Source organism: Dyella lipolytica (assembly GCF_030160075.1).
Classification (GTDB): Bacteria; Pseudomonadota; Gammaproteobacteria; order Xanthomonadales; family Rhodanobacteraceae; genus Dyella_B; species Dyella_B lipolytica.
This window is the reverse complement of record NZ_BSNQ01000005.1, coordinates 57,497-115,167: the sequence shown is the minus strand read 5'-3', so window position 1 is coordinate 115,167 and position 57,671 is coordinate 57,497. Positions and strand designations below refer to the sequence as shown.

The 57,671-nt window shown below is 60.6% G+C and carries 44 protein-coding genes (2 of these 44 running past the window's edge); 14 read left to right on the top strand and 30 right to left on the bottom strand.

Annotation, left to right across the window (positions count from 1 at the left end; all coding sequences use genetic code 11):
* The 8 genes from fliF to QQL64_RS12255 form a co-directional block, all read right to left on the bottom strand.
* Window positions 1–1,394, bottom strand: partial view of a flagellar basal-body MS-ring/collar protein FliF gene (fliF, locus tag QQL64_RS12290; RefSeq protein ID WP_284400003.1) — the 5' portion only. 310 nt of this gene lie to the left of the window's left edge; the window shows 1,394 of its 1,704 coding nt (coding positions 1–1,394); it begins with the start codon at window positions 1,392–1,394; the stop codon falls past the left edge of the window.
* A gap of 51 nt (window positions 1,395–1,445) precedes the next feature.
* The gene (gene fliE, locus QQL64_RS12285; protein WP_284400000.1) at window positions 1,446–1,781 is read right to left on the bottom strand and encodes a flagellar hook-basal body complex protein FliE; all 336 of its coding nucleotides are present in this window, start codon (window positions 1,779–1,781) and stop codon (window positions 1,446–1,448) included.
* A 36-nt stretch (window positions 1,782–1,817) separates the two neighbouring features.
* Window positions 1,818–3,272: a sigma-54 dependent transcriptional regulator gene (locus QQL64_RS12280; RefSeq protein ID WP_284399998.1), complete on the bottom strand. Its 1,455-nt coding sequence runs from the start codon at window positions 3,270–3,272 to the stop codon at window positions 1,818–1,820.
* A gap of 366 nt (window positions 3,273–3,638) precedes the next feature.
* Complete coding sequence (locus tag QQL64_RS12275; RefSeq protein WP_284399996.1) at window positions 3,639–4,223, bottom strand: PilZ domain-containing protein; 585 nt, start codon at window positions 4,221–4,223, stop codon at window positions 3,639–3,641.
* A 105-nt stretch (window positions 4,224–4,328) separates the two neighbouring features.
* Complete coding sequence (gene fliT, locus QQL64_RS12270) at window positions 4,329–4,631, bottom strand: flagellar protein FliT (protein ID WP_284399994.1); 303 nt, start codon at window positions 4,629–4,631, stop codon at window positions 4,329–4,331.
* Complete coding sequence (gene fliS, locus QQL64_RS12265) at window positions 4,628–5,053, bottom strand: flagellar export chaperone FliS (protein ID WP_284399992.1); 426 nt, start codon at window positions 5,051–5,053, stop codon at window positions 4,628–4,630. Before fliS ends, fliT begins: the two co-directional genes overlap by 4 nt.
* A gap of 15 nt (window positions 5,054–5,068) precedes the next feature.
* Window positions 5,069–6,538: a flagellar filament capping protein FliD gene (gene fliD, locus QQL64_RS12260; RefSeq protein ID WP_284399991.1), complete on the bottom strand. Its 1,470-nt coding sequence runs from the start codon at window positions 6,536–6,538 to the stop codon at window positions 5,069–5,071.
* A 183-nt stretch (window positions 6,539–6,721) separates the two neighbouring features.
* On the bottom strand, window positions 6,722–7,972 hold the full coding sequence (locus QQL64_RS12255; protein ID WP_284399988.1) for a flagellin N-terminal helical domain-containing protein: 1,251 nt from the start codon (window positions 7,970–7,972) through the stop codon (window positions 6,722–6,724).
* Window positions 7,973–8,299: 327 nt separating this feature from the next.
* On the opposite strand from QQL64_RS12255, the gene QQL64_RS12250 reads away from it, so the two are divergent.
* Both QQL64_RS12250 and QQL64_RS12245 read left to right on the top strand, forming a co-directional pair.
* Window positions 8,300–13,300 carry a glycosyltransferase family 92 protein gene (locus tag QQL64_RS12250; RefSeq protein WP_284399986.1) on the top strand — a complete coding sequence of 1,667 codons (5,001 nt, stop codon included), beginning with the start codon at window positions 8,300–8,302 and terminating at the stop codon, window positions 13,298–13,300.
* Window positions 13,301–13,355: 55 nt separating this feature from the next.
* Window positions 13,356–14,024, top strand: coding sequence for a class I SAM-dependent methyltransferase (locus tag QQL64_RS12245; protein WP_284399983.1), 669 nt, complete (start codon window positions 13,356–13,358; stop codon window positions 14,022–14,024).
* Between the two features lie 60 nt (window positions 14,025–14,084).
* Here QQL64_RS12245 and flgL read toward each other — a convergent pair whose 3' ends face one another.
* Genes flgL through flgB form a run of 11 tightly spaced genes read right to left on the bottom strand, consistent with a single transcriptional unit; the run spans window position 14,085 to window position 24,458 of the window.
* Entirely contained in the window at window positions 14,085–15,329 is a 1,245-nt protein-coding gene (gene flgL / locus QQL64_RS12240; RefSeq protein WP_284399980.1) for a flagellar hook-associated protein FlgL, read from the bottom strand.
* 5 nt (window positions 15,330–15,334) lie between these two features.
* Window positions 15,335–17,230 (bottom strand): flagellar hook-associated protein FlgK, encoded by a 1,896-nt coding sequence (flgK, locus tag QQL64_RS12235; protein WP_284399979.1) that lies wholly within the window; start codon window positions 17,228–17,230, stop codon window positions 15,335–15,337.
* Window positions 17,231–17,282: 52 nt separating this feature from the next.
* Window positions 17,283–18,239: a flagellar assembly peptidoglycan hydrolase FlgJ gene (gene flgJ, locus QQL64_RS12230; RefSeq protein WP_284399978.1), complete on the bottom strand. Its 957-nt coding sequence runs from the start codon at window positions 18,237–18,239 to the stop codon at window positions 17,283–17,285.
* A 1-nt stretch (window position 18,240) separates the two neighbouring features.
* Window positions 18,241–19,374, bottom strand: a complete 1,134-nt coding sequence (locus QQL64_RS12225) for a flagellar basal body P-ring protein FlgI (RefSeq protein WP_284399976.1) — start codon at window positions 19,372–19,374, stop codon at window positions 18,241–18,243.
* Window positions 19,374–20,072 carry a flagellar basal body L-ring protein FlgH gene (gene flgH, locus QQL64_RS12220; protein ID WP_284399974.1) on the bottom strand — a complete coding sequence of 233 codons (699 nt, stop codon included), beginning with the start codon at window positions 20,070–20,072 and terminating at the stop codon, window positions 19,374–19,376. Before flgH ends, QQL64_RS12225 begins: the two co-directional genes overlap by 1 nt.
* Window positions 20,073–20,083: 11 nt before the next feature.
* Window positions 20,084–20,869, bottom strand: a complete 786-nt coding sequence (flgG, locus tag QQL64_RS12215) for a flagellar basal-body rod protein FlgG (protein WP_284399972.1) — start codon at window positions 20,867–20,869, stop codon at window positions 20,084–20,086.
* Between the two features lie 23 nt (window positions 20,870–20,892).
* Window positions 20,893–21,633, bottom strand: coding sequence for a flagellar basal-body rod protein FlgF (flgF, locus tag QQL64_RS12210; protein ID WP_284399970.1), 741 nt, complete (start codon window positions 21,631–21,633; stop codon window positions 20,893–20,895).
* Between the two features lie 9 nt (window positions 21,634–21,642).
* Window positions 21,643–22,866 carry a flagellar hook protein FlgE gene (gene flgE, locus QQL64_RS12205; RefSeq protein WP_284399967.1) on the bottom strand — a complete coding sequence of 408 codons (1,224 nt, stop codon included), beginning with the start codon at window positions 22,864–22,866 and terminating at the stop codon, window positions 21,643–21,645.
* 56 nt (window positions 22,867–22,922) lie between these two features.
* Window positions 22,923–23,603: a flagellar hook assembly protein FlgD gene (locus tag QQL64_RS12200; RefSeq protein WP_284399964.1), complete on the bottom strand. Its 681-nt coding sequence runs from the start codon at window positions 23,601–23,603 to the stop codon at window positions 22,923–22,925.
* A 13-nt stretch (window positions 23,604–23,616) separates the two neighbouring features.
* Window positions 23,617–24,048, bottom strand: coding sequence for a flagellar basal body rod protein FlgC (gene flgC, locus QQL64_RS12195; protein WP_284399958.1), 432 nt, complete (start codon window positions 24,046–24,048; stop codon window positions 23,617–23,619).
* Window positions 24,048–24,458, bottom strand: coding sequence for a flagellar basal body rod protein FlgB (gene flgB / locus QQL64_RS12190; RefSeq protein ID WP_284399956.1), 411 nt, complete (start codon window positions 24,456–24,458; stop codon window positions 24,048–24,050). The genes flgC and flgB overlap by 1 nt, the downstream gene beginning before the upstream one ends.
* A 36-nt stretch (window positions 24,459–24,494) precedes the next feature.
* Here flgB and QQL64_RS12185 point away from each other — a divergent pair, with 36 nt between their 5' ends.
* A complete protein-coding gene (locus QQL64_RS12185) occupies window positions 24,495–24,668 on the top strand; it encodes a hypothetical protein (RefSeq protein ID WP_284399954.1) in 174 nt (57 codons plus the stop codon).
* Here QQL64_RS12185 and QQL64_RS12180 read toward each other — a convergent pair.
* Entirely contained in the window at window positions 24,665–25,588 is a 924-nt protein-coding gene (locus QQL64_RS12180; protein WP_284399952.1) for a chemotaxis protein, read from the bottom strand. The genes QQL64_RS12185 and QQL64_RS12180 overlap by 4 nt on opposite strands.
* 221 nt (window positions 25,589–25,809) lie before the next feature.
* Here QQL64_RS12180 and QQL64_RS12175 point away from each other — a divergent pair, with 221 nt between their 5' ends.
* The 5 genes from QQL64_RS12175 (at window position 25,810) to QQL64_RS12155 (ending at window position 30,025) form a co-directional block, all read left to right on the top strand.
* Window positions 25,810–27,120 carry a methyl-accepting chemotaxis protein gene (locus QQL64_RS12175; RefSeq protein WP_284399949.1) on the top strand — a complete coding sequence of 437 codons (1,311 nt, stop codon included), beginning with the start codon at window positions 25,810–25,812 and terminating at the stop codon, window positions 27,118–27,120.
* The gene (gene flgA, locus QQL64_RS12170; RefSeq protein ID WP_284399948.1) at window positions 27,117–27,809 is read left to right on the top strand and encodes a flagellar basal body P-ring formation chaperone FlgA; all 693 of its coding nucleotides are present in this window, start codon (window positions 27,117–27,119) and stop codon (window positions 27,807–27,809) included. The genes QQL64_RS12175 and flgA overlap by 4 nt, the downstream gene beginning before the upstream one ends.
* 90 nt (window positions 27,810–27,899) lie before the next feature.
* Window positions 27,900–28,208, top strand: coding sequence for a flagellar biosynthesis anti-sigma factor FlgM (gene flgM, locus QQL64_RS12165; RefSeq protein WP_284399945.1), 309 nt, complete (start codon window positions 27,900–27,902; stop codon window positions 28,206–28,208).
* Between the two features lie 4 nt (window positions 28,209–28,212).
* Entirely contained in the window at window positions 28,213–28,659 is a 447-nt protein-coding gene (locus QQL64_RS12160) for a flagella synthesis protein FlgN (protein WP_284399943.1), read from the top strand.
* 79 nt (window positions 28,660–28,738) lie between these two features.
* Complete coding sequence (locus tag QQL64_RS12155; protein ID WP_284399940.1) at window positions 28,739–30,025, top strand: EAL and HDOD domain-containing protein; 1,287 nt, start codon at window positions 28,739–28,741, stop codon at window positions 30,023–30,025.
* Window positions 30,026–30,194: 169 nt separating this feature from the next.
* On the opposite strand, the gene QQL64_RS12150 is transcribed toward QQL64_RS12155, so the two are convergent.
* The 3 genes from QQL64_RS12150 to QQL64_RS12140 form a co-directional block, all read right to left on the bottom strand.
* Window positions 30,195–31,232 (bottom strand): HDOD domain-containing protein, encoded by a 1,038-nt coding sequence (locus QQL64_RS12150; RefSeq protein WP_284399938.1) that lies wholly within the window; start codon window positions 31,230–31,232, stop codon window positions 30,195–30,197.
* A gap of 207 nt (window positions 31,233–31,439) precedes the next feature.
* Entirely contained in the window at window positions 31,440–33,371 is a 1,932-nt protein-coding gene (locus tag QQL64_RS12145) for a M61 family metallopeptidase (protein WP_345782649.1), read from the bottom strand.
* Window positions 33,372–33,519: 148 nt separating this feature from the next.
* Complete coding sequence (locus QQL64_RS12140; protein WP_284399936.1) at window positions 33,520–35,067, bottom strand: amino acid permease; 1,548 nt, start codon at window positions 35,065–35,067, stop codon at window positions 33,520–33,522.
* 215 nt (window positions 35,068–35,282) lie between these two features.
* Between QQL64_RS12140 and QQL64_RS12135 the strand changes: the two genes are divergently transcribed.
* The 3 genes from QQL64_RS12135 (at window position 35,283) to QQL64_RS12125 (ending at window position 42,582) form a co-directional block, all read left to right on the top strand.
* Entirely contained in the window at window positions 35,283–37,814 is a 2,532-nt protein-coding gene (locus QQL64_RS12135) for a TonB-dependent receptor (RefSeq protein WP_284399934.1), read from the top strand.
* A 168-nt stretch (window positions 37,815–37,982) separates the two neighbouring features.
* Entirely contained in the window at window positions 37,983–39,860 is a 1,878-nt protein-coding gene (locus QQL64_RS12130) for a potassium transporter Kup (protein WP_284399931.1), read from the top strand.
* 46 nt (window positions 39,861–39,906) lie between these two features.
* Window positions 39,907–42,582: a glycosyltransferase family protein gene (locus QQL64_RS12125; protein WP_284399929.1), complete on the top strand. Its 2,676-nt coding sequence runs from the start codon at window positions 39,907–39,909 to the stop codon at window positions 42,580–42,582.
* A 109-nt stretch (window positions 42,583–42,691) separates the two neighbouring features.
* On the opposite strand, the gene QQL64_RS12120 is transcribed toward QQL64_RS12125, so the two are convergent.
* The 7 genes from QQL64_RS12120 to glk form a co-directional block, all read right to left on the bottom strand.
* Window positions 42,692–43,108 (bottom strand): DoxX family protein, encoded by a 417-nt coding sequence (locus QQL64_RS12120; RefSeq protein WP_284399927.1) that lies wholly within the window; start codon window positions 43,106–43,108, stop codon window positions 42,692–42,694.
* 347 nt (window positions 43,109–43,455) lie between these two features.
* Entirely contained in the window at window positions 43,456–44,709 is a 1,254-nt protein-coding gene (locus QQL64_RS12115; protein ID WP_284399925.1) for a sterol desaturase family protein, read from the bottom strand.
* Between the two features lies 1 nt (window position 44,710).
* On the bottom strand, window positions 44,711–45,448 hold the full coding sequence (locus QQL64_RS12110) for a lysoplasmalogenase (RefSeq protein ID WP_284399923.1): 738 nt from the start codon (window positions 45,446–45,448) through the stop codon (window positions 44,711–44,713).
* A gap of 171 nt (window positions 45,449–45,619) precedes the next feature.
* Entirely contained in the window at window positions 45,620–47,905 is a 2,286-nt protein-coding gene (locus QQL64_RS12105; RefSeq protein ID WP_284399921.1) for a family 20 glycosylhydrolase, read from the bottom strand.
* Between the two features lie 23 nt (window positions 47,906–47,928).
* Entirely contained in the window at window positions 47,929–49,767 is a 1,839-nt protein-coding gene (locus tag QQL64_RS12100; RefSeq protein ID WP_284399920.1) for a glycoside hydrolase family 9 protein, read from the bottom strand.
* 156 nt (window positions 49,768–49,923) lie between these two features.
* Window positions 49,924–52,716, bottom strand: a complete 2,793-nt coding sequence (locus QQL64_RS12095; RefSeq protein WP_284399918.1) for a TonB-dependent receptor — start codon at window positions 52,714–52,716, stop codon at window positions 49,924–49,926.
* A 125-nt stretch (window positions 52,717–52,841) separates the two neighbouring features.
* Complete coding sequence (gene glk, locus QQL64_RS12090; protein WP_284399915.1) at window positions 52,842–53,873, bottom strand: glucokinase; 1,032 nt, start codon at window positions 53,871–53,873, stop codon at window positions 52,842–52,844.
* A gap of 414 nt (window positions 53,874–54,287) precedes the next feature.
* On the opposite strand from glk, the gene QQL64_RS12085 reads away from it, so the two are divergent.
* The 3 genes from QQL64_RS12085 to QQL64_RS12075 all read left to right on the top strand — a co-directional run.
* On the top strand, window positions 54,288–55,574 hold the full coding sequence (locus QQL64_RS12085) for a sugar MFS transporter (protein WP_284399913.1): 1,287 nt from the start codon (window positions 54,288–54,290) through the stop codon (window positions 55,572–55,574).
* A 93-nt stretch (window positions 55,575–55,667) separates the two neighbouring features.
* Complete coding sequence (locus QQL64_RS12080; protein WP_284399911.1) at window positions 55,668–56,696, top strand: LacI family DNA-binding transcriptional regulator; 1,029 nt, start codon at window positions 55,668–55,670, stop codon at window positions 56,694–56,696.
* 135 nt (window positions 56,697–56,831) lie between these two features.
* Window positions 56,832–57,671, top strand: partial view of an SIS domain-containing protein gene (locus tag QQL64_RS12075; protein ID WP_284399909.1) — the 5' portion only. It continues 195 nt past the right edge of the window; the window shows 840 of its 1,035 coding nt (coding positions 1–840); its start codon is at window positions 56,832–56,834; its stop codon lies beyond the right edge, outside the window.

The window sequence follows — 57,671 nt, the reverse complement described above, 5'->3', positions numbered from 1 at the left end:
AGATCGAGCATGCCGGGGCGCTGCCAGAACGGTTCGGTCATCGGTGCGGTATCGTCGACCGGCGTACTGGAGAACGCCTGGTTGATCACGCTGACACTGTCGCCGCGCTGCGCATCGAAACCCACCACGTTCTTGGTGAGATCGGTGAGATGTTGAATTTCCTGCGCCGTCAGCGGAACGCTCTTGCCCTTGCCGTCCGGCGCGGATTTGTTGTCGACCACCACGGCGACCGTCAGGCGCATCAGTCGGCCGGCGGGATCGCTGACATGGCTGATGGTGCGGCCGAGTTCGTAGTTGCGCGTGGCGCTGGACGAGGTATCGGTGGGTGTGGAGGCGGTCTTTGTCGCCGTCGCTGCGGCGGTGTTCGCATTCGGCGGCGTGCCGGCATTGGGCTTGGCCGCGGTCGGCTGCGCTACCGTATTCGGCGGCTGGTTGCTGAGTGCACCGGCGATTTCGGCGCCGGCGCCGGCATCGTCGTGCCTCTGCTCGCTGCTGGTTTGTTCACTGCGCAGTGCCGGATTGGCGTTGTCGTAACTCTCGCTCGCCTTCTCCGTCTGACTGAAATCGAGCGCGACGTCGACCTGTGCACGCACGCGTCCCGCGCCTACGAGTGGCGTCAGCAGATCCTCGATGCGCTGCGCATAGCTGTTTTCCATGCGTGTGGCGAGGCGCATGCGCGTATCGCCCACGGCGCCCGGACTGTCGGGATCGGCATTGGTCAACAAACTGCCTTGCTGATCGACCACCGATACTTGTGAAGGATCGAGATCCGGCACGCTGGCAGAAACCAGGTGCACGATCGCGGCGACCTGGCTGCCATCGAGTTGCCGGCCGGGATAGAGCGTCAACAACACCGATGCGCTGGCCGGGTGATTGTCACGAATGAACGCGGACGGCTTGGGCAGCGCCAGATGCACGCGCGCGGCGCGCACGAATTGCAAACCCGCGATGGTGTTGCCCAGATCGGTTTCCAGCATCTCCTGATAGTGCGTGCTTTCGGCCAGATCGCTCATGCCGAACGGCGAATCGCTTTGTGGCAACGTGGCGCCCGCGGTACTGCCTTGCGGCAGACCCTGGCTAGCGAGTCGCAGGCGTGTGTCGGCCAGCACATCGGCAGGTACTGAAATGGAGGCGCCGTCGGCACCCAGTCGATACGGCGTGTTACTGGTCTGCAGCGCCTGCGTCACGGCGGCGGCATCTTTCGGATCGAGTCCGGCATACAGCAATGCGAAGTTGGGACCGCGCGACCACAACACGATAGCCACACCCAAGGCCACCGCCACGGCGACGCCGACCAGCAAAAGCAGCAGGCGCGTGGTCGGATTGCGTAGGAGGCTCTTCAGCGGATCCAAGCGTGCTTGGTCGCCGTTGGTCGTGAGGGTGTTTTCGGCCATGAAAACTGCTCAACCTTTATGAATGCTGTGAGGTGTCGTGCGACGACCGGTTTAGACCGGCATATTCATGATGGTCGTGTAGGCATCGGTGAGCTTGTTGCGGACTTCCACCAGTCCACGGAACGCTAGATCCGCTTTCTGTCCTGCAATCGACGTCTTGACGATGTCCGCACCGGGATCGCCGCGCTCGAAAGCATCGGCCTGCGTCTGCGCTTCGTTCTGCTGCGATGCCACTGCGCCCAGCGATTGCTTGAACAGCGTGCTGAAATCCACGCTCGGAGCAGCACTCGACGACGATGGAAGCAAAGCGGTGGGCGATGTTCCTGATGCCTGCGCGCTGAGCGCACGCATTTGCGAGAGCACACTGCTGACGTCAATCTGACTCATGTCGGTTTTCCAACGCGTGATCGGTTATGAAGTGCTTCAAGCAACAGCTGTGCCACTCTGCGGAGACTCATCGTTCGCGCGGCAGCAAGACTGCAAACCGTATTTGCGCAGCTTCTCGACCAAGGTGGTGCGTTGCATATGCAGCAGCTTGGCTGCATGCGCCACTACGCCGTCGGTGACGTCGAGTGCCTGACGGATCAGCCCCACTTCGATATCGGCGAGATGATCCTTCAGATCGACGCCCCCTTCGGGCAGCAGCACTTCCGTATCCAGGCTTACGCGACCTTGCGTGGACGCCGGCTTGCTCTGCCCATCGAGCATGGCGCGCAGAATGCTGCCGCTGGCTTCGTCGATGGGATGCGCGCCGCGATATTTTTCCGGCAGGTCGCCGGCACGCACTTCGCTGTTCGGATACAGGATCGCCAGCCGCTCGACCAGGTTGGACAGCTCGCGCACGTTGCCGGGCCACGTGTGCTGGCGCAACGCCTGCATCGCGCTGCCGCTGAAGCGCACGCTGTTGAGGCCGCGCCGCTGCAGGCGCTGATTGAACTCGCCGATCAGCTCCGGCATATCTTCCAGATGTTCGCGCAAACCCGGCATTTCCAGCGGGAACACGCTCAGGCGGTAGTAAAGATCTTCACGGAAGCGGCCTTCGGCCGTGGCTACTTCCAAGTTGCGATGGGTGGCGGCGATGATGCGCACGTCGCAACGCTGCGTGCGGTTGCTGCCGACGCGTTCGTACATGCGCTCCTGCAGCACGCGCAGCAGCTTGACCTGCATCGGCAGACTCATGTCGCCGATTTCGTCGAGGAACAGCGTGCCGCCCTCGGCCATCTCGAAACGGCCCTTACGGGTACTGATGGCGCCGGTGAACGCACCCTTCTCGTGACCGAACAGTTCGCTTTCGAGCAGTTCGGCGGGAATCGCGCCGCAGTTGATCGCCACGAACGGCTTCTCGCGACGCGGCGAACAATCGTGGATGGCGCGCGCCACCATTTCCTTGCCGGTGCCCGATTCACCCAGCACCAGCACGCTGGAGTCGAACGGCGACACCTGGCGAATCAGCGCATTGACGCGACCCATCGCGGCGGAGTTGCCGACCAGCCGCAATACGGAGGTGGTCGTGCGAGGTGCCGGCGTGCGTCGCACTGCTTCGGCGAGACGCTCGTAGCGCAGTGGGAAATCCAGCACTTCGACTTGCGCGGCGTAGCCGGAGTCGACCTTGCTCAGCTGGCGCAGCTGCGGCGAATCGGCGCCGACCAGCACGAGCGTTTGGTTCGCCTGCACATCCAGCGATGCCATCAGCTGCTCGCACATCGATGCGTCGTCGAGACCGCCGATATAGATCGCACTCCAATCGCGAACGATCGCGTCAATCGGCAGCGATGCATCCCATCGCTGCGGGAAATACCCCATGAATTGCATCGCCGACGCAACGATGTCGGCGCGTGTTCCATCAGATTCGATGATGAGTACGTTGCTGTTTGGCATGAGCACGAGCCCCTACTGCGTTACTGCTGACTACTGACGTACAACGACGAATTCCTTCCCAAGTCGTGTTGTCCCCTGTGTGTCAGGTATCCGTCGCGACACGTGGAGCAGTCGAGCAAGAAGAACGCCAAAAAAATCGCGGGGTGTTACACCATCACACATGCTTTGTGATGAGCTTCGCGCTACGCACCTCGATAAATTCACAAAGTGCTCACAAAGATGAAGCGGCAAGAAACCGTTTACATCAACGACTTAGATCGATCTGATCTTTTCGCGTTGAGTCTGGTTTAGGCGGGAAACAGGCCGTGGCATGCACTGGCATGGCGGAAATTCGGCGTGTTTGGATGTTTCATTGCGTGATTGACATCACACTCTGTGCTTGCTGCTCAACACATTTTCGATCGCGCCTGTCAAGCGGGCTTCTGCCACTTTTCGACGGTGGTGACAAAAAACGAAACGTTCCAACCCATCCTCGACCATCTCGCCAATTTCACAAAAGTAAACGAAAGCGTCGCCCTCGTTTAGTAAGCGGCCCATCCGGGCCGGCAATTCCAGCGGCAGAGCGCGGCAGGCATCGAAGTGCAGCCGTACCAACAGGTTGTCTGCGGCAGGCAGCAGGCTGGCCGGGAGCATCACCCCGACTGCGTTGAAGCGAACCGGATGGCGTGGCGGCAGCATGCTCACAGGCAGCAGCAGGCGGTCGACGATATCCAGCAGGACGTTGATTTTGCTGTCCATTCGCTGCAGTTCCTGGATCAGCGGGCTGTCGTCGTCGTTGCCTTCCACTCGCCGTTCGTCCAGCGAGGCCAGCGCCCTCAATACATGGACGTTGCGTTCGCTATGACGCGCCAAGGCCTCCGGTACGGGGTCGAATGCCTCCACGCCAATATGCGGACTGCCCTCGTAGGCCATCCGCTGAGAGAATTCCTGCAATCTTTCGTTAGCTTGCATTTATCTACTCCTCACCCCGCCCCTGGGCCGATACAGAAAGCGGCACCCGGCGCCATTTATAGCGCGTGCCACACGGTGGAATGCGTCCCATAGACCGAATCGCGCTCAGCGCGACGACGACGAAGTGATGTAAGTCCGCAGGGCGCGGTGGTTGTACTGATGCTGGCCGAGTTGCCGCTGCAGCGCTTCGTGCGCGAGGTTGGCTCGCTCCAACAAGGCCCGATTGTGCACCTGCAGGGCAAGCAGCGCTTCGCGATGCTCCGCGCTGGCAGGTACCTGTTCCAGATAAGTCTGCCGCTGCGCATCGAGTTCGACGACACGCGACCAGTTCTCGCTCGTTGCCGCATCGATCATCTCGATAGTGATATCGAGCGCACGCCGCAGCTTGGCGTGGACCGGCTCGTTCATCGTGCCGCCGCTCTCGCCGTGGCCTGCGCCTGCTCGGCCAGATAAGGCTCGCGAATGGCATGCCACGCGCTGCGGATCGGCGCCAGCAAACGCTCGCTCTCTTCCAGCGCAGTGAGATCGTCATTGAGCTGCGCGTGCAGCAAGCGGCGGGTGATGTATTCGTACAAGCTTTCCAGCCGACCGGTCAGGGTCGGCTCGACAGTGTGATCGAGGCTCTTGCGCAACTCGCCGAGAATGCCGATGGCCTTGGCGAAAGCCTGTCCCTTGGCGGGAACGTCGCTATGCAGGATATGGCCGCGCGCTTGATGGATGCGGTCGACCAGCCCATCCAGCAGCATGGTGATCAGCTGGTGTCGGTCGGCGCCTTCGATGCTGCCCTGGACATTGGTCTGGCGGTACAACGCGCTAGCGTTTCGCATCATGGCTTGTTCCTCGCCTTAAGCCTTGCTACTGCTGCTGTTGGTGCCGTTGATTGCCGCCAGCGACTGGGTCAAGTAAGAGCTGGTGTTATTGAGCGATGTCATTAAGGTATCCAGGTTCGTGTATTGCTTGACCAGCTGCTGCTGATACACCGCCATGCGGGCGTTCAACGCCGTCTGCTGGGTCTTCAGATTGGTGACGTCGGTATTGAGACTGGTGATGCGCGTCTGCAGGACGCCATTGCTGGTGTTGAAGTTGGTGACCACGGTGCTGAGCTGGGTGGCAATACCCTTGGTGCCGGTGAACAGGCTCTGCACGGCGGAGGGATTGCTGGTCAACGCGGTATTGAGCGTCGTGGTGTTGACCGCCATGGTGCCGTCGGCGTTGCGCGTGATGCCCAGACTGGCCAGATTGCCGATGCTATTGCCGGCGACCGACGTGCCCAGCGCGTTGGAAAGCTGCGTCTGGATGCTGGACAGGGTGGCGTCCCCGAGCAGCACGCCGGCTTGACCGGTGGTGGCGTCATAGCTGTCGAGCTGATTGACCGTCGTCGCGTATTGGTTGTACGCGGTGACGAAATCATTGACCGCCGTGGCGATCGGCGTGGTGCTCTGCGCTACCGTCAGCTGCGAGGTGCCGGTCGATGTGAGGTTCAAGGTCACGCCGGTCAGCGCGCCGCTGACATTATTGGAGGCGCTGTTGATCGCGATGCCGTCGACGGTCAACTCGGCGTTGGCCGCTTCGTTGCTGCCCGGCGTATTGAGCGCCGTCGCCAGCGTGCTCAAACCGCTGCTGCTACCGCTGCTCGCGCTGATCGTGAAGCCGTTGGCGGTGCCCGTCTTGGTGGAGGTCAGCACCAGCTGATTGCCGTTCACACCCGAGACCACGGTCGCCGACACGCCCGGATTGTTGCTGGCGTTGTTGATGCTGGTGGCGATAGACGACAAGGTATCGGTGGACGACACCGATATGTTCATGCTGTTGCTGCCCACGCCAATGCTCAACGTGCCGCTGCCGACGGCTGCCGTGCCGGACTGCGCCGCGCTGATGCGCTTTTGCGCAGTCGCCAGCTGGGTCACGTCGATGTTGTAGGAGCCCGCCACCGCGTCTGGCAAGGTGGAAGCCGTACCCAGCGACGTATTGGAAAGCGTGCCCGTAAAAGTGGAGTACGTCGTGCTGGACGTCAGCTCGGACAACGCCGACTGCAAACCGCTCAGGGCCGTTTGCAAGGCGGTCAGGCCAGCGATCTGGTTGTTGTCTTCGTTCGTCTGGTTGGTGATCTGCGCCTGCGGCCCGGCCTCTTGCGCATTCACCATCGCACTGATGATGGAGTTGACGTCCAGGCCCGAGCCCAACCCCAACGAACTCAGCAGCCCGGTGCCGCTGATGCTGCTCAGGCCGGTCGACGAGCTGGAAGCGCCCGTCGCGGTGGAACCCGTCGTGCTGAGCGTGGATGTGCTCGATCCCACGCTGGAAATGCTGCTCATGAAGGGCCTCGCAAAATCGATCGTCGAAACATCGCGATCCACCAAGCCGCCGGCAAAACCCACACATGAAGTGAGCGCTTTACCTGCCGCTTGCGTGGGCTTTCTGGCGGCAAAACGTCGCCGCCAGATCGCTTAAGCAAGATCCCGGCCACGGCGGAACCGCCGTGGCCGGATGGAACGCTGTTACTGCAGCAACTTGAGGATCTGTTGCGGTACGGAGTTGGCCGTGGCCAGCACGGAGATACCCGCCTGCTGAAGTACCTGCGCCTGGCTCAACTTCGCGGTTGTCGCAGCAAAATCCGTATCTTGGATCGAGCTTTGCGAAGAAGTCAGGTTGGTTTGCTGCGCACTCAACGTAGAGATCGTCGACTGGAAACGGTTCTGCACGGCACCCAGGGTGCTCGAGAAGTTGCTGACCGTGGTCAGCGCCGCGTCCACACGGGCGATCAGCTGGTTGGCGTCGTCTACCGACAAAACATCGGCGCCGGTCAACGAGCCTGACGCACTCAGCGCCACACCGTTGGTATACGAGACACCCGTTGCCGCCAAACCGGTAGCCGTCGAACCAATACCACTGGCACCGAAGGCCACGGCATTCGACGTAAAGTTAAAGGCCGCACCGGTGCTGGAATTCGTGACACCGCCCGTAAGGGCCGCACCGCTTACCGCCAGCTCACCCGTGGAGTAGATGTTGATACCGCCGCTGGCATTGACGGCCGCACTGACGCCGTTGATACCCGCTGCGTTGATGTCATCAGCCAAGCCTTGTGCGTTGGTGGCGGTGACATTGCCGCTGAACGTGTAGCTTGAACCATTGGCGCCGGTAATGGAGAGGCCGCTCAGGCTCAGCGACGCGCCCGAATTGCCGGAAGCATCGACAAATGCACCGCTGACGTTGGCCGTGGAGACCTCCGAGATCTGGCCGACCTGGCCGGTGGTGACACCCTGGCCCAGCTGCACGTTGATGGCCTGACCGACGTTGGCACCGATCTGGAACGACAGGCTGCTGGTCGAACCGTTCAACACGTTGGTGCCGTTGAAGGTGGTCTGGTTGGCGATACGCGTGATTTCCGACAGGTACTGCTGCACCGAGGTGTTGATCGCAGCGCGGTCGGAGGATTGGTACGTACCGTTGGCTGCCTGCACAGCCAGATCGCGGATGGACTGCAGGTTGGAGGTGATCTGGCTCAGCGCCGAGCCCGCCGTCTGCGCCAGGTTGATGGCGTCGCTGGCATTTTCACTGGCCTGGCCGAGGCCGCCGATCTGGGTCTGGAAACGGGTTGCGATCGCATAACCGGCTGCGTTGTCCGCAGCGGAGTTGACCTTCAGGCCCGAGGACAAGTCTTCCGTTGCCGTGCTCAGCGCGCTCGACGACTTGGACAGGTTGTTCTGGGCTTGCAACGAAGAAATGTTGGTATTGAGGACGAGTGACATGGATGTCTCCTGGAACCGGGTAAGTTGTACTCAATCCGGCGGGGTCCAGTGACTGCTGTGCCGACCGCCTCGGAAACTTTTTCGGCGCCGGCGCGGAATACTTAAGCGTTCAGAACGAATTTTTTGCTGCCTTGCCAAGGAGATGGGCGAAAAAAATAGCGTGCAGCACACCTAAAGCTTTTGCGTGAACTGCCGACGCGACACGGCACTGTGATCCGCATTGGCACCAAGCTTGCTCTGTTACCCCCATATCCGGCGCGGGCGCCCGGAAGTGTCGGAATTCCGACGCGTGCGCCTGCCGCTCCTTAGATATGGCGAGGAATACAAATGCGTTGTGTGCTTGCGATCTGCGCGGTGTTCAAGGACGAGGCGGCGTATCTGCGCGAATGGGTCGAGTTCCACCAGCTGATGGGCGTGGAGAGGTTTTACCTCTACAACAACAACAGCTCGGATCGGTACGTGGACGCATTGCAGATGCATATCGAATCCGGTGCCGTGGTGCTGCACGAATGGCCGCAGCATCCGGCCCAGCTGCAAGCCTACGAACACTGCTTGAAGACACACGGCAGCGAAACGGATTGGCTCGCTTTCATCGATATCGACGAATTCCTGTTTTCGCCCAAAGCGAAGCGACTGCCCGACGCGCTGGCCGACTATGCCGACCATCCCGGCGTGGGCATCAACACGGTGATGTTCGGTTCCGCCGGGCACAAACAGAAACCCGCGGGCGGCGTGCTGGAGAATTACCTTCGCCGCGGACAACTGGACGGCAGCGTACCGGACCCGCAGCTGCGCTTGCCCAATGGCAGTTATCGCCCGGAAAACACGCGCATCAAGAGCATCGTGCAACCGTCCAAGGTCAGCAACTGCAGGGACGCGCACTTCATGCTTTACGCCAACGATGCGCGCGCCGTCGACGAAAACGGCCAGCCGATCGATGGCCGCTTCAGCGCCAAGGTGTCGATCGAGAAACTGCGCATCAACCACTATTGGAGCAAGTCGGAAGAGGAATGCCAGCACAAATTCGGCAGAGGCCTCCCCGACGATCAGACATCCCGCGACTGGAACGAATTCCTGCAGCACGAAAAGATCCTGAACGCCGTGCATGACGACGCTGTACTTCGCGTCGTCGCACAGCTTGGCGTGCAGCCCACGACGTGGCCGCTGGAAACCTTCGTCCGCAACGATGAAGGTGTATGGCACCCGCCGTTGCGCGGATGCGCTGCGCACAAAGCGATCCACGCGACCGCTACGCAGCTGTTCGATGTCGTGCGGGAAGCCGACGACACCAGCCTGTATTCCGCCGCCATGGCGAAAGAGATCCATAGCCGCGCCAGCGCGCTGCATCTCTCGGCCAGACGCGCCAATCTGCTGCACGCGCTAGACAACATGGTCGAAGGCAGCCGCGTGCTGGACATTGGCTGTGGCGGTGGTGTGCTGACCCAGGCATGGGTCGAACGCGGTTGCGCGGTCGATGCCGTCGAATTTGCACCGCACTGGGCGCGCGTCGCGGCAGCTCGCCTGCGTGAACAACCGCAAGTACGCGTCTTCCAGGCCAGCCTGCGCGAACTGGAGCTGCGTCCCGAATACGACGTTGTGTCGCTGACGCTGGTGAACGATTATGCCGAGGCATGGCCCCGCGGCGAATCATTGCGTGAGGCGATCGATATCGCGGCGGCAGCGCTGAAGCCCGACGGGATCCTGCTGCTGGCCACCGGCAACCGCCAGGCGGACACCGCCAACCGCACGCTGCGCACACGTCCCCAGCTCAAGTCGACGTTGCGTGCGGCGGGGCTCGTGGATATCGATGTGCAACTCGCCTTTCCGGATATCTTGCTGCCGGAGGTGCTCGTTTCCGAGCGGGCACTCGATCTGTCAGCGGATTGGCGCGTCGACGATCTGATCGCGCAACGCCCCCTTCTTCGCGAAGCCGGCAAAGAAGCTGCGCAATGGGAAATGCATGCCGAGGCCGGCACGCTATCCTCCTATGCGCCAGGCTTGCTGCTGATCGCGCGCCGCGACGGTACGCCGTCGCCGCTGCGTGACGGCGTGTTGGCACAGAGTTTCGCCGACAACCGGATTCCCGCCCTCAACACGGTGACGGACTACATCCTGGAAGGCGACACGATACGCATTGCACCGCGCCCGATGTTGCCCGATCAGTACTGGAACGCCTCGGCATTCGACCAATTGCTCACATCGCGCACGCACGTGCCCGGCCGTTCGCTGCTGGTGCAGATCCGCAAAGCCATTCATGAGCAGCGCACCGACAAGATGATTGCTCTGCTGCGTCAGTGGGGTGCGCTGGTCTATGCACAGGCCGACGATGACGACAAGATTCCCGCCGAGTGGCTCGATGCCCTGCCCGCGCATATCTACCTGGAAGCGGACGGCAGCCTGGCCTATCGCGGCGGCGAATGGTGCGCGCGGCAACCCATCGAGAAACAGATACCTGTCTATGTCGGCTTATGGCAGATCGCCTATGAGAGCGGACTGGAATCTCTACTGGGTCTGGTCTCGCCGCTCGAGCGCGTCACCTGGCTATGCAAGCGCCTGCTGATCGACGCGTCGGCGGAGTGGATCGGGCACGGGCGCAATATCAACGAATCGTTCGCGCGCGAGATCCATGGCGGGGATTGCTGGAACCGTACCGATCGCCATCTCAAGATCATTCCGGAATGGCTGATTCCGCCGCCGCCCTCCAACCTTTACAAACACTGGCAAGCGCAGCAGCAACTGAGCGACGTGGCGATTGCGCAAGCCATGCGCTGCATCGAACAGCTCGGCGCGCCGCCGCGCATCCAGGTGTTGCTCATCGACAGCGCCAACGACCTGGACGCCGTGCAGCGTACCCAGGCGAGCCTGGACGCCCAGCACTATCCGCACTATCAGCTCGACGTGATCGCCGGCGACGACGATCTGACGAAGCGGCTCAACCACAACATCGCCGCCAGCGAGGCCGACTGGGTACAGCTGATCTATGCCGGCGACCTGTTGCATCCCGCCGCGCTCTTGCTGCTCGCCGAACGCGTGGCATCGCACCCTTATCTTCGCGCCGTCTACTTCGATGAAGACACGCACACCCATAACGTATTCGAAAACCCGATCTTCAAACCCGATTTCAATCTCGATATGCTGCGCAGCTATCCGTACACGGGACGCGCGATCGCGTTCAAGCGCCAGCGCGGCGTGGAACTGGGTGGGCTGGACGAACGTTATGGCGATATGGCCGCGCACGACCTGCTGTTCCGCCTGATCGAGACCGACGGCCTGCAAACCATTGGCCATATCGGCGAAGTGATGCACCGAGCTGCGCTGCCTTACACCCATTGGCTGGCATCGGAGACCGTGACGTCGCACAGCGCCGAGATTGTTTCAGGCCACCTGAAACGCATCGGTGTCGCCCATGCGATGGAACCGGGTGCACTGCCGGGGTTCAACCGCGTGCTGTACCAGCATGCGAAGAAACCGCTGGTGTCGATCATCATTCCGACACGCGACCAGCTGCCGCTGTTGAACGGCCTGATCGACAGTCTGCTGTCCAAGACCAGTTACCTCAACTATGAACTGCTGATCGTCGACAACAACAGTGCCGAGCCTGCGGCCTGCGCCTATCTCGACGGCATCGAGCGACTGAACAGCGCACAGTTGCGCGTGCTGCGCTATCCGCATCCGTTCAACTACTCGGCCATCAACAACTTCGCTGCGGCACAGGCGCGCGGCGAATATCTCATTCTTCTCAACAACGATACCGCGGTCCTGCACGACAATTGGATCGAGGCCTTGCTCAATCACGCGCAGCGGCCGGAAGTGGGCATCGTCGGCGCCAAGCTGCATTATCCCGATGGCCGCATTCAGCACGGCGGTGTGGTGTTGGGCCTGCGCGGGCCGGCGGATCATCCCTTCATCGGCCAGCCGATGGACGCGGACGGCTATATGCACCGCTTACGCGTCGACCAGAACTACACGGCGGTCACCGCCGCATGCCTGATGATCCGCAAATCGGTCTTTGAAGACGTCGGCGGCTTCGACGAACAGGATTTCAAGGTTTCCTACAACGACGTCGACCTGTGCCTCAAAGTGCAACAGGCCGGCTATCTCACCGTGTGGACACCGTACGCGCGCCTGATGCACGTGGGTAGCGTCAGCCAGACCAAGGTCGACAAGACCGCGCAGGACGCGAAGCAGAAACGCTTCCAGGGCGAGCAGAACGCGATGTATCGCAAGTGGTTGCGGCAGCTGGCCCGCGATCCTGCTTACAGCGTCAACCTCAGCATCGACGGTACCGGCTTCGAGTTGGATTCGCAGCGCGTCAACGCATGGCAGCCGTTTGCGAGTCCTTTGCTGCCGCGCCTATTCTGCGTCGCCGCCGACTCGCATGGGTGCGGCCACTATCGCATCAGGCAACCGTTCGCCTCCATGCAGCGCAACGGCATGGTCGAAGGCATGATCGCGGGCATCCATCTTTCGCCGGTGGCGATGGAGCGTTTCCAGCCCACGTCGCTGGTGCTGCAGCGGCAGGTCACCGAAACGCAGATCAAGTTGCTGGAGAGTTATCGCGACTTCTCGCGCGCCTTCAAGGTGTTCGAGCTCGACGACCTCATCCAGCAGATTCCCGTGAAAAGTATGTTCCACGGCATGATGCCAAAAGACATCGTGAAATCCCTGCGCCGCGCGCTCGCCACGGTGGACCGTTTTGTCGTATCGACCGATACGCTGGCGGAGCAATTCAAAGGCTTTCACTCCGACATCCGTGTCGTACTCAACCGCCTGCCCACCGATTGGTGGGGCGACCTGAACAACCAGCGCCGCGTCGGCCGCAAACCACGCGTGGGCTGGGGCGGCGGCTCCAGCCATCGCGGCGATCTGGAACTGATCGCCGATGTCGTGCGCGATCTGGCCGATGAAGTGGAATGGGTCTTCTTCGGCATGTGCCCCGACAAACTGCGCCCCTATGTGCACGAATTCCACAGCGGCGTGCCAATCGAGGAGTACCCGCGCAAGCTGGCCTCGCTCAACCTGGACCTGGCACTCGCGCCGCTGGAAGAGAACGTGTTCAACGAGTGCAAGAGCAACCTGCGCCTGCTCGAATACGGCGCCTGCGGCTACCCGGTGATCTGTACCGACATGGTGTGCTACGAAACTGACTTGCCGGTGACGCGGGTGAGGAATCGCTACAAAGAGTGGACGTCCGCCATCCGTATGCACCTGGACGACCTGGACGCCACGGCGAAGACAGGCGATGCGCTGCGCGATGCGGTACAGCGCGACTGGATGCTGGACGAGCACAAGCTGATCGCATGGCGAGACGCGTGGCTACCGAACTGATGGGCCACGCTCGCGCGCCCATGATTGACGCTACCTCATTGGAGTCTTATTCGTCATGCAACAAACACCTGTAAATCAGATCCACAATCAAGACGTGCTCAATATGATGCCGCTCGATCGACGTCGCGTTGTCGAGATTGGCTGCAGCTCCGGCGCATTGGCGCGCGAGTACAAGAAGCTCAATCCGGGAGTGCATTACGTGGGCGTCGATATCGTGCCCGAGTATGTGGACATGGCCGCTTCACACTGCGACGAAGTGCTTTCGTTCGATATAGAAATGCAGGACAAAGACTTCTTGCGCGACCGCTTCAATGCGGACTGCTGGGTCTTTGCCGATGTGCTCGAACATTTGCGCGACCCTTGGCAGCTATTGGCCAACTTGCGGGAAATCATGCCTGCCGGCGCTTGCGTGCTGGCCTGCGTGCCCAATGTGCAACATTGGAGTATCCAAGCCCGCTTGAGCTGCGGCGATTTTCGATACGAACCGTCCGGCCTGCTGGACCGCACCCATTTGCGCTGGTTTACCCGGGTGACGCTGTTGGAAATGTTTCAGCGCACGGGATTTGCCATTGCGGCAGGTGTCACGCGTGTCCTGAATCATCCGGGCAGCGAGCAATTCGCGCCTCATATTCGAGCGATGGCCCAGGCAGCCGGAGGCGATCCGGACACGGCTGTGCAGGACGCGAATGTCTTTCAGTTTGTCATCAAAGCGGTGCCGGCTTAGCTGGCAGTTGTGAAACCGAGAAACAGGCTGTTATGAAACAGCCTGCTGCGGCCTGGCCCGCTAGCCCTGCAAATAATTGAACAGGCTCGTTCCCTGCACTTTCGCGAACACCTGCTGCGACGCCTGCAACGCCGTCGACTGCAGCGACAGATTGCTGATCGCCGTCGCTATGTCCACATTTTGCACATCCGACAACGCGCTCTCATACGTCACGCCGAGATCGGAATAGCTGCTGCTCTGCTGTTGCAAGGTATCCATGCGGCTGCCTACGGCAACCTGTGTCGTTGAAACGCTGTTCATCGCCTGGTTCAACGATTCCAGCTGGCGGTTCACGGTGTTGGTGATGGCCGTGGTGCTGCCGCCGCTCTGTAGCGCGGTGATCATGTTGTTGAGCGTGGTGAATACGTCCTGCGTGTTCGATGCCGTATCCGATTGCACGTTCACCGTATCGCCGGCGGCCGGCGTACCGCTCATGGCGATGGACATCCCGTCGAAGCTGATGCTGCCGCCGTCCGTATAGGTGCCGGTGATCGGGTTCCCACTGCTGTCGGTGACGGGGTTGCCGGCAGCATTGGTAACGGCGTACGTACCGTTGGCGCCGAAGGTGATGGTGTCGTTGATCGGGCCCGACGCGGTGGCGGCACTCCAGGCACTGGTGCTGGTCACGCTGTTGGCGCCCACCACCAGCGTGCCGGTGTTGCCGGCATTGGCGCTGGCCACGAACGAGCCGTTGCCGGCGGGAAGATTCATGAAGATCGAACTGCCCGGATCGCCGTTGGCCACCTGCAGACCCGCGCCAATCGCCGTGAAGGACTGCTGATTGTTGCCCGCGTAAGTCACGGCGCCAGTACTGCTGTTGGTAACGAACGGCGTGGTGGTCGTACTGGTTCCGGCGAACAGCGCCTGGCCGTTGGCATCGGTGGTGTTGGCCATCTGCACCAGCTGATCGCGGTACTGCGTCAGCTGAGTCGCCATGTTGCTGAGGTCGCTCGAGGACATCGCGCTATTGATGGCGCTCAGCCCGATGTCATTGACGCTGTTGAGCAGGTTGCTGACGGAGCCCAGCGTGCTCGTTTCCGTGGATAGCCGCGTGTTGGCGCTGCTGATGTTGCTGGTGTACTCGGTGTTCTCGGCCAGGATGTGGTTCAAGCCAACGATCTGCGCCGCGCCGACAGGGTTGTCCGACGCCACGTTGATGGCGTTGCCCGTGCTCACCTCATTTTGCGTCTGCGCCAGCTCGCTCTGCTGATTGAGCATGGTGGACAGCGATTGCTGGTACATCCAGCTAGTGGATATGCGCATCATGATGGTTAGCCATTCTGTATTGCGGTGATAAGGCTGGTGAACAACTGCTGCGCGGTCGAGATCACTTGCGCCGATGCCTGGTACGCCTGCTGGAACTGCACCAGATTGGCGGCCTCCTGATTCAGATTCACGCCAGCGAGGCTCTGCTGGTTACCTTGCGCCTGGTTGAACAGACTGGTCTGGGTGGTGAGGTCGGCGCTGGCCTGGCTACCGGCGGAACCGATCTGCGCGGTGAGGCTGGCGTAGCTCGCCACCACCGACGTCTTGCCACCGTCGAGCACGCCGCTATCGGCCAACGAAGCCAGCGACAAAGCGTTGCTGTTGTCGCTGAGTCCGTTCGTGTTGGCCGCGACGGTGAAACGGTCGCCGCTGGCCGGCGTGCCGCTGAGGCTCAGACTCCAGCCGTCGGCGGTGATCGGCTGGCCGGCAGTAAAGGTGCCGGTCGTGGTGTTACCCGCGCCATCCGTGATGGTGTACGCACCCGCCGCACCGAATGTCACCGTCGCGCCGGAGAGTAGATTGCTATTGCTCGCATTGGTGACGGTGACTTTGCCGACCGTACCGGTGCCGGTATTGGCGGTTGCCGCGCTGCCGGTCAGCGCCGCCGCGGCGGCGATGCCGTTGGGATCGGTCATATTCACCGCGAGCGAACTGGCGGCATAGCGCGTAGGTTCAATTTCGTAGCTGTCGCCGGTTTTTGCGGTGCCGGACACGCTGAAGGTGAGACCGTCCGCCGACAGCGTACCGTTCGCATTGGCGGTCAGCGCCACGCTCTGTCCGGTGGTGGTCGCCAAACTCCAGCCGTTGGTGCCGGTGCCCGCGCCGGTGTAGCTCAGGAGGTAGTCGGAGCTGGTCAGCTGCGACACATTGCCGACCGAAGCACTCACCGTCGCGCCGCCCGCCGAATTCTTGCTCGAAGGCAGCACGGTCGGCGAACCCACGCTGAAAATGGCCTGGCCTTGCTGGCCGTTGAGATTCAAACCCTGCGCCTGCTGCCCATTGACGCTGGACGCCAACGCAATCGCCGACTGGCCAAGCGCATTCTGCGCAGGTTGCAGCACCGTGCTGCGGTAGTTGAGCAACGCACCCAGCGTGCCGCCGCTCAATTGGGAAGAGACGTCATTGCCCGAACTGTCGAACACATCGGTGCTGGTGGGATCGTACTGATTGGCACCCGCGGACAACGCATAGGATTGCGTGCCGCTCACCAGGGTCTCGCCGGCGGAGGTATACACGCTGATCGAACCGTTGCTGGACGTCGCCGCGGAAACACCGGTGAGCCCCGCCAGCTGCTGCACCAGGCTGTCGCGCTGATCGAGCAGGCTGTTCGGATTGCCGCTGACTCCGGCCTGGGCGATCTGCCCGTTGAGAGCCGCTATCTGCGAACTCAAGGTGTTGATGCTGGTGACGGTATTGCCGATCTGCTGATTGACCGCGGTCGATTGCTGATTCAGCTGCTGGCCGAGCGTGTTGAACACGCTGGTCAGCGAGGAAGCGCTACCCAGCGCTGCTTGCCGCACCGAGGACGAACTGGGCGAATTCGCGACGCTGCTGAAGCTGCTATAGAAATTGTCCAACGAAGTCTGCAGATTGCCGCTGTTGGCCAGCAAGCTGTTGAGCGTGCTGGTGAGATTGTTCGACGTCGTGGCGTTCTGCAAGCTGCTGTTGCTGCTCCACAGCGCGCTGGTCAGATATTGGCTGTACGCGCGTTGCACCGCCACGACATCGACGCCGCTGCCGATCGTGTAGCGGCTATTGCCTTGGGTGACGCTTTCGACCTGCTGCACGCTTTCTTCGCTGTAGCCGCTAGTGCTGGCGTTGGCGATGTTGTTGCTGACTGTGCTCAGCGCGACCTGGGCGGCATTCAACCCCGAAATGCCTATGTTGAGCATGCTGGACATGAAACATTCCTTAGAGTGTAAGTCTCGGGCGCGCTGATCTCATGAGTCACGCTCAAGGTGTCGGCAAGGAGGTCGTTTTCTTGAGCGCATCCAGCGCACCGCGCATCATGGAGCTGTTGGCGATCGCCGCGACCTTGCCCGCATAATCGGGATCGGTCGCGTAACCGCCTTCGATCAAGGCTTTCGCATAACCCAACACGTCATCGCCGCGGCCGCGGGCCTGGGCGTAACGCGGATCCTTGCCGATCAGATCGGCATAGTCGGCCAGCGAATCGGTAGTGGACTTATAGGAACGGAACTGCGCCTGCTTGCGCACGGCGATGCCGCCTTCGTATTCCACCGTCGGCACATTGACGCGCGAGCCGCCCCAGCTGCCGCCGGCCTTGATGCCGAACAGATTGAAGCTGCTGCTGCCGTCGGAATGGGTCGGCATGTGTTTGCCCCATTGCGTTTCCAGCGCGGCCTGGGCCAACACCGTGCGCAAGGACAAACCAAGTTCCCTGGCAACGACGCTGGCCTGTGGCGCGAGTTCGCGCACGAAAGCTTCCGCATCCGCCGGCAGCCACGCCATCGCGGCGCGGCCGGCGGAACGCGTGGCGTCGGCTACGTCGTACAAACGTTGCCGCCAGCCATCGACGAGTCCGGCTGCGCCCGGATCAATGGTGCCGGCCTTGCTTTCGCCGCCTTGTCCGTTATGGCCGCCCAACTGGCGCACCAACATATCGGCAATACCCAAGCCCTTGCCATGCTGCGAGAGATTGAGCGAAAGCTGTTGGTCGTACATATCCTGCCATTCGTCACCGGCTTGGCTTTCGAACAACGGATCGCCGAAGTTGGCGTCACGCATCGACTTCAACAGCATCTCGGTGAACATCGATTCGAACTGTTTGGCAACGGCCGGCAAGGTACCGCTGCTGTCTGTCTCGGCTTGATGACGCAAGGCGCTGAACCCGGATAGATCGGTCCAAGTGCTTAGGCTTTGCGCTGCGGCGGTGCCGAGATCGGCCATGTCAGATGACCACCAAGTCCGCGTGCAAAGCGCCGGCTTGTTTAAGCGCTTCGAGAATCGAGATGAGATCAGTCGGTGTCGCACCGACTTGATTCACCGCGCGCACGATCGAATCCAGGCTTACGCCAGGACCGAACTTGAACATATGGCCGCCCTGCTGGCTGATCGACACGGTGCTGCTCGGCACCACCGTGGTCTGGCCGTTGCTGAAGGGCGCGGGCTGACTGACCTGCGGCTGTTCGCTGATGGTGACCTGGATCGAGCCGTGCGCCACGGCGGCAGCGCTGACACGCACATCCGAACCGATCACCACGGTGCCTGTGCGCGAATTGACGATCACGCGCGCGGGCGCATCGCCCGGCTGTACGTCGAGCGATTCGATCGCACCCAGCCATGCCACTTTCTCGCTGGGATCGGCCGGACCGCGTACGGATACCGAGCCACCATCCAGCGCATGCGCCGTGCCGGCGCCGTAAAGATGATTGATGGCATCGACGATGCGGTTGACGGTGACGTAGTCGGCGCTATTGAGATTCAACACCAGATCGCTGGCGCTGTTGAAAGAGGAAGACACGGAGCGTTCGACCGATGCACCGTTGGGAATGCGACCGCTGGCGGAGATGTTGATCTGCACGCTGGAGCCGCTCTTCCCCGACGCGCTAACACCGCCGACCACCACACTACCCTGCGCCACCGCGTAGACGTTGCCATCCGCGCCGCGAAGAGGCGACATCAGCAACTCGCCGCCGCGGATGCTTTTGGCATTGCCGATCGATGCCACCGTCACGTCGATGGCCTGACCCGGCTTGGCGAAAGGCGGCAGTTCCGCAGTGATGGTCACCGCCGCCACATCTTTCAGCTGCGGCTGAATACCGGTCGACGGTATCGATACGCCGAACTGCTTGAGCATGTTCTCCAGGCTCTGTGTCGTGAACGGCGCCTGCGTGGTCTGGTCGCCGGTGCCGTCCAGGCCAACGACCAAGCCGTAGCCGACCAATTGGTTGCTGCGTACGCCCGCCACTTGCACCAGATCGCGGATCTTGTCCGCGTGCGCCGTGGGAACAAAAGCCAGCGATGACACCGCGAATGCAACGATGCCGCCGAGCGAGACTCGCTTACGCCACGATGCGTTCATCAGAAGGGCATCCACTTGGAGTTGAAGAACTTCGCCAGCCAGCCCTGCGTGTTGGCGCTGTCCAGCGTGCCGCGGCCGGTATAAGTGATGCGCGCATCAGCCACGCGGGTGGAATCGACGGAGTTGTCCTGCCCGATGTCCTGCGCGCGCACGATCCCGGAGATGCGAATCAATTCCTGACCCTGATTGATGGTCAGCCATTTCTCGCCGCGCACCAGCAAGTTGCCGTTCGACAGACGCTGCGCCACCGTCACGGTCAACTGACCGCTCAACTGATTGCTCTGCGTACTGCTGCCGGCGCCGTCGAAACTGTTGGCGGAGTTGAGGGCCGAGTTCGCTGCGGCGCCGCCGGCAATACTCAGCGAATGCCCCAGAATCTCCGGCGCTCCGACGTTGACCTTGTCGGTCTTGCTGGTAGTCGTTTCGGATTTCTTGCTGGCCTGCATCGCCTCGACCAAGTTGATGGTGAGGATGTCGCCGATGCGATGCGCGCGCGCGTCGTTGAACAACTCCATGTTCTGCATGTCGTGATAGATCGAGCCGTCAGCCTGCGTAGGCGCGGGCTGCTCGACCGGAGCAGTGGCCGCCCATTCGGCGTCTTCCTGCTTTTGCCGCTGTTGTATCTGCGCACAGCCGGACAGCCATGCAAGCAGCAGCAATGCAGTAGCGATACGAACATACACAGAGGAATAAGACATGGCGTTACGACTCAGGTTTTGTTGATGACGAACTGCAACATGTCGTCCACGGCGCTGATCGACTTGGAGTTCATTTCATAGGTACGTTGGGCTTCGATCATGTTGACCATCTCGGCCACGACGTTGGTGTTGGACGATTCCAGCGAGCCTTGCGCGAGCGAGCCCATGCCGTTGACGCCGGGCTGCCCGGTCTGCGCCGTGCCGCTGGATTGTGTTTCCAGGTAAAGGTTCTGGCCCATCGGCTCGAGGCCGGCGGGATTGACGAAATTGGCCAGCTGCACCACGCCGATCTGCGTGGGCGCGGTGGAACCGTTGCTGGTGGCGCTGACGGTGCCATCGGTGCCGATGGTGACGCTGTTGACGTTGGAGGGAAGCGTGATCGCGGGCACCAGCGGATAGCCATCGGCGGTGACCAACTGCCCGGTGGAATCCTCATGCATGGAACCATCGCGCGTATAGGCAACCGTGCCATCCGGCAGGCTGACCTGCAGAAAGCCGTTGCCTTGGATGGCCACGTCCAGCGAATTGCCGGTCTGCGTGATCGCACCCTGGGTGAACAATTTTTCGCTGCCGACCACTTTCACGCCGGTGCCCAGCAACAGGCCCGACGGCGATTCGGTCTGCTCGGTGGTCTGGCTGCCGGGCTGACCTTCGTTCTGGTACATCAGATCCTGGAACGATGCACGCGAGGATTTAAAACCCGTGGTGCTGGCGTTGGCCAGGTTGTTGGAGATCACGTCCATCTGCGTCTGCTGCGCATCGAGACCGGTCTTGGCAATCCAAAGAGAAGAGAACATGGTTTGGCTCCGTTCGTTGCGCGTTAGCTGGTCTGCAGAAGTTTGCTGCTGTCGTCCGCGTCGTCTTCGGCGGTCTTGATCGAACGCACTTGCATTTCGTACTGGCGCGATAGCGAGATCATCTTCACCAGCTCCGATGAGGGATTGACGTTGCTGGCTTCCAGCGCACCGGATGTCACCGTCACCGTGGGATCGGCATCGGCGCTGCTGCCGTCGTTCATATGCATCAGGCCATCCGATCCCTCGGACATCTGCGTGGGATCGGGATTGACCAATTTGATCTGGCCGACGGCGGCGATCGTGTCGGGCCCCTGGCCCATCGGCACCGTGGAAATCGTGCCGTCTTTGCCGATGCTGATCTGCGAACTGTCCGGAATGGTGACCGGACCGCCCGCACCCATCACCGGATTGCCGCGGCTATCCGTGAGATTGCCGTCGGCATCCATCTGCAGATTGCCGGCACGCGTGTACGCCTCGCTACCGTCTGCCGCCTGCACCGCGATCCAACCCGAACCGTTCACGGCAACATCGAGTGAACGGCCGGTGTGCTGGATCGCGCCTTGCGTTTCGTCTTGCCCGACACCTTGCGCCACGGCATTGATGCGCGTGTTCGCACCTTGGCCGAGCACGGGCACGCTTTGAAACGCACTGAGCTCGCTTTTGAAGCCGACGGTGGATGCGTTCGCCAGGTTGTGGCTTACCGCATCCTGCGCACGCATGGTCTGCGTGGCGCCGGTCATCGCGATGTAGACGGAACGGTCCATGGGCGGTTATCAGCGGCTCACGGCCTGGAACAGCGTCTGCGACAGCGAGTTGACCGTACCCAGCATCTGCGAGTTCGCTTCGTAGTCCTGTTGTGCCTGAATCATGTCGACGAGCTGAGCCGTCGTGTCGGAGGTGTTGGATGTCTCCAGCTGGCCCTGTTCGATATCGCCGAACTGGCCGGTGCCCGCCGTGCCCATCACTGCCGTACCCGAAGAGGTGTTCGCGGCCCAGCTGTTGTTGCCGATTTGCTGGAGCCCTTGCAGATTGGCGAAGTTCGCGACCGCCACCTGGCCCAGCTGGCTGGTCTGGTTGTTGGAGTAATACGCCGTGACAATGCCATCGTTACCGATCTGCACGTTGGACAGCGTGCCGGCCTCAAAGCCGTTCTGATTGATCGTACCGGGTGCGTACGCGGTGCCGAACTGCGTGGTGTTCGTCACGTTCACCGTCATCGTGGCGGGGAACGTAGCGCCATTGGTCGGCTGTACCGGCGTAAAAGACAGGTTGCCGCTGGCCGGCGCGGTCAGCGTGCCGGCGCTATTGAACGTGATTGCCTGGGTGCCGGCGCTCTGTCCATCGATATAGAGATTGGCATTCCAAGTATTGTTGGCAGTCTTGACGTAATAGACCGTCGCAGAGTGCGAACCGCCTTGCGAGTCGAAAACCGTCAGCGTGGAGGCGTTGTTGTAGCTGTTGGAATCGGTGGGGCTGAACGGAGTATCGACCGGCAACGAAGCGCCGGCGGGCAAGTTGGAACTGATCGTTATATTGCTGGTGGGCGTCGCAGCGCTTTGCGCGGTGTTCAATTGCAGATTGGTCAACGTGCTCGTGTTGAAGCCACCGGCACCATTGGGCGGATAAACCTGCAGATTGGCACCTTCGGCCGTCACGACATAACCGGCGGCGTTTTCCTGAAACGCACCGTCGCGCGTATAGGTATTGCCGCTGCCGTTGTTGACGACGAAGAAACCGTTGCCGCTGATCGCCATGTCCAGGCTGCCGTTGGTGGTTTCCAGGTCGCCCTGCGAAAACTGCTGCGCCACGTTGGTCAATTCGGCACCGCTACCCACGGCGGTAGAGCTGAGATTGAGCCCGGTGACGGCGTAGACCTCGGCAAATTGAGCCCGCGAGCCCTTGAAACCCACCGTGCCGGCGTTGGCGATGTTGTTGGAAATGACATTCAAATCGGCCTGGGCCGCGTTGATGCCACTGAGCGCCTGATTGAGAGCCATGCTTTATTCCTCTTGATGTGATGACGGCGGACGCGATGCGAAATCGCTGGTCGACGTCAGTTGATCTGCGCGACCTGGGTCAGCGGCACGCCGCCGATACCCGCCACTTGCAAGTAAGTGCCCGTAGTGCTGCCGCCGTAACCGACACCCGTTACCTCACCCGCGGCATAGGTGGAGAGTGCGGCGCTGTTGCCGCCGTTGTTCGCCGAAATGCTGTACGTCCCACTGGAAACTTTTTGCCCGTTGTTGTTGGTGCCATCCCAGCTGAACTGCGCGAGGCCGGCTGGTTGTGCGCCAAGATCCATCGTCTTGATCTCATTGCCGTTGCTGTCTTTGATCGTCACCACGACATCGCCTGCGGTGGAAACATTGACGCCACCGCCTACTGCACTGCCGCTGTAATCGAGCGCACTCGCCGGCACCAGCACCTGGCGTCCGACCAGGTTGGCGGAGTTGAGCACCTGCGAAGTCTGCATGCCGCTGCTGAGATTGCTGCTCAAGTTCTGCAGATTGGTGTCGATATCCTGTTGAGTCGATAGCTGGCTGAACTGTGCGAGTTCGGAGGCGAACTGCGAGTTGTCCATCGGCTGGGTGGGGTCCTGCGATTTCAGCTGCGTCGTCATCAGCTGCAGGAAATCCGCCTGCGTCATGCTCGAGCCGGTCGGCGTGCTGGTCACCGTGCTACCGGTAAGGCTAAGACCGGTAGCCGAAAAACTGTTGGTGTTGATGGCGCTCACAAATAACTCCCGGTTAGCTGCCCAGATCGATGGTCTTGATCATCAGCTGCTTGGTGGTGTTCATGACTTCGACGTTGTTCTGGTAGGAACGCGACGCGGAAATCATGTTCACCAGTTCATCGATCGGATTGACGTTGCTGCCGTAGACATAACCGTTCCCGTCAGCCATCGGATTGCCTGGCTCGTAGTGGGTTTCCACCGGCTGCTGACTTTCGGTGACGCCAACCATGCGCACGCCGTTGCTGCCTTCGCCGATGTTCTGCGTGCCAAAACCTGATTCGGTTTGCCGAGTCGGCGCAAATAGCAGCTCTTTCGCTTTGTAGGCGGAGTCGGGGCTGTTACTGACGCTGTCGGCGTTGGCCAAATTGCTGGCCACGGTATTGAGGCGCAGCGATTCGGCGGCCATGCCGGAACCGGCGGTATCGAAGATCTTCATCAGGGACATCAGCCTTGTCCTCCGCCATTGATCGCCAGGCGCAGCGTCTGGATCGCGCTGTTGATGAAGCTAAGGCTGGCCTGGTAATGCACCATGTTGCCGGCGAACGAGGACTGCTCCACCTGCGTATCGACGGTGTTGCCGTCCATGCTCGGCTGCAGCGGCACGCGATACTTCAGTTGATCGGTGGATTGCGTCATGGGATCGACCTGGCCCGCGCTGGGCGTGCTCAGTGCGAGATTCGACGAGTCGCCGCTGGCCTGTTGCAGTACCTGGCGAAAATCGAGATCGCGCGCCTGATAGTTCGGCGTATCGGCGTTGGCGATATTGGATGCGATCACTTCGGAGCGACGCTGCCATACCTCCAGGGCCTGGCCGCTCAAACCGAAGACGTTGTCGAGGGTATTGCTACTGCTCATGACCTGTTCCCCGCAGCAATGACTGCTTGCAGGGTCGTGAGCAAGTTGCATGCCACGCGCAAACGACGCGATGAAAACTGCGCTGCATGGCCATTTGCGGCCGTGCAGGCGATCGCCGCATCGCCGTCGGCGACGTTATACCGACGCGCGGAGACGAATTTCCGACATCACTTCATCGGCAGCATGAACGTCAATTTGTTGACGGGTTAAGCGGGAATCGCCATCAACTCCAACACTGTTTTCGCCAACAGATCCGGCTGGAACTTCGCGATGAACCGATCTGCGCCCACGTCGCGAACCAGTGTTTCATTGAATACGCCACTCAACGAACTGTGCAGTACGACCTTGAGTCCACGCAGCGCCGGTGCTTCGCGAATGGCGCGGGTCAGCGCATAGCCGTCCAGGCGCGGCATCTCGATATCCGAGACCACCAGCGCGATCTTTTCGTCGTCGCTCGCGGCCATGTTCTCCAGCTGCTCCAGCGCTTCACGCCCGTCTTGCGCTATCACGCAATCGATATTCATCTGCTTGAACAGGTTGACCAGGCGCGAGCGCGCCACGGTCGAATCGTCCACCACCAAGATCCTGCGCGGAGAAAGCTGTTGTTGTTCGGCTTGCCGTTGTATGCGATGGGACACTTCCACCGCTGCACCGTCGATGCTGGCGAGCACATGTTCCACATCGACCACCGCCATCAGATGCCCGTCGACCCGGCTTACCGCGCTGACACGCTCGCCGAAACCAAGCGTGCTGGATGGCGCTTCGAGCGATTCGCCCGTGCAATGCACGATGCGCTGGAAATCGGCGACCAGGAAACCCTGCACGGTGCGGCTGAATTCGGTCACCACCAGATGCGCCCAATCGACGTCGGTCAATGGCGGATAGCCGAGTGCCGCGGCCAGGTCGATGACCGGAATGGTTTTGCCGCGGTAATCGAAACTCCCCGCCAGCAACGCGTGCATGCCGGGCAAGCGCTCCATCGGAGGCTTGCGCAGCACTTCGCGCACCTTGAACACATTGATGCCGAACAACTGGCTGTCGCCGAGGCGGAACAACAACATGGCGACGCGGTTGTGGCCGGCCAGCCGGGTGTGACTTTCCACGCTGTCAAGAAGTGCACCGCCCGTCATGCGTATTCCTCTTGCATCATCGGCCGCGCAGGAAGCGGCTGCTCCGTGGTGATCGGCTGAATCCAACAAGACTTGAGCGGCAAGCGCGCTTGCTCGTCAGTCCGACGAACGGCCGCATCGAGCGATCGATCGATGTCGTCGCCGTGGCACACCACTTGCTTCCTCAACTTTCGATGTTCGCTGCCGATGTCTGGGAACCCACGAATGGAATTGTTTCGCTTATGAGTCTGATCCGCAGCCAGCACCTGGCCGCCCTGACACAAGCCGCCCTCGCCGGAAATGAAGCCGAGCTGGCGAGACTGAGCCGCAAACATCCCGTAGCGGCCGGCCTGCTCACACCGTTGTTCGCACGGCTGGCGCCGCGCGCGCCGGCGGCGGTGGCCTTGCAATCGCTGGAACAACAGAGCCTGGTGCTGACCCATGCGCAGACGCTCCACCGCGAGCAGTCCGCACTGGAGCAGTCGATCGGCGAAGGCCGCGACAGCGTCGGTCAGTTGACGGAGCACGGTGCCGGGATGTCGACGATCCTGCAGCAGGCCCAGGGCGGCATCGAACAAGCCACCAAGGCGGGCGGCCAGAGTACGGCGAGCGTTAGCGAATTGAACGGCCAGCTGCGCCTATTGCGCAGCGCACTGTCGGCCATGAACCAGAACCAGAGCCTGCTGACCGAACAAGTAGCGCAGATCCGCACGCTGACCACCAGCGTGCAGGAGATCGCGCATCAGACCAACCTGGTCGCGCTCAACGCCGCGATCGAAGCGGCGCGCGCGGGCGACGCTGGCCGCGGCTTCGCCGTGGTCGCCGACGAAGTGAAACAGCTGGCGGAAAAAACGACCCAGGCCACGGCAGAGATCGAAACCGTGACCAGCTCCATCGGCGCATTCTCGCTGCAGATGAATGGCAATGTGCAGTTGGGCCTGCAACGGTTGGAACGTGCGCAAGCCGGCGTCGGCGCGACCGAACACTCGCTGCAGCAAAGCGGTGAAGCGTTGCAGAACAGCGGCGAGCGCTTGCGCTCGCTACGCGAAGTACAGGATGCCTCGCACGTGCGCGCCACCACCATGAAGGCAACACTAGGCGCCTTGCAGCGCCGAGCTTATGAAGCACGCCGTCACGGCGAATCGCTCAGCCGCGCGGCGGCCCTTGCGCACCGGTTGTGCTTGAGCTGGCTGGAAGGCGAGAGCGGCAATGACATCGCGAGCCTCAGCCTTACCGTGCGCGAATCCGTACTTGGCCTGCGCCAAAGCATCGAACTGGCACTGCAGGAGCCCACCTCGCTGGACCGCCGCTGGTTCGATACCGACGTACTGCAGCGCAGTCTCGATAGGCTTACTGCGCGTCACAGCCATCACCCTTCCAGCGGGATCTTGCGCGAATCCGCCGCCCGTCTGGAGGAGCACGGCCACGCTTTTCTCGAGCTGCTAAACAACGGGCAGTTCGAACTGGCGGCGCAGATGTCCGGCAAGTTCGAAAACGAACGCGAAAGCATCAACAGTCAATTGACCACGATGCTGACCGACGATCTCTCATGAAACCGCTCACGGCCGCCCTGCTGCTCGCCATCGTCGCCTTCGCGAACACCGCGCTGGCCGACACGACGCCTGCTGCATTGCGTGCCGTGGCCGAACAGGCCGTGCGCGCGCAATACGGGCAAGCGGGTAGCCGGGTAGTCATCGCACCGACCGTGCTTAACCCGCGCCTGCGCCTGGCCGAGTGTCCTCATGCGTTGCAGGCGCATCTGCCCACTCGCCAGGGAACACCGTCACGCGTCGCGGTGGCCGTTAGCTGCACAGGCAGTCCGGGCTGGACGATCCAGGTGCCCGTGCAGATGCAGGTGTTCCGCCAGGTGCTGGTCACCAGTCGTCCGCTGGCGCGCGGCGATATCGCCGGACCCGCCGACGTGCACGCCGAAGAGCGCGACATCGCCCGGCTGGGCTATGGCTATATAGAAAATCTCGACCAGATCAGCGGCCACGCCCTGGCCAGGCCGCTGATCGCGGGAGTCGTGCTGGAGCCGGGCGATTTGAACGGTCGCGAGATAGTCCGCGCCGGTGAGGAGGTTGCCCTGATCGCGCAGATCGACGGGATCGAGGTGCGTACCTCCGGCATGGCGCTCGATAGCGGCGATACAGGTGCCCACTTGCGGGTGCGCAACGGCAACTCCGGCCGGATTATCGATGGCGTGGTGCTTGGGGCCGGCGAGGTACAGGCATTACCTTAGTAAATGCATGCCACCGGCGGTATTAAAGTTTCTCCGGGGGACGCCGATACCCCTTGCAGGGCCCATCCTCACAAGAGAATGCCAAGGACCATGAACACAACCATTTCTTCAAACGGATTGCCGCAGCTCCCGCTGGCCAACACCAGCACGGACAACAGCGCCAGTCAGGCATCGACGACCAGCACCGCCTCCGGCACGACGGCGCCGCAGACCAGCGACAGCGTGAAACTGACCGATTCCGCCCGCGCGCTACATCAGGCGAGCAGCACGAACAGTCCGGTCGACACCGCGCGCGTCGAACAGATCAAGCAATCGCTGGCCGCGGGCACTTACAAGGTCGACCCCAACGCCATCGCCGATCGCCTCACCTCGTTGGAAAGCCAGATCAGCGGCAAGTGATGACATGAGCCCCCATCTGCAGGCCGAATTCGGTGCCGCCTTGCGCACCGTCCTGGACGAAATGAGCGCGACCACGGCGCAATTGATCGTTGTCCTGGACGAAGAGCGCGAAGCACTCGACTGCGCCGACGCCAAAGCACTCAACCGTGCTGGTGAGGCCAAGCAGATGCTGATGCGCAGGCTCGAACAACTCGACGTGGAACGCCTGCACCTGAGCAGCACATCCACCGAAGCCGCGCAGCAAATGGAAGCCACCTGGCGCGAACTGCTGACATCGCTAGCCACCTGCCGCGACAAGAACCAGCGCAATGGCGCGCTCGTCGGCCAGCGATTGACGCAAGTGCGACGCGCGCTTTCCGTGCTCACCGGCACGGATGCGCAGAACAGCACTTACAGCCCGAACGGAGCAGTGCAAGGCACGCATCGCTCGGTACCACTTGCTCAAGTATGAAATGTCGTTGCACTTGATGTACTCCCACCCTGCTTGCAGGGGGAGGAGATAGACCCCGCTATCGCCCGGTATCGACAACATGATGACGAGTACAGCTCCCGCGACCGCCACGTCGAGCAACGACGTCCCCAACGCGCTTAGCGACATGCTGCTGCCGGTAGTGCGCAGCCCGATACTGGATCGCGAAGAAGAGCTGTTCGCCTATGAACTGGTGTTCTATCGCCAAGGCGCAGGCACCGACGCCGACACTACGTTGCATGGCGGTATTGTTTCTGGCATCACCGACGGCGCGATCACGCGACTGGTGCGTGGCAACCGCGCCTTCATGCGCCTCTCGCGCTCACTGCTGCTGGAGCAGACCGATATCCTGGCGCACACGCCACGACTCGGCATCATCATCGATCCCTTTCAAGTACGCGATGCCGCATTGCTACAGCGTCTGCAGCAGCTCGCACTGCGCAACTGTCCGCTGATGCTGGATCTCGGCGACCTCGATCCCGGTGCGTGCGAACCCCACGGCCCGCTCGAACCCCTGCTGCGATTGGCGCGCTACGTGCGCATCGACGCCAAGGCGCTGGACGCCGAAACACTGGCGATACGCTGCCATCAACTGTACGAACGCGGCCTCGGCGTGATCGCCGGCAATGTCGATGACCACCTCACCTACGGTCACTGCAAAAACCTGCCATTCCAAGCGATCCAGGGCCGCTATCTGTTGGTACCGCAGCAGATCGAGGTACCGGTACTGACACCCAATCGCCTGAGCCTGCTGCGTTTGATGGGCGCGCTGCAGGACAGTCATGGGGGACCGGTCGAACTGGGCGAGATCATTCGCGACGATGCCGTACTCAGCTACAAACTGCTCGGCTGCGTGAATTCCGCTTACTTCGCATTGCCGCGGCAACTGAAATCCATCCAGCAGGCCGCGATCTTTTTCGGCCTCGCACGCATGCGCAACTGGATCAACACCATGGCGCTCAGCAGCATGGATGATCGTCCGCCGGAACTGCTGCGCGCCGCGCTGATTCGCGCGCATATGTGCGAGAAGCTCGCGCAGGGCATGCCAACCGAACAGCAGGACATGGCATTCATGGCCGGGCTGCTTTCGTTGCTCGACACCTTATTGTGCGCACCGATGGAATTCGTATTGAGCCATTTGCCGCTGGCGCCTGAGATCCGCGAAGCGCTGGTCGAGGATCGCGGGCCGTTTGCGCCGATGCTTGCGCAGATTTATGCCTGGGAAGCGGGAGATCTGCGTAGCGGTCAGATGCAACCGCAGAATATTCGGAAGATGGCGGGGGCGTATTTTGCGGCTACGCAGTGGGCGGATCAGGTTTATTCGTTTGCCGAACAGCGGGCGCATTGACGTCCTCTTTCCTTCTGATTGATCGCGCATGGACGCGCGCCGCTCTACTCGGGGCTCCTAGGGTGCCCTTTCTTTTGGTTACTTTTCTTTGGGCACGCAAAGAAAAGTGACTCGGGCCCGAAGGGTCCGAAACCACGCCGCAGGCGAACAACCCCGCGACAAAACAAACTCACACCGCATACATCTCATTCTGCCGAAAATTCCGCCGCAACTCCTGCAACGCCCGATCCACCAACACATCCGGCAACCGATCCCCACGCCCCTGCGCCGGCGGCGTACTCCGATCGATCACGTGATTGTCCGCCAGCATCTGAATCATCGCCAGATGATCGGCCGCCAACAGCGCATTCCCCAATTCGGTAACCGGCGATTTGGACCTGACTTCCTGTCGCTCGCGCAATGCTTCGATCACGTTCGGCGGCAGCTCCCAATGTCTCGCCGCGCGGAGCGTGAGATGGTTGGCCATGCTCACATAGCCCGCAAGGAAGCGGCGACTGAAGACGCCCAAGGTCGGTGGTGCCTCCTGATCGAGTACGCGAATCATTGCGCCTAGGCCCGCGTTGCAGACGACACCCGCCAGATAAGCCTCGAACGGATCGCCGTGCCCCTTCGCCAAATACATGCTGGCATGCGCGCAACGTTCCGCGTGATCCCATAAGCGCTGACCGGCGGCGTGGCCGAGCATGCCCGCACTGGCTTGCAAAATCGGCTTCATCACATGCTGCGTCACCATCTGGCGCAAGCCATCGTGCCCCAGCAGTACCACCGCATGCTGAAGGCTCGAGATCGGTCTGGCAGTGCGGTAATGCGCGCTGCGGCTGACCCGCATCACCTCGCCGACCAGCACCGGATCGCGGCCGATCAGTTTGGCGACCTTGATGCCGTCGGAGTTCTCGCTCTTAAGCAGGCGCAGCAGCTGCGGCAACACTTCCGGCAGACGCGGCAGGGTGGTGATATCGAAACGGTCGCCGCCGCAAAGTTCGTCAAGCCGTCGAAGCATCACCTGCTCCGGCTGGCGCAGCTCGGTCGCATCGGAGCCAGGCATGCCCAATACCAGGCGGTAGAACCAGTCCTGGATATCGGCGCTGCTCAGTGCGCTCGCCTGCTCCGCCGTAGGTGGTTCTTCGGGCCATGGCAAGACCACGCTGAAACGCGGGCGCTCTTGTGTCGCCTCGCGCGTGAACAGCCGCTTCCAGAATGCGCCCATAGCCCTTCTCGCCTGGTCCAAGCCATGCGAATTTCCGCCGATCGCCTCAGCTGCAAGGCACTTGGCGGCATTCGCCCATACAGGTGTATCGGCAAGGCCGCCTGGATCTTGATTCCTTGCGACGATGGGGGGCATTAAATACAACGGCCGCCCGGGGGCGGCCGTTGTCGGGTCATCGGGCGCGAGCGTTCAATCGCGCATATTGTCTTACTTGCGCGGCGCGACGATGGCCCCGATCAGGTCCTTGCCGTCTGCGCGCACCAGATGCGGATAGCGCAGGCCGCCGTGGTAATCGACCTTCACCGTGCTGTACACGTCGACGTTCTTGACCAGCAATTCGATCGGCGCTTGCGAGGACTTCGCGGCGGTAATCGCATCCTTCAGCGCATCGGTGGAGAAATCGCGACCGTTGACGGCGACGACCGTGAGGCCCGGTACCAACCCGGCCTGGAACGCCGGACCGTTCCACTGCACGTCGCCGATGCGGCCGCTCTGATTGACGACCAGTCCGATCGAATACGCGAGATTCGCGCCGTGACGGACACCTTCGCCGGCCTTTTCCTCGGCATTTTGAGTGCCGTTGAATACCAGCTTCCAGCCGCCGCGCTCGATGCCGTGCTCGGGCAACTCCGCGCCGGTGTAGTCGAGACGATCGTGCAGGAACTTCGCCCAGTCGAACGGCTGCACTTGATTGAGCGTGCTGACCACGTCGTCGAAGCTGTAGGTCTTGGTGACGTAGCTGCCGTTGTCCATGCCATAGAACGCATGCGCGAAGTCATCCAGCGAATGCTTGCCACCGCTCAGCTCGCGGATCTTGGTGTCGACGTCGAGCCACAGCAGCTGCCCTTCCGGATAGAAGTCGGTATCGCGAATCCAGTTGATCCAGCTTTCGGAACCGTAATAGGTGAGCGGTGCGGCATCGGCCGTGTCCTGCAGCGAGCGCCATGAGCGACCGGTGCGGTAAGTCATCTCAGCGGCGATGTTGGCCATCGAATCGCGGTACTGATCAGGCGTCCACAAACCGGCGCGGGCGGTGAGGATGCCGCACCAATAGTCGGTCAGGCCTTCGTACACCCACAGCAGGTCGTCCTGCATCGGTGTGTTGAAGTTGGCTGTCCAAAGATCGGCGGGACGACGGAATTTGCCGTTCCACGAGTGCACGAATTCATGCGGCATCAGGCTGGCCGCGAGCAGATGCATGTCGTCATCGGTGAAGAAGTTGGCCGGCAGGCGATCGTCGCTGGACTGGTGATGTTCCAGACCGAAATGGCCGGTGTGGTCCGACAGCGTGAGCAAGAAGTCGTAGTGATTATAGTGATGGGCGCCAAACAGCAAGTTGGTCTGCTTGACGACATTGCGCTGTTGCTCGAGCTGTTTGTCGGTGAGCTTTACGTCTTTCGCCGCGTCGCCTACGACATTCAAATGTACCGGCACGTTCGCACCCGGATCGAGGTCGACGCGATTGAAGTTGGCGCCGGCGATCAGCGGTGAGTCGACGAAGTTGTTGAAGCTCAACGGCTTGAAGTGGATGGTGTTGCCGGATTGGTTGTCCACCTCCAGCGCCGAACCGAACTTCCAGCCCACGGGCAATTGCACCGTCGGCTGGATCTGGATCTGCCGTGTGTAGTAACCGGCGGGATAGAAGGCCACCTGATTGAACTCCATGTCGACCAGATCCGGCGTGGCCGATGCGCTGGCGCCGAAGTTGCTGCCTTCGCCGTCACCCGGCGAGAGAAACTGGAATTCGAGATCGAGCTGGCTCACGCCCTGCGGCACATGGAGGTGAATCGCAAACATCTCGCGCAGGTCGCGCCGCCATGGCAGCTGCTTGCCGTCGGCGCGAATGATCAGGCCGGACACGTTTTGCACCGGGCCCGACGGCGCATGCTCGCCGGGAATCCACTTCGGATAAAACAGCGTAAGCGCACCCGGCTTCACCGGAATGCTTTCGTGCGAACGGAAGATGCGCTTGCCCGCGTCGGTCAGATCCACGTTGACGGTCAACATCCCTGCGTACGGCTGATCCACCGGTGGCGGCGCATCCGTAGATTCCGACTGGGCAAACGCCGTGGCCGACAGAGAGCAGGCCGCCATGACAGCAGCGGCGATCAAGCTAAAACGCATCGAACTGAATTTCACTGGACAACTCCGGGCAGACACTGTCCGCGCGGAGCGTCCGCAGGAACAGCAGGTGGGTGACTACCGCCGACCTGACGGTTTACCGACCCATGTTAGAGCCAAGGCCCCACCTGCTCTCCCCTGCCAGAGGTCATGACTACCCGTTGCGCTATGACTTCGGATTTTCCAACCGGCTATGCCGCATGCCGTATCCGAAATAGACCAGGCAGCCCAGCACCATCCAGATAATGAAGCGTTCGAAGGTGATCCACGGCAGGCCACCGATGCGATGCCAGCCATCGGTATCCGACCACGGCACCCCGAAGATCAACAGCAGCGAAAACAGCACGCCGAGCGGTGCCACGACGGCCAGCGCAGGTGCGCGGAAACTGCGCGGCACATGCGGCTTGCGCAGGCGCAGCACCAGCACTGCAGTGCAAATGATGATGAACGCGCTGAGCGTGCCGATGTTCACCAGCTCCGCCACTTCGCCGATCGGCAGCAGCCCTGCCACCAGCGCAGTGAATACGCCCAGGATCACCGTCGGTCGCGCTGGCGTGCCGAAGCGCGGATGGATATGCGCAAACCACGCCGGCAGCAAACCGTCGCGCGCCAGCGCAAACCAGATGCGCGCCGCGCCGAGCATGAAGGCAAACAGCACACTCGTCACACCGATCACGGCAGCAGCCGCGATCGTCACGCTCAACCAATGCAGGCCGATCGATTCGAACGCGTCGGACACCGACGCATCACCGCCCAAATGGCTGTAGTGCGTAATGCCGGTAAGCACTAGCGAAACCGCAATATACAAAACCATCGCCACGGCCAGCGACAGCAGCACCGCGCGGGGAAGATCGCGCTGCGGATGCTTGGCTTCCTCCGCGGCCGTGGTGAGCGTGTCGTAACCAAACACGGCGAAAAACACCACGCTGGCGCCGGTCAACACGCCGGCCCAACCGAAATGTCCCACGCCTTGTGCATCGATCACGCGCGTCGGAATGAAGGGCTGCCAGTTCGCTGCATGGACGTAGAACACGCCCACGCCCACTACCAGCAGCACGCCGATCACCTTGATCGTCACCACCACGGTATTGAAGCGCGCGCCCCATTCGGTGCGGATCGTGAGCAGCGCGGCGACCAGCAGCGAAATGGCGGCGGCAATCACGTTGAAGCGATGCCCGTCGCTGGGGCCGGCGATCGCCTGCGCGCCATGCATGCCGAACATCTGCTGCAGGTAATACTCCATCGTCTGCGCGCTCATGCTTTGCTGTGCCCACTCCGGCAGATGGATACCGACCGAACCCAGCAATACCTGCACATAGCCGGACCAGCCGATCGCCACCACCGCCACCACCAGCGCGTATTCCAGCAGCAGATCCCAGCCGATGATCCAGGCCACAAATTCGCCCAGCACCGCATAGCCGTACGTGTAGGCGCTGCCCGTGACTGGAATCAGCCCGGCGAATTCCGCATAGCACAGGGCGGCGCAAGCGCTGCCGAAGCCGGCGATGATGAAGCTCAACGCCACGGCCGGCCCCGCGTTCATGGCCGCCTGCTGTCCGGCCAGCACGAAAATACCGACACCGATGATGCCGCCGATGCCAATCGCGGTGAGCTGCCACAAGCCGAGCACCCGACGGAAATCGCCGCGCCGGCCCGCCTCCGCCTGCAATTGCTCGACAGATTTGTGGCGCAGCATCCTGCTCAGGAAACTCATCGGCGTCTCTCCCCAATCACAAAGATCCGATGATAGCGAAAGCGCGCTGCCTGCAAGATCACCGTCATGACCTTTGGCAGGGCTCGTCATGCTGCAGCGCATCTGTACAGGCACCAGTGCAGCAAGTGAACATACCTGGGCGTATCCATGCTGCCGATGGGATGGGGATCCCGCGGCGTGGTTGCTGAGAAGCGTCGCTGACTGGGGAACAATTCATGCTCATTCGCAAGCGGAGGCTCGCCTCCCGGATCGGTTTTGCGCTTTTTGCCGGCGCGCTTGGCTCCATCGCTTTTCCGGCTGCGGCGCAGGAAGCTTCCGCTTCGACTACAACCACGCCATCGAATAACCCACCCCAGAAACCATCGGCGGCTCACGCAACAAAGCTCGAGCAGGTAACGGTCACCGCGCAGAGTCGCACGCAAGAAATGCAGGACGTGCCGATCGCGATGAACATCGTCACCGCCAAGCAGATCGACACCGTGGCAGCCACCGATCTGAGCCATATGAACCTGTTCGTGCCCGGCCTGGTAGTCGACAACACCGATGCGACGCAACCGACGTATCGTTTGCGCGGCATCGAAACGGACGATTTCGGTATCGGTACCGATTCGGCGGTCGGCGTTTACATCAACGGCGTTTACCAGACGCGCGACGGCGGTTCGCTGATGGCGTTCAACGACGTGGCGCGTGTCGAAGTGCTGAAAGGTCCACAAGGCACCCTGTTCGGACGCAACACGGCAGCCGGCGCGATTTCCATCATCACCAACGAGCCGACCGACAAATTCGAAGGCGATGCACGCGTGCGCATTGGCAACTACGGCAAGCGCTACGGCGACGCACGCATCAATATTCCCTTGAACAAGGACATGGCACTTCGCATCAGCGTGGTCGACAACCAGAGCGACGGCTGGTTGAAAGATGCTGCCACGGGCCAGCACTATGGCAAGGATGACGAATGGGGTGCACGCATCGTGTACCGCTGGAACATTACGCCGGACACGCAGCTGCATCTGTCATACGACCACGATCGCGTCAGGCAGCCTTCGCGCATCGATCAGGGACTGATCCCGATTTCCTCGACCGATCTGAATCAGCGCGCACCGTTCCCGGCGAATCCCGCCACTTTCTATAACCCGCTCAACGCGCCGTTCTACAACAGCGCGACCGATGGACGCGAAGAACGCAACTACAACGATTACACGCTGGCTATCGACCACAACTTCGGCTGGGGCACGTTGACATCGACCACCAACTGGACCGGCTACGGTATGTCGCATATCGAAAACGGCACCGGTTTGCAGCAGGTCACTGAATATCTCAACACCGGTGTGATCGGCACGGGGCACACCTGGTATCAGGAGTTCAAGTTCAGCGGCAATAACGATCTGCTCGACTGGGTGGCGGGTGCCAGCTATTACCAGGAACACTCCGACGAAACGAGCCTCGCCCGCGTCAACACCGATACCTACGACACGCTCGCGCTCAACACGGGGGTCGGCCAGCAATTCACGCCCACCGGCACGATCTTCGGCTACTTCAGTTCGGTGCTGCAGTCGTTCGGCTTGCCGTACAACCTGCTAGGCGATCCGTGGACGGAAACCGTGTACAACACGGGCCGATTCAGCGCAGTGGCGGGTTACGGCGACACCATCTGGCATCTCACCGACAATCTGAACTTTACCGTCGGCTTGCGACTCACCCACGACGAAAAAGATTTCACCTGGTTCACGCCACCGCGCTACGCGCCGCAACTGGATGCCACGTTGGCGCAATTGCAAGCGGCCGGACTGTTGAACTTGGTGCCGATCCTGACAGGCGGCAAAGTCACCGCGCAGCAACTGCTGAATATTCTTACCCAAAACCAGATATTCACCACCGCCGTGAATCAACTGGTGCAAAAACGCGCCGGCTGGAACGACACCAGTCCGCGCTTCGTGCTCGATTACAAATTCACGCCCAACGTGATGGGCTACGCCTCGCTGGCCAAGGGCTACAAGGCGGGCGGCTTCGATGGCACGGAACCCGGTGCGGAATTCGCGCCGGAAAAAGTGTGGAACCTGGAAACCGGCGTCAAGAGCACGTTCCCTGACCAGAACCTGCTGGTCAATGCCTCCGCCTACTACTACCGCTACGACAATCGTCAAACGCTCACGCTGATTCCCTCCAGCGAGGGTCTCGGCGTACCTCAATACCAGGTCAGCAACACCAACCAGGCAGCCAAGGGTCTGGACCTGCAAATGGAGTGGGTGCCGATCGACAACCTGCGGCTGGCGTTCAACGGCGGCTACATCGATTCCAAGTACACGCATGCGGAAGTGCCAATCGGTGTGAGCAGCGCAGGCCAGATCGACTATGCAAACGTTTCGGGCCAGCCGGTCGACGAGCCGAAGATCTCCTACTCGGTCAGCGGGGCTTACACCTGGCACGACATCGCCAACGGCAGCGTGACGTTCAACGCGAACTATGGCTTTCGCGGACCGCTACGCTGCAACGATGCGTCGGTGTATCAGGGCAAGTGTTCGTTACCCACCAACTTCGACCTCAACGCCACCCAGAGGCGTACCGATTTTCGCGTCGATTGGACGGCTAACGGTGGGCGCTGGGGCGTCGGTCTTTACGTGAACAATGTATTCAACCAACGCAATGTGATCGGGCTCGGCACCGTGTCGGAATCGGTACTGGGCACGCCGTATGCGTACATCACCGCGCCGCGCATGTATGGGGCGGAGTTCCGGGTGAAGTTCTAGCGAGCCCTGCCGCGACTCCTGCTTGTCGGCTTATCTGCTGCAGGGGTGATCCGACCGCCCCTGCGCAGAGCCCTTTTTACCTGCCCGTGCGGCACAATGGATCGCCCAGACTGTCATCGAATGACTATAGTCTGGCGATCCCTACACGCAGCGTAGCGCAGGTATCCCGTGAATCCGGCATCCGAATCCACCCCTTGGAAAAAGCCTGCATTGCTAGCCGCCGGCGTTGGTGCGCTTGGCGTGGTTTTCGGCGACATCGGTACCAGCCCGCTGTACACGTTCAAGACCGTGCTGGACATGACCGGCGGCAATAACCCGCACACGATATTGGGCGTGATCTCGCTGCTGATCTGGACGTTGATCATCGTGACATCCGTGAAATATGCGGGCTTCGCGATGCGCATCGACAACGATGGCGAAGGCGGCATCCTCGCTTTGATGGCGTTGTTGGGTGTGAAACGACACAAGCGGCCGATCATCGTGGCGGCCGGCTTGTTCGGCGCCGCGCTGATTTACGGCGACGGCGCGATTACCCCGGCCATCTCCGTGCTGTCGGCGCTGGAAGGGTTGAATATCGTGGCGCCTTCGCTGCACACCTATGTGCTGCCGCTGACCGTGATCATTCTGCTGGCGCTGTTTGCGCTGCAACCGATGGGCACCGCGAAAATCGGACGTGCATTCGGCCCCATCATGGCCTTGTGGTTCCTGACGATGGCGGTGCTTGGTGTGTGGGGCATCGCGCGGCACCCCGCGATTCTGTGGGCGCTGAATCCTTACTATGGGCTCGATTATCTGCTGCACAGCGGCGGCACCGGGTTCCTGGTTCTCGGCGGCGTGTTCCTGTGCGTCACCGGCGCGGAGGCCCTGTACGCGGATATGGGCCATTTCGGCGCGGGCCCGATCAAGCTGGCATGGTCCACGCTAGTGTTTCCGAGTCTGGTGCTGAACTACGCGGGACAAGGTGCCATCGTGCTGGCGGGCGCACCGACCGAGGGAAATATTTTCTATCGTTTATGTCCGGCACCGCTGACTTTGCCGCTCATCATTCTTTCGACCATCGCCACCATCATCGCCAGCCAGTCGATCATCACCGGCGCGTTTTCGATGACGCGCCAAGCGATCCAACTGGGCTGGATGCCGCGGCTGAAAGTTTTGCAGACATCCGAGGAAGGTTACGGGCAGATCTACGTCGGCGCCGTCAACTGGCTGCTGATGCTGGTGACGATCGGGCTTGCGCTGGGCTTCCGCAAATCCGACAACCTTGCCGCCGCTTACGGTATCGCGGTGTCCGCCACCATGCTGATGACCACGTGTCTGCTGTTCATCGCCATGCGCGAAATCTGGAAGTGGAACCTGGCGGTAAGCGGCGCCATCGCCGGCCTGTTCTTTGTGGTCGATGCATCGTTCTTCTCGTCGAACATGATGAAGCTGCTCGATGGCGGCTACGTGCCGCTGATTCTGGCCGGCCTGGTCTATCTGGTGATGTATGTGTGGCACAAAGGCATTACCGCCATTGCCAATCGCCTCGGCGAAAATCCCGTACCGATCGACGCTTTTTTTGCGGGCCTTGACGAAGCCAAGGTGTCGCGCGTGCCCGGCACGGCCGTATTCCTGACGCGCGCCAAAGCCAACACACCGCCGGTGATGCAGTGGTACGTCAAGCACAGCCATGCGCTGCACGAACGTGTACTGGCCGTCACGCTGGATGTCGCGTCCACGCCCTATATCGCTGCGAAGGATCGCCTGACCATCACGGAAGTAGTGCCCAACTTCTGGGCCGTCACCGCCAGCTACGGTTTCATGCAGAGACCCAACCTACCATCATTGATGGCGCAGATCGCTACCCATGATTGCCCGATCAACCCTGGCAAACTGACCTACTTCATCGGCATGGAAAAGATCGTACCCCGTACGGACGGTCGCGGCCTGCCGCGCTGGATCGAAGCACCGTTCGGCATACTGCTGCGCAATTGCGCACGCGTCACCGATTATCTGCATGTACCGGCGGATCAGGTGGTGGACATCGGCAGGCAGGTGTCCATTTAGTGAGCCGGGTATTCATCGATCTGATCTTCTAGGATTCAACGACTCCATGTCAGCGCGTCATTACAAAGGGCTTTTCACGCCTGCATTCTGGATCGTGCTGATTCTTCCGATCCTTATACAGTTGCCGGTACTGCTTGGGCGCTTGAACGCGGATCCGATGCTGTTCGTGGGGTCAACCGGCGATACCGCGAAATTTGCCGGCGGCACGCCCTGGATTGATCCGAATGTGGGTTTCCAGGCCCAGGCACTGGGAAAGCTCTCCGCCGATCAATGGCTGGCAGGGCACGTGCCCTGGTGGAACTCCTATAACGGAGTCGGGCTTCCTCTGGCAGCCGAGGCGCAACCGGGCGCGCTGTTCCTGCCCTTTGTTTTGCTCTATCACTTCCGCCAGGGCTTTGCCTGGGTGAAGCTGCTGCTACAGATCATTGCCGGCCTATCCACTTACGCCTTGCTTCGCAAAATCAAATTGACCGAGCTCGCCGCCACAACGGGGGCCATTCTTTTCGAATTCAACGGTACGTTTGCGTGGCTTGGCGCACCCATCATCGCTCCGATTGCTTTCTTGCCCCTGCTGCTGCTTGGCGTGGAGCTGCTCCTTTCGCGAGTGCGTGATCGTCGACCCGGCGGCTGGTTACTTATCCCGATCGCCTTAGCGTGGTCTCTATACGCTGGCTTCCCCGAAACCGCGTATATCAATGGCTTGCTTGTAGCGCTATGGACCTTGGTCAGACTGCCGTTGCTTGAGGGTCGGCAAAAGCTGGTGTTTTTGTCAAAAGTTGCGCTTTCCGTTGGTGTGGGTCTCGCTTGCAGCCTTCCGCTGATCATTCCGTTCGCAGAGTACGTGTCACAGGCTTATGTCGGTGGTCATGCTGGTTCTTTTTCGCACCTGACATTGCTGCCACCGGCTTCCATTGCATTGTCGTTAGTCCCTGGTTTGTTCGGTCCGATTTTCGAATTTAACGACCCGTCCAATACCGTTTCGGCGGTATGGGGCAACATCGGCGGCTACCTTACTGCCTTGCAATTCGCTTTCGTGTTGCTAGCTATTCAAGTGGCACCACGTCGGCTTGCCATAGCACTCGCCGCCTGGATCATCGTATGTCTTTGCAAGACTTATGATGTTCGTCCGATCAGCGATTTGGTAAATCTGATCCCGCTCTTGAATTCCGTAGCGTTCTACAGATATGCGCCAGCATCCTGGGAATTCGCGAGCGTGGTTGTCATTGCGCTCGGCATCGACGGCATGCAGCGTGGAGCCACACCGACGTATTGGCGCAGCTTGATTGCGGCAGCGCTCGCGTGTGCGGCGGTAATCGTGGCGTTATGGCTCGCAAAAGAGCCGATCAGCGCCCTGAGCCATGTCGCGGCATCGGCCCGATTCGTTCACCATGCCCTGGTGTGGACAACCATTTCCCTTGGCGCAGGGTTGTTGCTGATATTGTCGAGCAAACGCTGGCGTCCCGGACTGTATGCGCTGGCAGTACTTCTTATCTTCGATGCGCTTTTTACGTTCTGGCTTCCGATGCGCAGCGGTACGCGTCATGCGATATACAACGAACCCGGCATCACCTTTCTTCGTACTCAGATTGGATTACAGCGAACTTATTCCCTCTCGCCGATGGCCCCAAACTACGGGGCCTACTTCAAGGTCGCACAGATCAATCATAACTATTTGCCGGTATCCAGCAACTGGGTGGAATACGTACAAAAAAATCTAGACCCCGCCGCAAACGAAGTCACATTCACCGGTGGGATCAATCGCGCCGATGGTTATGGATCGGCGAGCGATCAGTTGCAAGAGCGAATAGCTTCTTACGAAGAACTCGGTGTCAAATTTGTTCTTGTATCACCTGGTGTCGATCCATTCGTCAATACTCTATCGATACAAAGCGATCCGACGACCTACCACTCAGCACTCGCAATGAATGACGGACAAAGCGCTGTGCTGCACTGGCGCATCCCCCTGCAACAGAGCACTCGCAACGTCGATAAGGTTTCGGTATTGATCGGCAACTACGATGGCCAGGCAAATGGCGTATTGAACGCGCAGCTTTGCCTGGACCACGGCGCATGCAGTACGGGAGAACGCTCTCTACAGGACTCGATCGACAATGCGCCGTTCGCCATCAGCCTCGATCATGCTTTGTCCATCCCCATGGGAACGACTGCAGCGACGACCCCGATTACGCTGACATTGACGCACCGGGAATCTACACGCCCCGTTGCGATATGGGTGTCGGGATTGGCGAAAGACCAGATCGGACGAGTGTCACTCGATTCTTCGCCGTCAAATACTGCACCGACAATCTCACTCTACCTTGATAGCGAGATTGCAGGAACGCGCCAAGTCTATGCCGGTACGGACATGTCGATTTTCGCACTCGCGAATGCAAAGCCGTATTTTGAAATCACTCACGGATCGTGCACCCTTCACGCGCTATCGCGCACCGACGCACAAGCAACCTGTTCCACCCCCGCCACGTTGCTGCGTCGTGAAGCCTTCTATCCCGGCTGGATAGCCAACGTCGATGGGCTTCCGCAAGCTTTGCAACAGTCGCAAGGTCTATTTCAAAGCGTTGCTCTGTCGCCCGGCAAACACGACGTGGTATTCGACTATCAACCGACGCACTACTGGACCATATTGCTGGGTTTCATGCTGGGTATGCTCGCTTTGACCCACGGTACGTTTAGAGAATTAAGCACGACAATCCGCTCTGCATGATCCTATGATGCGGAAGCTGGTCCGACTTGATCGCGAGTTAGGACAGATAGCGATACTGCCTGTAAACAGGATCAGCTCGCCCCATCCCTTCGATGGGCGGATGTAGGTGCTATCGCCGATCCACGGAATACTTGCCTGGCCCGGTTATGCACAACAGCAGCAGCCCACCTGCGATGCTGAAGTTCTTGTAGAAGTTGATCATGGCCTCGATACGCGCGGTATCGGCCAACAACCAGAATCGATGACCGATCAGGGCGGTGACCACCGTATATATCGCGAGCAGCAAGGCCAACGGCCGTGTATAGAAGCCGATCAGGATGGCAATCCCGACGAATAATTCCATGATCAGCGCGCTGGCGGCAGCAAGCGTGGGAAGCGGCAAACCGGCTGTTTCCATGTACGCGGCGGTGCCTGAAAAATCCAACAACTTACCCCAGCCGAAGATCACGAACAGAGCCATCAGTAGCACGCGAGCAACCAGGAGCAGCTCGTTCTTGTAGTTTTCGAACAGTGTTGTGTGTCGCATGGTCATCACTCCTCCGGAATGAACAGTGCAAACGAGCACGCACGGAGCCTTAACCTTGTCGGCGCCCCGACCATCAGGCAGGTTGCCTGGACTTCACTATGCGACTTGCGGCGTCATGCTCCAAGCAAAATCATCGGCTCTTTTTGCATAGCGCCAGCAATCACTCAAGCCATTGTTTTAACGACACTTTTTCCAGTTAAAAAAATGCGGAAACTGGGCCGGTCGCGGCGGCCGTAAAAAGGACGTCCATTTGGACAGATCTTCGCCCCTACGCACGCCTGATGCGGAGTTGAGGATCTCTGTTTCCGGATGATCGGCGGCATGGAATTCGACCGCCGACGTGGGACTTACGCTATTTGGGAGTGTTGGACGTTATGGCGGGTCACATAGAAAAGCATGACTGCACTTATTCCAAAAACCAAACACACAACCAAGACGACTTGCTGATCGAGATGCGCCACACCAAACCAGCGGCCGCTTAGCGCCACTGCCGCCATCGTGCCTACGGTCCGCCCCCATTCCAGCCACACACCTACGCGGCGACCTTCTATCAGAAAGCCGATCGTCCACAGGCTATAAACCAGATAGGCGGCATAAGCGGCGGCTTCCAACAATTCCAGCCTTGGCGCCACTCCCAGGAAGTTCACGCCGATCAGCAGCAGCAAAGCAAACTGCACGAGGCAGTAAGTCTTCCAGGCGGAAGATATGGGCGGGTTGTAGCGCGCATGGCTTATATCGAATGCAGGCTTAGGAAAGCGTACCGCCACATCCGCTGGACGCCAACCCGGCGGCTTGATCCATACACGCAGCTTGTCCAGCCAGTTGCGCGCATGCCAGCTGTCCTTGAGCATGGCCCAATACACCTCGACATTCGCCCACAACGGATTCCAGCTCTGCAGCGGTGAACGGGTGCCGTAAATCGGTGGGTCTTCATTGTTTTCTTCGACAAAGCTGCCGAACAGACGATCCCATACGATAAGAATGCCGCCGTAGTTGCGATCGAGGTAGCGATCGTTCACGGCGTGATGTGCGCGATGATTGGATGGCGAGCAGAATACGCGGTCGAACCAGCCCAGACGATCGATGACTTCGGTGTGCACCCAGAATTGGTAGAGCAGATCGATCAATGCAACGACGGCGAACACTTCGGTAGGATAACCGAGCAGCGCCATCGGCAGATAGAACAGCCAGCCCAGCAGAAAGCCGCTGCCGGTCTGACGCAAGGCGGTGGTGAGGTTGTAGCTCTCGCTCTGATGATGCACCACGTGCGCGGCCCACAGCACATTCACTTCATGCCCGAGGCGATGCAGCCAGTAGTAGAGCAGGTCGTAGAGCAACAGACCGCTAATCCAAACCCACACGCTGTTCGACGGCAACGTCCACTGTGCCAGATGCGTAGCGCACCAGCCGTAAATGCCGATGGCGAACAGTTTGGTAAACACTCCGACGATCTGCGAAATCACGCCCAGCCCTAGGCTGTTGATCGCGTCATTGCTGTGATAGACATCGCGACCGCGCCATTTCGCAACCAGCAGTTCGATGCCGATCAGCACGAAGAAGCCCGGTATCGCCCAGGCCATGATGCGTTCCGGAGTGATCATCTCAGCCTTGCTCACCTGTGATGGCCGTAGGCCCCCGTTCGACCGAGCGGGCGATCAGCCACAGCGCCATGTAATACGTCACCAGTATATATAGCGCAGCCCAGGGTAATGCGGCGCGAAAGCGGTCCCAGGCGAGCAGGCTGTCACTGGCCATGAACAGCACGGCGCCCAGGCCGGCAAACCGTGCGGAGGCGGCCCGAGCATCGCTCCGCGCCCGCAGCCAGGAGGCCCGACCCAGAGCCTGGCCGGCCATGGTCGCCAGCACCGCTACGTAAACCAGCACTGGCACTCGCAGCATCGCCGCTATGCCGGGCCATAGCAGAGCGCCCATACCGGCGCCGAACACCAGGCATACGAGCCATGGCCACCAACGCGCCGCAAAGCGAACGTCGCTACTGAATGCCGCGATGAACATACCGTGGGCGAGCAGGAAGCTCAGCAAACCCGGCACGAACAAGTTCTGCGGCAGCATCAGCAAGATGTCGCCGAGCAAGCAGAACGCGATACCGATAAGCACGTAGCGCCGGTAGGTAGCGGATACCGGCCGCGTCGTGCGCCATACCATCGTGAAGATCAGCAAGGTGGCGAGCGGCTTGCACAGCCAGTGCAGCCAATGCCACGCGTCGGCGCCGCCATTCGTGCTCACGGCACCAAGAATCGCGCCACCCACGGCGAGGGCAATAAACGTGAATCCTCGGCCGAATGAAGACGACGTTTGGGTAGAAGTCACTGCGGACATGCCAGTTTCCTTGGGGACGTGTCCGTCGATCTTAGAGCCAGCTGCTGCGCTCACCTATATGTGTGGCCGTGCACGGTACTTTACCTGAGCGCACGGCCTGTTCCGGCAGCATGACGGCCACCATGCAACCCCGCAGTGCGCCGACGGAAAGGAGCCGCGGCACCGCGGTATTCATGGCGTGCGTGTTTTCAGCGAAACCAGGCTGATCGCATACAGCGGTCCGTCGATGGGCGCAGTGAACACCAGGCAGAGCGTGTGCTCGCCATGTTGCGTCGGTAGCGATGCTTCGAGGACAACGTGTCGGTTGTTATCGGCCGGCTTGGGCAAAGGCATATTGGCCAGCGTCGGTCCATCGCAACGATCCAGGTGCACCACGAATTCGCCGTATGGCGTGCTATGCGGACGCGATACCACCAGTTTTTCATCGTGCGCGAGAGCATAGTTGCGTTCCAGCCGCACGATATCGGCGCGGATGCCGATCACGCCGTCGAGCGGCGCTGCAGGATATTGCTGGCAGGTGTCGAAAACATTGACCGCATACACCGGCGTCATGCTGATCGCATCCGGCATCGGCTGCACGCGCAAGCGGAAATCGCTGCCGGGACAGTTGGGTAGTTCGACGCCGAGACGGCTGAGCAGGCTCGTGCGATCCAGTACACGGGTACGTGCCGAGGCAAGCATGCGGCCGTCGTCGGCGAATGTGGCAGCCTTTATGGTCGCGGGGAACTTCACCGTAAAGGGCTCGCCATAAAGCGGCGCATGCAGATCCGGCGCGCTGCCGTCGACGGTGTAGTGGATGGCGCCATAGCCGGCCTGGTCCGACAGCACGACGCTTGCACTCGCGCTCTTCAACGCCTTCTTGATATCGACCGTGATGCTCGGGGCGAACGCACTGTCGGCGTACGCGATATGTTGGTCGTCGTAACGCTCTAACTGCGCTGGCAGTCGCGCGAGAAAACCTTTCCAATCGCGCACGGAGCCCGGCGACCAGACGACTTCACTAAGCGCATCGAGCCGCGGAAACACTGCGTGCTCCACATGCTGCATGGTCGGCATATGCTCGGTCCACGCGTTGGCTTGCGCACCCAACACATGAGCGGCTTGGGCGGCATTCAATGCCGCGGGTATCGGATTGAAACCGTAGATGCTTGCCAAGTCGCGCACCGGGATACGTCCGGCAGCTTCATCGGCAAGATCGCCCTGCACTCCGTCGAGATAGAGATCTGGCGACGGCGACATAACGACGTCGTGACCCAACCGCGTGGCCTTGATGGCGCCATCCGTTCCACGCCACGACATCACCGTGGCGTCGGCCGGCACGCCGCCGTCGAGGATCTCGTCCCAGCCGATCAGACGGCGGCCATGTGCGGCGAGGTAATCGCCAATGCGACCGATGAACCAGCCTTGCAACGCATCCTCGTCTTTCAGGTGCAACGCCTGCATCTTGGCTTGGACGGCCGGCGAAGCCTTCCATTGATCCTTGATCGCCTCGTCGCCACCGACGTGGATGTAATGCGATGGGAACAGCGCCATCACTTCGTCGAGCACGTTGTCGACAAACTGGAAGGTCGCATCATCGACGTTGTAGAGATAGGGGTTAACGCCCCAATCCACCGACACCGGCGGACGCTTGCCGGTCACACCGATCTGCGGATACGACGCCACGGCGGCTTGCGCGTGGCCGGGCATGTCGATCTCCGGCACCACGGTGATGTGTCTTGCGGCGGCATAAGCCACTACGTCGCGGATCTGGTCTTGCGTGTAGAAGCCGCCGTAACGCACCGGCTCGCCATCATGCCCAGCTTCGGGCGGCGTGCGCCATGCGCCGATACTCGTGAGTTCGGGATAGCGCTTGATCTCAATGCGCCAACCCTGGTCGTCGGTGAGATGCCAGTGCAGCACATTGAGTTTGTGCTGCGCCATTTGATCGAGCAGCTTTTCGACGTCCGCGACGGATTGAAAATGTCGCGCCGAATCGAGCATCAGCCCGCGCCAGGCGAAACGCGGCCAGTCGCTGATGTGCAGCGCAGGCACCTGGACCGGGCCTTGTTGCGCATTCGGCGTCAGCAATTGCCACACCGTGACGGCACCGTAGAAAAGACCCGCATCGTCACGCGCGGCGATACGGATACCCTGCGGCGTAACGTCCAATGTATAGCCTTCAGCCTGCGGCACCGCCGCGTTCGGATCACGGCTGAACACGATGGCGTGGCTCGCGCGAACGTCCTCCGTGACCTTCAGATGCAACCCGCGCGTGCGTGCGAGCACATCGACAAGGTAGAGCGCGTCCTGGCGTGACGCCGCATCGTGTGAGGGGATCACGATGGGCGTATCGGCGTCCACCTTGAATCTGCCATCGGCCAGCTGGAGTTGCGCGGGCAGCGGAATCAGCGATACGGGTGCGGCCTGGACGAGACTGCATAAAGCCAAACAGAGCAAACAGCTTGCGAATCTCATGAATCGGTCCAGGTGTCGATGTGTCAGTCGTGGGGCAAACTTACCGCATAGAGATACCACGCGTCGTGCGGCAGCCATTGCTCGGTCCACCGCCAGTCGTCGTCGCGACCGGTTTGGGCATAACCCAGGTCGAAGGCGATACCGTCTTCATCGTCGAGCCCGGCGGTGATGCCGTTGGTGATGGCGCCCGGCGCACTGGTGTATTCGTAGGAGCGGAAAAACATGTACGCCGCGTTGCGCTGTCCGCTGCCCATCAGCATGCTGGTGTCGTAAGGATTGCGGCCGAGGATCCAGTGCAATTGGTCCCACGCGTAGTCTTCAAGCTTCGTGCGGAACGCCGGATCATCAGCGAACAGCGGCGCAGCCATGCGCGCCGCGGCAGCGAGTGATGCCAGTCGTGCGTTCTCGCCCTGCCACCAGGGCGCCGCTTCGGTATCGTGCGGGAAGAAGAAAGCGGTGCGTACGGTGCCGTTGCCCATACGTACCAACTGACGGGCGTAGCCGAAAGGATTGTTCACATCATGGGTGACGCGCAATTCGTAGCCCAGCGAGCGCCGCACCACATCGCGCACTTTCTTTTGCTGCGCCGTCGTCGCAATCGATGCGTATTCCACCAGCGCCACGACGGGCAGGCCAGCATCGGTAGGATGGAAGAACGGGCGCGTACCGGCATCGGCACGCCAATAATCTTGTTGGCCGTCATGTGTCGCAAGGCGCGACATCAGACTTTCGGCACGCCGTTCGGCAGCCTGGCGCCAGACGTCGTCGCGCGTGGCTCGATACAACTCGTTGGCCGCCAGCAGCGCACAATAGTCGTCAACGATGTTTTCCACGCCATCGTTGATCAACTCCTTGTTATGTACATCCAGAAAACGGTAAGCCGCTTCGGCCGTGCGTAGATAATCTTGCCGAGTGAAGTCGCCGTCGGCATCATCCATCGTGCTGGCCAGCGCCAGTGCGGCGATCGCTACGCCGCCACCTGCGCGAAAGCTTGCTTCATACGCGTGAGGGCCATGCACAGGCGCCTCCACTTTTCCGCCGATGTCGTTGGCATTGCGCTTGATTTGCGTTCGCCAGTTAGGATCGCCGATACGGCGGTCTTGGGCGAGCTTGCCCGCACCGGGTGCATCGATCGATTGGTAGAACGAACCATCCGGTCGCTTGTCGCGCACCAGAAAGTCCGCGCCGAACAATCCTTCGTCGAGCAGACGTCGTTGATATTGGCTGAAATTCGGATCATGGCGCGCATCGAGCTGCTGCCAGCTGCGCAGCAGACTCCAAACCACCAAGGGCAGCTGCTGCGTATTGAAATAGGAGGTGAGGTTCTGGTGTGAGAGGTGAATGCCATAATCGCCCGTCGCGTCGTACCAGCCACCATGAATATCGAGTGTGCCGGGCTTGCCATCCGGATACGGCAAGTGACGATCGGCCTTGTCCATCGCGCCGCTAGAGCGCTGGCCTTTGAAGTAATAGACGACATTGGAGAACGTGTTGCGCTCCAGTACATCGTCCTGCACCAGGAATTCATCGGAACGCACGTAGGTTCCGTGATCTTGCAGCGTCAGATAGTAACGGCCCGGCTTCTTTAACGTGGAGAAATCAGCGCGCCAATAGCGCTGAGCACCCCACTTCGCAACAGGACCCGTATCCTGCAAGGTGCCTGTCAGCACCGGTTTGTTGTCGCTAGCGTCGACAACCTGAAAATCGTGCAGCGACTGCGCGGCATCCGCCGACACAATGGCTTGTTTGCTTGCCTGCAATTCGTAGCCGACTTGATCGACCAGCACTTTCGGTTCGGCCGCCCAGCCATTGACTGTACACAGGCTAAGGCAAGCCAATACGAACGGCACGAGAGACTTCATGCGGCAACTCCTGCGAGACAACCTCTACAACGCCGGACGTGCCGGCGTTGCGGGTTTCATTGCGATCGACTTCCCGCACCCAGATACCCTGGAAAAAAAGGGACCTGGCAAGATCGCCAGGTCCTTGGCGGGGAAGAAGAAAGGTGGTGCTTTACATCAGAATTTGAAGTGCGCCTTGACCATGAACTCGCGACCGCTCGCGTACTCGTTGAGGAGGTACGTATTGGTCGGACCGAGGTACTGCCTATAGACCGAGTTCAGCAAATTCAGCATGTCCAGCGACACGGAGAAGTTTTTGTTGAACGCGTAGGCGGCCGATGCATCCAGTTCCTTGTAGCTTCCGGTGTACGAATCCGGTGCACCCGCTACGTAACCGCCTGCGAGGTACTTACTGCGGTAGTTGTAAGCGATGCTGGCGCTGTACGGGCCCTGCTCGTAGTACGGAGCGACGGTGTAGGAGTTCTTCGAGTTGTACGGCAGAGGACCGTTGGAACTGGTATGGGAATCCGAATACGTGTAGTTCGCGCGGACGCCAAAGCCAGTATCACTAAAGGCCTGCTGGTAGCTGATCGCCGCACCCTTAACCGTTCCTCGACCACCGTTGATCGGTGCCGAAACCGCATAGGTACAGATACCCGCAGTCGAACAGAAGCGGCCGTCGATACCCTGGTTGACCAGGAGTTGACCGGTACCACCGGGGTACAGCTCGAGCCAAGAACCGTTCTGACGCACCTGGTCCGTGGTCGCGTTGACAACGTAGTTCAACACGTTCTTGTAGAAGCCCGAGAAGGCCACCACCGACTGGTCGTTGAAATACCATTCGGCCGAAATGTCGCCGTTAAGCGAGCGATACGGCTTCAGGTTCGGGTTGCCGGCCGTGGCAGTCAGCACCGTGTCGTTGGCCTCGAAGTAGGGCGCCAATTGGTTATACGGGGCATACGCCACCGTCTCCGATGCAGCACCGCGCAGGATCACGTCAGGCGTGACATTCCAAGCAACGTTGAATGCCGGCAGCCAGTTGTTGTGCGTACTGGTTTGGCCCACGTAACCGAAGCCGGACGGGAAATCGCATGCCCAAGAGCCTGTAGCCGCTGCACTGGCCAAGCAGGTGCTCGGTATGTCGTAGCCGTAGGAAGTGATCTTGGTGTGGACCCAGCGTACGCCAAGGTTACCGTGCACGGTGTCGTTACCGAAATTCACCTGACCGTAAGCGGCAGTATTCTGCTGCTGCACGTTGAAGGTGTTATTCCAAGTATCGACTGGATCGTTGGCGATCAGGTTGTTGCCGTTAAGCACGGCGTTGTAGATCGCGTTGAAGCCCGCCGTCTGCACGTGCTGAACCGAGCTTCCACCCAGACCGATCGACGAAGCACCCTGCAGGTTGGTAAGGCCGCCATAGCCAATCTGGTTAAGCGTCTGATTGGGCACGCCCGTAAAGATCAGCAGCCCTTGGCTTTCCCAGTGCGAAGCGTAACGCGCGCCGAACAGCACTTCGTTGAAGAAGCCGTCGAGATCCTTGCTGAAATCAAACTGTGCGTACTGGTCCTTCGACTTGTATGGCTTGTAGCCGATGTTGCCGCCGAAATCGTTGTCAGCCCAGTAAGACGGGTTGTTGGCGGTAGCCAGGTCGGTGTAGGTGAAACCCTTGTTGATATTCCAATTGAAGCCGCCACCGTAGTAGAGCTCCTTGAACGCCTGCGAGATATCGTCGCGCGACGTGCTCACACCGACCTGACCGCCCAGACGCCAGCCATCACCGTAATAGGTGCCACGCCAGTCGACGCCACGCGTCTTGACGAAGGAGTGACGTGCGTCATTGTCCTCGAAGCTATCGGCGGTACTGGTGCAGCTGGTGGCGTTGAAGCAAGGCGTGCCCACCTGCGTGCCGCTGGAGATGACGCCATTGGAACTCGGCGCCAAATAGCTGATGCCTTTGTAGGCGAAGCCCGCAATCGGATATAGCGAGGTGTTGATGTTGTTGAGGCTGTCATTCATGTACATCAAGCTGAGCGTGCTGTCGAAGTGCTCGTTCGGCTTGTACTGAATGTTGACCAGGATGCTGTTGCGCTTCTCGGTCTGGATAAAGTTGGCTGAGTTCAGCTCCGTCGGGAACTGATCCGACGCCTTGATGGTGCCAGCGGCGACTTCCGCGGCGATCGCCGGGTTAACTGCAGCGGCAGCCGAAACAGGCGAGTAGCTGAAGATTTCCTGGCCTTCGCGAGACGTAATCTCCTCGTAGTGCTGAGCGGAAACATCTACGCCAAAGGTCTTGTCGGCGTTATGCCAGCTGTAGAAAACTGCGGCGTTCGGCCGCTGTTTGCCGACCATGTCGTTGTAGTTCGCGCCGAAGGAGCCGGTAAGCGTATTCGCATCGACATCGAGCGGCTGCACTGTGTGCATGAACACGGTACCGCCGAGGCTGCCTTCCGGCAGACGCGCTTCGGGCGACTTATAGATTTCGAGCTTGCCGAGAATCTCGGGCGGCAGCAGCGAATAGTTGAAGCCGCGGTTCGGATTATCACCGTACAGCCACATTGCCTGCGCCACCGGATGGCCGTCCAGATAGCTGAGGTTGAGGCTGGGATCGATGCCGTCGATGCTGACGCGTTGGGTTGCACCGAACAGATGGTCAAGCGTTACGCCAGGCACCTGTGCCAGCGCTTCGGCGACGTTGGTGGCCGGGAACTTGCCGATATCGGTTGCCGTGATGGCATCAACAATGGCATCGGCGTTGCGCTTGGTATCCATCGACTGCTGCAAGCTGGCGCGGATACCAACCACAGTTACCGTACCCAGCTGCTTCGCATTGGCCTTCTCGGCCTGCTGCTCGGTAGTCTGGTTAACGGTATTGGCAGGTGTAGTTTGCGTGGCGTCCTGTGCATGCAACGCACTGGACAGACAAAGGCTCGCGATGATGCTCGCGGCAAGCATAGTCTTACGATGTGACATGATTTCCTCCCCTCAGAGGCGTTTTCAGCACGGAAGATGTTCGCGGCATGCCCGTACTGTTTGGCGTATGGGCTTGCGCCCGGTTGGTTGAAAAATCGTCGCTTCTCTGTCCCTCGGCGCGCCCGTCAATGAGCATGCTGGCTGTCCAAATACAGGCCAGCGGCGCCGATGACCCCAAGCTGGCCGTGTTCCATCAGTCGTACAGGTACTTGCTGCAGGTAAGGACGCATAACGCCCTTGTTGAAAAAACGCTCGGCGAATGTGCTCGACAGCAGCAGCTCGCGGATCTGCGGCAGAATGCCGCCGGCGAGATACACACCGCCGCGTGCGCCATAAAGGAGCACGAGATCGCCGACGAAACTGCCAAGCAATCCGCAGAACACATTCAGTGCTTCTACGGCTGCTGCATCCGAACTTTCCACGGCACTGCGGGTTACGTCAGCCGGGAGATGCAAGGTCGGCGTGACACCGCGCAAGGTGCAGATCGCGTTATAGAGATTGACCAATCCAGGACCGGACAGCGCATGTTCGAACGACACGTACGAGCGTTCGCGCGACAGCAATCGCAGGATCTCGATTTCCAGTTCGTTGCCGGGCGCCAGAGCGACTTGTCCCGCTTCGGTGGCCAGCACCGTGGCGTGTGGCTTGCCAGGAAAAAGAACCGCGGAGCCCAAACCCGTACCCGGTCCCATCACCAATACCGGACCAACAACTTGCGGCGAGCTAGTCTCGATCACCGACGCAGTGTCGGCCTGGGTCATGAATTGCGTGGCGTAGGCCACCGCTTCGAAATCGTTGATGACCGCCAGATTGGCGATACCGAGCGTCTCGCGGATATCGCGGATCGACACCGGCCACGGCAGGTTGTCGTTGACGATGGCGTCGCCCAACACGTAGCCCGCGCTAGCCACCGCGCACTGTTCTACGTGCATACCCGGGTTCAACTGCGCGATGAAATCTTTCAGCACCGCAGTAAGGCTGGGCCATTCGGCGCAGGCATAGCGGCGGTATTCCAGCACCGTGACGGGACGATGGCCGTCCGGACGCGGGCTTACCAGGCCGATGCGCGCATGGGTGCCACCCACATCGGCAGCCAGAAAAGCCAGCCCCGGTGACGGCACCGATTGCGCATTGCCACGTGTGACAGCCTGAACCACGCCCCCTCCTAACGTATCCCGTCGCGCTTGCCCTACACAGCTACAAGGGCTTGCCCTCTGCTGCGCGACTCTGATGACGGAGTCTGGTCACGAATGACAACGCTGTCAACAGGTCGTAAAGATTACCTTCAAAGCATGTTTGTGGCGGTGCGAAACGTTATGCAGCACGGTTGCGGACCAAAAGACGTAACCGCATGAAGAATTTGATATTTACGTAGTACCACCTAGGACAAATGACCTAGTACTTAGCGTGTTGCAACGCACCACACACAAGCATCGAATTCGGCGAAATGACGCACGTTGTCGGCCACGCGACAACGCCATCGATTGACAACGTTATGCCTTGGGGACAATAAAGATCGCTACGGCGATGTCGCACATTCGCCGACATCGGGTCTTCACGGGGAATCGTTCATGTCGTCCACCACGTACACCGCCGACGCGCCACGCACGTCGACACTGCTGCCGATGGTCATCATCGGCGTACTGTTTTTCATCTTCGGTTTCGTCACCTGGCTCAATGGGCCGCTGATTTCGTTTGTAAAAGTGGCTTTCACGCTCAACGACATCAATGCGTTCCTGGTGCCTTTCGCTTTCTACGTTTCTTATTTCGTGCTCGCGCTACCGGCCGGCGTAGTGCTGAAGCGCACCGGCATGAAGAAAGGCATGGCACTTGGCCTGTTTGTGATGGCGATCGGCGCAGCGGTGTTCGGCGAGTATGTACGCATGCGCGTCTACCCAGGCGCACTGGCCGGCTTGTTTGTGATCGGCGCAGGTTTGTCGTTGCTGCAGACGGCATCCAATCCTTACATCAGCATTCTCGGTCCGATCGATAGCGCAGCGCAGCGCATCGCTTTCATGGGCATTTGCAACAAAGTGGCCGGCGCGCTAGCGCCGCTCGTTTTCGGTGCGCTGGTGATGACCGGCATCGATTCCTTCCAGGACCAGGTTGCGAAAACGGCGGTTGGCCCGGCGCGCGAAGCATTGCTCACCGAGTTCGCGTCGCGCGTGTTTCTGCCGTACATGGCGATGGCTGGCATTCTGGTTGTGTTGGCGGTTTGGATCGTTTTGTCATCGTTGCCGGAAATCAAGCCTTCCGGTGCCAACAGCGAGCGCGCGATCGGCCACACCGCCGGCGGTATTTTCAGCTTCCCGCACCTGTGGCTGGGCGTGCTGTGCTTGTTCCTCTACGTAGGTGTGGAAGTGATGGCCGGCGATGCCATCAATACCTATGGGCAGGGCTTCGGACTGCCGCTGAAGATGACGTCGCATTTCACGACCTACACGATGCTGGCGATGCTGAGCGGTTACGTTCTCGGCTTGGTGCTGATTCCGCGCTTCATTTCGCAGCAGCGTTATTTGGCTGTATCGGCGGTACTCGGCGTGCTGTTCGCGATTGGCGCATATCTCACGCATGGCAAAGTTTCGGTGGCCTTTGTGGCCGCACTGGGTTTCGCCAACGCCATGATGTGGCCGGCCATTTTCCCGCTGGCGATCAAGGGCCTGGGCAGCCATACCGAGCTGGGTTCGGCCTTCCTGATCATGGGGATCGTGGGCGGCGCGCTACTGCCGCAGGCCTTCGTGCACCTCAAGCAGTACATCGATTTCCAGCTGGCGTTTCTGGTTGTCATCGTGCCGTGCTATCTCTACATCCTTTATTACGGTATGCGCGGCCATAACGTAGGCAACCACGCGCGTTGAGAGCGCTTATGGCAGGCCCCGGCAGTCGTACCACCACCACTCAACCCGGCGACTGGGCTACGATGCCCACCCGACACCCGGGAGGATCTCTCGTTGCACAGTCCCACCATCAAGGATGTCGCCAAGCACGCAGGCGTCTCGCTGAAGACGGTTTCCCGCGTTATCAATCACGAGGCTGCGGTGCGCCCGGAGACCCGCGAGAAGGTGGAGCGGGCGATCGAGCAGCTCGGCTATCAGCCGGATCCCTCCGCCCGCAGTCTGCGCAGCAGCTCGCACTCGTACGCAATCGGCCTGGTCTACGACAACCCGAACGCGCACTACGTGATCGATATGCAGAACGGCGTGCTGTCGGCCTGCCGCGAGCGGGGTTTCGGCTTGCAGATCTATCCCTGCGATTCGACCGCACCGAAACTGGCGGAAGAGCTGGTATCGCTGGTGCAACGCGCTCGTCTGGCCGGGTTGATTCTGGCGCCGCCGATGTCAGAGCAGTCCGCCTTGCTGGCGACACTGCAGGCACACGATGTGTCTTTCGTGCGCATCATCGCCGCGCGCGAGGATCCGCAGGACGGCATGCCCTGCGTCTATGTGGACGATCACGACGCGGCCTACGCGATCACCGAGCACTTGATCCAACTCGGTCACACTCGAATCGGTTTTTTGTGGGGCGAACCGCATCACCGTTCCAGCCCGGAGCGTTATCAGGGCTATGCGGACGCGTTGAAGGACTACGGCATCGCCATCAATCGCAAACTGATCCTGCCCGGCCGTTATGCGTTCGACGACGGTTTTCGCGGTGCACGCAAATTGCTGGCGTTGAAGGAAGCACCCACGGCGATCTTCGGCTGCAACGACGAAATCGCCGCTGGCGTGCTCGCCGCCGCGCGATCGGCGGGGCTGGATGTGCCGTGGGATCTTTCCATCGCCGGCTTCGAGGACAGCCCCTTTTCCAAGCAAGCGTGGCCGGCGCTGACGACTGCGCGGCAATCGACCAGCGAGATCGGGCGACATGCCGCTTTGCGCCTGATCGGCGGACTGCAGAACCAGCGCGCCGAACCGGCCAACGAGGGCTTTATGCCCGAACTGGTGGTGCGCGGCTCGACGGCGCCGCCGCGTCAGACCTGATCCTCTTGGCGGCAGGCGCAACGCGCCGCCGCGCTCGTTTTTGCTTCGTCATCCCGCACAGCGGGTCGTCGTCGTGCGCATCATTTTTGGTGAGCAGAGGCACACGCTGCGTTTCGTTCTTTTCCCGGAGTCCCCATGAAATCCGCTCGTGACACCCTGATGTACAACGAGGCGCAGGAAAGCGCCGCGACCGTCGAACGCCAGCTGGCGCAGAACGCATCGCTGCTGAAATCGCTCGGCGAACGATTGCGTGCGGAGCCGCCGCGTTTCATTGTGACTTGTGCGCGCGGCAGTTCCGATCATGCGGCGGCGTATGCGAAATATGTCTTCGAAACCCAACTCGGTTTGGTCACGGCGTCGGCTTCTCCGTCGATTTCCTCGATCTACGATGCGCATCTCAAGCTCGACGGCGCATTGTTCGTAGCGATCTCGCAATCGGGCAAAAGCCCCGACCTGCTGCGCAGCGCGCAAGCTGCGAAAGAAGGGGGTGCATATGTCGTGGCGATGGTGAATGTCGAAGATTCGCCGCTCGCTGAATTGGCCGACACAGTTATTCCGCTGCGTGCCGGCCCTGAGCGCAGCGTCGCCGCCACCAAGAGTTACCTCGCTACGCTCGCAGCGATCTTGCAGCTGACGGCTTACTGGACCAACGACAAGGCGCTGCATGCAGCCATCGCTCGCCTGCCCGACGATCTACGCCGCGGCTGGGAGAGTGACTGGAGTCCGCTGGAACGCGGCCTGGTCGACGTGCACAACCTGTATGTCGTCGGTCGCGGTTACGGTTTCGGCGCAGCGTTGGAAGCCGCGCTCAAGCTGAAGGAAACCTGCGGCTTGCACGCTGAGGCGTTCAGCGCAGCAGAAGTGAAGCATGGTCCGATGGCGATCGTCGGCCCCGACCTTCCCGTGCTGTTCCTCGGTCAGGATGACGGCACCTTGGAAAATACCTTGTCCGTTGCCGCCGAATTCCGCTCGCGC

Coding starts and splice junctions, on each gene's coding strand:
- QQL64_RS12255 (WP_284399988.1), bottom strand. CDS start 7,972: ATGTCACTCGTCCTCAATACCAACATTTCTTCGTTGCAAGCCCAGAAC.
- QQL64_RS12140 (WP_284399936.1), bottom strand. CDS start 35,067: ATGAGTTTCCTGAGCAGGATGCTGCGCCACAAATCTGTCGAGCAATTG.
- QQL64_RS12115 (WP_284399925.1), bottom strand. CDS start 44,709: ATGATCACTCCGGAACGCATCATGGCCTGGGCGATACCGGGCTTCTTC.
- flgM (WP_284399945.1), top strand. CDS start 27,900: ATGAACACAACCATTTCTTCAAACGGATTGCCGCAGCTCCCGCTGGCC.
- QQL64_RS12180 (WP_284399952.1), bottom strand. CDS start 25,588: ATGACGGGCGGTGCACTTCTTGACAGCGTGGAAAGTCACACCCGGCTG.
- QQL64_RS12150 (WP_284399938.1), bottom strand. CDS start 31,232: ATGGGCGCATTCTGGAAGCGGCTGTTCACGCGCGAGGCGACACAAGAG.
- flgG (WP_284399972.1), bottom strand. CDS start 20,869: ATGTTCTCTTCTCTTTGGATTGCCAAGACCGGTCTCGATGCGCAGCAG.
- flgK (WP_284399979.1), bottom strand. CDS start 17,230: ATGTCCAGCATGCTCAACATAGGCATTTCGGGGTTGAATGCCGCCCAG.
- fliE (WP_284400000.1), bottom strand. CDS start 1,781: ATGAGTCAGATTGACGTCAGCAGTGTGCTCTCGCAAATGCGTGCGCTC.
- QQL64_RS12245 (WP_284399983.1), top strand. CDS start 13,356: ATGCAACAAACACCTGTAAATCAGATCCACAATCAAGACGTGCTCAAT.
- flgB (WP_284399956.1), bottom strand. CDS start 24,458: ATGAGCAGTAGCAATACCCTCGACAACGTCTTCGGTTTGAGCGGCCAG.
- QQL64_RS12250 (WP_284399986.1), top strand. CDS start 8,300: ATGCGTTGTGTGCTTGCGATCTGCGCGGTGTTCAAGGACGAGGCGGCG.
- QQL64_RS12095 (WP_284399918.1), bottom strand. CDS start 52,716: ATGTCACATCGTAAGACTATGCTTGCCGCGAGCATCATCGCGAGCCTT.
- QQL64_RS12135 (WP_284399934.1), top strand. CDS start 35,283: ATGCTCATTCGCAAGCGGAGGCTCGCCTCCCGGATCGGTTTTGCGCTT.
- flgC (WP_284399958.1), bottom strand. CDS start 24,048: ATGTCCCTGATGAAGATCTTCGATACCGCCGGTTCCGGCATGGCCGCC.
- QQL64_RS12160 (WP_284399943.1), top strand. CDS start 28,213: ATGAGCCCCCATCTGCAGGCCGAATTCGGTGCCGCCTTGCGCACCGTC.
- QQL64_RS12110 (WP_284399923.1), bottom strand. CDS start 45,448: ATGTCCGCAGTGACTTCTACCCAAACGTCGTCTTCATTCGGCCGAGGA.
- QQL64_RS12175 (WP_284399949.1), top strand. CDS start 25,810: ATGAGTCTGATCCGCAGCCAGCACCTGGCCGCCCTGACACAAGCCGCC.
- QQL64_RS12155 (WP_284399940.1), top strand. CDS start 28,739: ATGATGACGAGTACAGCTCCCGCGACCGCCACGTCGAGCAACGACGTC.
- flgA (WP_284399948.1), top strand. CDS start 27,117: ATGAAACCGCTCACGGCCGCCCTGCTGCTCGCCATCGTCGCCTTCGCG.
- QQL64_RS12105 (WP_284399921.1), bottom strand. CDS start 47,905: ATGAGATTCGCAAGCTGTTTGCTCTGTTTGGCTTTATGCAGTCTCGTC.
- QQL64_RS12120 (WP_284399927.1), bottom strand. CDS start 43,108: ATGCGACACACAACACTGTTCGAAAACTACAAGAACGAGCTGCTCCTG.
- QQL64_RS12225 (WP_284399976.1), bottom strand. CDS start 19,374: ATGAACGCATCGTGGCGTAAGCGAGTCTCGCTCGGCGGCATCGTTGCA.
- QQL64_RS12085 (WP_284399913.1), top strand. CDS start 54,288: ATGTCGTCCACCACGTACACCGCCGACGCGCCACGCACGTCGACACTG.
- fliT (WP_284399994.1), bottom strand. CDS start 4,631: ATGAACGAGCCGGTCCACGCCAAGCTGCGGCGTGCGCTCGATATCACT.
- flgJ (WP_284399978.1), bottom strand. CDS start 18,239: ATGGCCGATCTCGGCACCGCCGCAGCGCAAAGCCTAAGCACTTGGACC.
- flgE (WP_284399967.1), bottom strand. CDS start 22,866: ATGGCTCTCAATCAGGCGCTCAGTGGCATCAACGCGGCCCAGGCCGAT.
- flgF (WP_284399970.1), bottom strand. CDS start 21,633: ATGGACCGTTCCGTCTACATCGCGATGACCGGCGCCACGCAGACCATG.
- QQL64_RS12100 (WP_284399920.1), bottom strand. CDS start 49,767: ATGAAGTCTCTCGTGCCGTTCGTATTGGCTTGCCTTAGCCTGTGTACA.
- QQL64_RS12280 (WP_284399998.1), bottom strand. CDS start 3,272: ATGCCAAACAGCAACGTACTCATCATCGAATCTGATGGAACACGCGCC.
- QQL64_RS12125 (WP_284399929.1), top strand. CDS start 39,907: ATGTCAGCGCGTCATTACAAAGGGCTTTTCACGCCTGCATTCTGGATC.
- flgL (WP_284399980.1), bottom strand. CDS start 15,329: ATGATGCGCATATCCACTAGCTGGATGTACCAGCAATCGCTGTCCACC.
- fliD (WP_284399991.1), bottom strand. CDS start 6,538: ATGAGCAGCATTTCCAGCGTGGGATCGAGCACATCCACGCTCAGCACG.
- QQL64_RS12275 (WP_284399996.1), bottom strand. CDS start 4,223: ATGCAAGCTAACGAAAGATTGCAGGAATTCTCTCAGCGGATGGCCTAC.
- fliS (WP_284399992.1), bottom strand. CDS start 5,053: ATGATGCGAAACGCTAGCGCGTTGTACCGCCAGACCAATGTCCAGGGC.
- flgH (WP_284399974.1), bottom strand. CDS start 20,072: ATGTCTTATTCCTCTGTGTATGTTCGTATCGCTACTGCATTGCTGCTG.